Genomic DNA, 56,343 nt, shown 5'->3' on the forward strand with positions numbered 1-56,343 from the left:
GGCTTTCCTCCGGGCGCTTCCCTTCGGTCTTGCGTTTCCGACTCTATCAGATCTTTTCTCGATCCGATTTCCTCGGTGCTTTCCAGGTTCCCGCTCTCGCGTTTCCCTTTCCGGCGTTTCCGACTCTATCAGATCCTTTTCGGTGTCCGATTCCCGGTCGGCGGGATTTGCCTTCCCGGCCCTTCGGCCGTTCCGACGAGTGAGACTTTAGCGGATTCCTCGCTCCCGACCTAATCGGGGGCCGCGTCCTTTCGAACGTGGATTCCTCATTTCGCGAATACGCTCGCCAAAGCACACGGCAACGGATCGCCGAGCAGTGGCTGGTACCTACGGAATGGCTGTCCGGGGACCGACCGGAGTCGGCTCTCACGTCGGACAACTCGAAGAACCCTACGGATCAGGTCGGGGTGTGTCAACTCGCGGCGGCGCTGCGCGCCGACGGCGTACTCTGGGTCCATGACTACGCGTACGTGCAACCAGCAGTGGTGGGCCGCCTGACGGCGGCCGCGCTCACGTATGCGTTCAACGGCCGCCGCCTCGGCGGCCGTTCTCGTTTCTCCCTCCAGGAGTCCTGAGGGTCGGCCGACCGGGACGGTGGCCCCGACCAGGAGGTGGAGTGGAGATGACGCGAGTCTTCAGCGGGGTCAAGCCGACCGGGCATCTGACGCTGGGGAACTACCTGGGAGCCATGCGGCGCTGGGCCGAGGTGGACCAGCACAGGTCGGACGCGCTGTTCTGCATCGTCGATCTGCACGCGCTGACCGTGGACCACGATCCGGCGCGGGTGCGCAGACTCAGCCGCCAGGCGGCCACGCTGTTGCTGGCGGCAGGGCTGGATCCCGAGCTGTGCACCGTGTTCGTACAGAGCCATGTCGATGAGCACGCGCGGCTGTCGTATGTGCTCGAGTGCGTGGCGACCGACGGTGAGATGCGGCGGATGATCCAGTACAAGGAGAAGGCCGCGCGGGAGCGGGCGCGGGGCGGCAGCGTGCGGCTGTCGTTGCTGACGTATCCGGCGCTGATGGCGGCGGACATCCTGGCGTACGGGACGGATGAGGTACCGGTGGGGGACGACCAGGCGCAGCATGTGGAGCTGACGCGGGATCTGGCGGTGCGGTTCAACCAGCGGTACGGGCATACGTTCGTGGTGCCGCGGGCCACGTGTCCGGAGGTGGCCGCGCGGGTGATGAACCTCCAGGAGCCGGCTTCGAAGATGGGGAAGAGCGACGACTCCGGGCCGGGGATCGTGTATCTGCTCGATGAGCCGGATGTGGTGCGCAAGAAGGTCGTGCGGGCGGTGACCGACAGTGGGCAGGACGTCGTGTACGACCGCGAGGAGCGGCCCGGGGTCGCGAATCTGCTGGAGATTCTCGCCGCCTGTACCGGTGGGGATCCGGCGGCGCTGGGTGAGGGGTACGCGTCTTACGGGGAGCTGAAGAAGGACACCGCGGAGGCCATCGTCGAGGTGTTGCGGCCGGTGCAGGCGCGGCACAAGGAGTTGTGCGCGGATCCCTCTTATGTGGAGGACGTGTTGCGTCGCGGGGCCGACCGGGCCCGGGCGATGGCGCGGCCGACCGTGGATGCCGCTTATGGCGCGATCGGGCTGCTGCCTTCGGTGCCTTCGGGTGCGGAGGCCGTCGTGAACGCGGCCCGGTAGGCGCGCGGGCTGGTGGCGAGGCGCGCTGCGAAGTGCTGACGCATCGTGACCTCGCTGCCGAAGCCCGCGCGGCGGGCGACCTCGGGCATGGGGAGGTCGGTGCGTTCGAGGAGTTTCTGGGCCGCGGCGATGCGCTGGTCGAGGAGCCAGCGCAGCGGGGTCGTGCCGGCGGCTGCCGTGAAGTGGCGGGCGAAGCTGCGGGGGGACATGCCCGCGTGGGAGGCCAGGTCGGCGACCGTGAGCGGTTCGTGGAGGTGGCGCAGGGCGTGTTCGCGAACGGCGGCGAGGGTGTCGGCGTCGCGGTCCGCGCGGGGGGTGGGGCGCTCGATGAACTGTGCCTGGGTGCCGGTGCGGAAGGGGGCGGTGACCATGGAGCGGGCGATGGTGGCCGCGGCCTCGGCGCCGTGGGCGCGGCGGACCAGGTGGAGGCAGAGATCGATGCCGGCCGCCGTGCCGGCCGCGGTCCAGATGTTGTCGTCCTCGATGAAGAGGGCGTCGGGGACGACGGTGACCTGCGGGTGGTGGGTGCGCAGGAGGTCGACGAGGTTCCAGTGGGTGATGGCGCGGCGGCCGTCGAGGAGGCCGGCCTGGGCGAGGGTGAAGGCGCCGCCGCAGAGGGCGGCGAGGGTGGTGCCGCGGGTGTGGGCGCGGCGGAGGGCGTCGAGGACGGGGGTGGGTGCGGGGGTCAGGTGGTCGTCCAAGCCGGGGATCAGGATCAGGTCGGCTTGGTCGAGCCAGGTGAGGGTGCGGTCGGGGAGGAGGGAGAGGCCGCCGCGCATGGGGATGGGGGCGGTGTCGGCGGCGACGCGGCGCAGGTCGAAGGCGGGGGCGCCGCGGTCGGTGCGGTCGGTGCCCCAGACCTCGGTGATGACGGAGACATCGAAGGCTCGGATGCCGGGGAAGGCGACCAGGGCGATGCGGTGGGCGCGGGCCATGGGCCCCACAGGTGCGATGGGTGCCACAGGTGCCATGGATGCCATGGGTGGCAGTAAACCATCGATCGCTGTCTTTTCGCCCTATGGGGCGGGCGGGTCCGACCGCGGCAGGATCGAGGCATGGAGATCGCGGAGAACGCAGCACTGGTGGTCGTGGACGTGCAGAAGGGCTTCGAGGAAGCCGGCTTCTGGGGGCCGCGGAACAACCCGGGGGCCGATGACAACATCGCGGCGCTGATCGACGTATGGCAGTCGACGGGGCGGCCGGTCGTCTTCGTACGGCACGACTCGCCGAAGCCGCAGTCGCCGCTGCGGCCGGGGTATGCGGGGAACGACCTGAAGGAGTACGTGGCGGAGCGGCGCGGGAAGGGGGCGGGGGCCGAGCTGTTCCTGACCAAGACCGTGAACTCGGCCTTCCTCGGCACCCCGGATCTGGGGGCCTGGCTGACGGCGGAGGGGATCGGGCAGGTCGTGGTGATCGGGATCCAGACCAACATGTGCGTGGAGACGACGGCCCGGATGGGCGGGAACCTCGGGTACGACGTGGTGGTGCCGTACGACGCGACGTACACCTTCGATCTGGAGGGGCCGTTCGGCTGGCGGCGCAGTGCGGAGGAGGTTGCGCAGGCGTCGGCGGTGTCGCTGCACGGGGGTGGGTTCGCGCGGGTGGTGACGACGCAGGAGGTTGTGGGGGCGGCTGGCTGAGCCCGGCGCCTCCACTGGGGGCGCTCAGTCCTTTTTGCCCGAGGCCAGTTCGCGGCTGCGGTCGCGGGCGGCCTCCAGGGCGGCGATGAGGGCGGCCCGTACGCCGTGGTTCTCCAGTTCACGGATGGCGTTGATCGTCGTACCGGCGGGGGACGTGACGTTCTCGCGGAGCTTGACCGGGTGTTCGCCGCTGTCGCGGAGCATGATGGCCGCGCCGATCGCGGACTGGACGATCAGGTCGTGGGCCTTGTCGCGGGGCAGGCCGAGCAGGATGCCGGCGTCGGTCATGGCTTCGACCAGGTAGAAGAAGTACGCGGGGCCGGAGCCGGAGAGGGCGGTGCAGGCGTCCTGCTGGGACTCGGGGACGCGGAGGGTCTTGCCGACGGCGCCGAAGATCTCCTCGGTGTGGGTGAGGTGTTCGGCGGTGGCGTGGGTGCCGGCGGAGATGACGGACATGGCCTCGTCGACGAGGGCGGGGGTGTTCGTCATGACGCGGACGACCGGGGTGCCGGGGGCGAGGCGTTCCTCGAAGAAGGCGGTGGGGATGCCGGCGGCGCCGCTGATGATCAGGCGGTCGGTGGGGACGTGGGGGGCGAGTTCGTCGAGGAGCGTGCCCATGTCCTGCGGCTTGACCGTGAGGATGAGGGTGTCGGCGGTCTTGGCGGCCTCGGCGTTGGTGACCGGGGTGACTCCGTGGCGGGTGCGGAGTTCTTCGGCGCGTTCTCGGCGGCGGGCGGTGACCAGGAGGTCGGCGGGGGACCAGCCGGCTCGGATCATTCCGCTGAGCAGGGCTTCGCCGATCTTGCCGGTGCCGAGGACTGCGACTTTCTGGGTCATGGGTTCATCTTTGCACCGGGGGTGCGCTGGAGGGGGTGGGTGTCCGGTGGACGGGATGTGGTCTCGCCCCGGCCAGGGGGCTCCGCCCGCTGGGCCCCCATCGGCCTGAACGGCCTCGTCCTCAAACGCCGGACAGGCTGGAGTGGCTCACGCTGTTCGGCGGCGCAGTGTGGCTGCGCCCAGGGTCAGCACCAGGAGGGCGCAGGACGCCACGATCAGCGCGTCTCGTGCGAATGTCGCTGTCATGTCCGTGTGGTGGAGGACCTCGTTCATGCCGTCGACCGCGTACGACATGGGCAGGGCGTCGGAGATGGCTTCCAGGACGGGGTGCATGTGGGCGCGCGGGGTGAAGAGGCCGCAGAGGAGGAGTTGGGGGAAGATCACCGCGGGCATGAACTGGACCGCCTGGAATTCGGAGGCCGCGAAGGCCGAGACGAAGAGGCCGAGGGCTGTGCCCAGCAGGGCGTCGAGGAGGGCTACGAGGAGCAGTAGCCAGGGGCTGCCTGTGACGTCGAGGCCCAGGAACCAGACCGCGAGACCGGTGGCCATTGCCGACTGGACGATGGCCAGGGCGCCGAAGGCGAGCGCGTAGCCGGCGATGAGGTCGGCCTTGCCGAGGGGCATGGCGAGGAGCCGTTCGAGGGTGCCGGAGGTGCGTTCGCGCAGGGTGGCGATGGACGTGACCAGGAACATCGTGATCAGCGGGAAGATGCCGAGGAGCGAGGCGCCGATGTTGTCGAAGGTGTGCGGGCTGCCGTCGAAGACGTAGCGCAGCAGGAGCAGCATCAGGCAGGGGATCAGAAGCATCAGCGCGATGGTGCGCGGGTCGTGGCGGAGCTGGCGCAGGACGCGGGCCGCGGTGGCGGTGGTGCGGGAGAGGTTGAGCGCCGGATGGGTCATCGTGCCGTCTCCTTCGCGCGGCCTGCGGCGACCGCCTCGTCCACCAGGTGCAGGAAGGCCGCCTCGACGGTTTCGGCGCCGGTGCGGGTGCGCAGGGCGTCGGGGGTGTCGTCGGCGAGGATCTCGCCCTCGCGCATGAGGAGGAGGCGGTGGCAGCGCTCGGCCTCGTCCATGACGTGGGAGGAGATCAGGAGGGTGGCGCCGCGGGTGGCGGCGATGTCGTGGAAGAGGTGCCACAGGTCGCGGCGCAGGACCGGGTCCAGGCCGACGGTGGGTTCGTCGAGGACCAGGAGTTCGGGGGTGCCGAGGAGGGCCACGGCGAGGGAGACCCGGCCGCGCTGACCGCCGGAGAGGTTGCCGGCGAGGGCGTCGGCGTGGGTGGTGAGGTCGACGTCGGCGAGGACGCGATCGACATCGTGGCGGCGCTCGGCTGCCGCGCGGCCGGGGTCGAGGATCGCGGCGAAGTAGTCGAGGTTCTGGCGGACGGTCAGGTCGTCGTAGACGGACGGGGCCTGGGTGACGTAGCCGATGCGGGTGCGCAGGGTGGGGTGGCCGGCGGGGTGGCCGAGGACCTGGAGGGTGCCGGTGACCTTGGCCTGGGTGCCGACGACGGCTCGCATGAGGGTCGACTTGCCGCATCCGGAGGGGCCGAGCAGGCCGGTGATCCGGCCGCGCGGGACGGTGAAGTCGAGGCCGCGCAGGACGGTGCGGGGGCCTCGGACGGCGGTGAGGGAGGAGGCCTGTACGGCGGGGGCCGACGGGGGGTCGGCGGGGGTCCCGGGAGGGCCGGGCACATAATTCATCATGCGATGAATAATGCGCCCGGGGTGGAGTGCCGTCAAGCGATGGCCACCAGCAGCTCCACGTCGTAGACCTCCTCCACCATCCCGTCGGGGAAGGCGGTGAGCAGGTGGGATCGCTCCTCGGCGAGGAAGGCCTCGGCGGTCGCCGGGTCCTGGACCAGGAAGATCGAGTGACTGCCGAGGTTGGCGAGATGGGTGTCGACGGGGACGCGGCGGCTCCAGCGGACCGTGCGGTCGGCGAAGTCCAGGCGGCCGGTGGGGTCGGCGAGGGCGGACCGCGAACTGTTGTGCACCTCCGCACGCCGGTCGACATCGAAGTGGCGCTTGAGACGGTCGTTCTGCGCGTCGATCCACGGGACGCCGAGGGCGCTCTTGTTCCACCACAGCGCGAGGGCGCCGCCGGGACGCAGGACGCGCAGGGCCTCCGGGACCGAGTGGACCGGGTCGGTCCAGTGCCAGGCCTGGGCGTAGGTGAGCAGGTCGGCGGAGGCGTCGGCCAGCGGGAGGGCGTTGCCGTTGCCGCGGACCAGCGGGACGTCGGGGAGCGTGCGGCGGAACTGGGCCGCCATGCCGTCGCCGGGTTCCACCGCGAGCACGTCGGCGCCGCGGGCGTGCAGCAGCGCGGTGGCTATGCCGGTCCCGGCGCCGACGTCGACGACCCGGGCGCCGGTGAGGGGGCGGGCGGCGAGTTCCTCGAGGGTCTCGAAGAGGGCGGGCGGATAGGAGGGGCGGTTCGCGGCGTACTGGGCGGCGGCGCCGTTGAAGGAGTGGGCCCGGGAGGCGAAAGGCGACGGCGATGGAGACGACGGCGATGGAGACGGTGATGGAGTTGTGGTCATACGGTCATGCTGGCTGCTGGGGCCCGGGCATGCCGTCGATACGGTGAATGCCTTCCTTCCGCTTTCCCTTTCCGCTTACTCCTTGCGGCGCTTCTTGGAAGGGTTTCCCGTGCGGCGGGCGGTGCGGCGGGTGTGCTGGGCGCGGGCCTCTTCGTATTCGGCGCGGTGCAGCTTCTCGCCGGGGGCCTCGGCGAGGGAGCGGAAGAAGTAGGCGGCGAGGGAGCCGACGAAGCCGATGGCCAGCAGGCCGCGCAGGGAGGCCTGGCGGGCGGGGTCGAGGCGCTTGCCGAAGCCGTCCCAGGTGTTGCGGAAGGCCAGCGCGCTACAGATCGCGAACATCGCCACGACCAGGACGGTCACGAAGGCTCCGCTGCCCGCGATCTCCAGTCCCTGGTAGGCGAAGCGCAGGACGACGCAGGAGGCGACGGCCGCCGCCAGCGAGCCGGCGGTGACGGCCGCGCGGCGGGCCGCGTAGCCGTTGTCGTGGTTCACCCAGGTCGTGCCGAAGAACCGCAGGGGCTCGGGGCGGGGGCCGTCGCCGGGGGTGCCGCCCGGGGAGCCCGCCGTGGTGTCCGGGGTGCCGGTTTCGTCGCTCACGGGACGATTATGGCCGGACGGCGCGGCGGGCTCCGTAGCGGGTCAGGAGCAGCGGGAGGCCACGTAGCCATCGGTGCCCGTGTGGATGTACGCGTCGGACACGTACTGGCCGTCGCCGATGTTGTCCCAGATCTTGCTGGTGCCGTACGGCCCGGTGACCGTCTGGCCCGGCGTCTGGCAGTAGATCGGGACCTTGGCGCCCTCGGCCAGGGTGCGGACGAGGCTGTAGTCGGTGCCGGGGCCGCTGCGGACGTTGAGCCGGACGCCCGGGGCGACCGAGTAGTAGCGGACGAGCGCGTCCGCCTCGGCCGCGGTGGTGACGGCCGCCGTCCCCTCCCCGCCCTCGACTTCTCCGATGTCGGCAACAGACATGTGAACTCCCCCCGTTCGATCCCCATGAGTGCCATGGGGCCCCGTTGATTCCCCGAAAACACGCCGTGAAACACATGTGCGTGATTCGCACGCGAACGCTAGCAAGCCGCCTCTGTCTCGTACGAGACATCGACTAGGCTCCGTGCGTCGCGCGCGCCGACGAACAGCACGGGGGTGGTCCCATGGCGCCACAGCGGAACGCCGGAGCGGGCGCGGAAGCGGAACTTCCCGAGTACGCCGGTCACTACCACCTGGAGTCGCGTCTGGGCTCCGGCGGGATGGGTGTCGTGCACCTGGCCCGCAGCACCTCGGGCATGAAGGTCGCGGTGAAGGTCGTACACGCGCAGTTCGCCAGGGATCCCGAGTTCCGTGGCCGGTTCCGGCAGGAGGTGGCCGCCGCCCGGCGGGTGAGCGGTGCGTTCACCGCGCCTGTCGTGGACGCCGATCCGGAGGCGGAACGGCCGTGGATGGCGACGCTGTTCATCCCGGGGCAGACCCTCGCCGACCATGTGAAGGAGCACGGGGCCATGCCCCCGGACCGGTTGCGCCGGCTGATGGCCGGGCTGGCCGAGGCGCTGCGCGACATTCACCGGGTGGGAGTCGTGCACCGCGATCTCAAACCGAGCAACGTGCTGCTCGCCGAGGACGGGCCGAAAGTCATCGACTTCGGGATCTCCCGCCCCAAGGACAGCGAACTGCGCACCGAGACGGGGAAGTTGATCGGCACACCGCCGTTCATGGCGCCGGAGCAGTTCCGGCGCCCGCGGGAGGTGGGCCCGGCCGCCGACGTCTTCGCCCTGGGGTCGGTCATGGTGCACGCGGCCACCGGGCGCGGGCCGTTCGACTCCGACAGCCCCTATGTCGTCGCGTACCAGGTGGTGCACGACGAGCCCGACCTGGCCGGCGTACCGGAGAACCTGGCGCCGCTGGTGCTGCGCTGCCTCGCCAAGGAGCCGGAGGAACGGCCCACGCCCGACGAACTGATGCGGGAACTCCGGTCGGTGGCGGCCTCGTACGACACGCAGGCCTTCATACCGTCGCAGCGTACGGTCGACCCGCCTGCGGACGAGTCGCAGAACGGCAGGGAGACGGGCGGGCGGACAGGCTGGCAGACGGGCGGGGAGCCCGAGGCCGTGGTGCCCGAGGCCGAAGAGCCCGAAGTCGGGGCGCCCGGGGCCGGAAAGCCCGAGGTCGGGGAGCCCGAAGAGCGGCGCAAGGGGCGGCGGGGCCGGTGGTGGGGCGTGGCGGCCGGGGTGCTGGCTCTCGTCGTCGGCGGTGCGGTCGTGTCGGTGCGGTTGCTCGACGACCCCACTCCCCGGTCGGCCGAGGGCGGCTCGCACACCGTGTCGGCCGGGGCGTCGGGCGACGGGTTCATGCCATGGGTGGAAAAACCCGGGTCCGGGGACGCCGGGACGCCCCAATGCGCTGCCACCGCCGCCGCGTTGGTCTGCGCGCAGTCGGGGCGGGTGTACGCCCTCTCCCCCTCCGACGGCAGTCTGCTCTGGCGGCACTCCTCCGCCACGTCGCTCGGCAGCGGACCGCCCGTGCTGTCGGGTGGGCTGGTGCAGATCCTGACGGACGAGGGGCGGCGCGTGGAGGCGCTCGATCCCGCGTCCGGCAAGGTGCGACGGCGGCAGGACGTACCCACGGGCGGCGGAATGCGGTTCGCGGGGGGCACCCTCCTGCTCACCGGGGCCGACGGGACGGTCACCGGCGTGGACAGCGCCTCGGGCGGGACGAAGTGGCACCGCCGGGTACCGGGTCAGCCGTTTCCGCTGTTCACATGGTTCGCCGGGGACCGGGTGGCGTACGCGACGAGCACCTCCGCCGACGGGTCGAGCACGCGGGTCACGGCGGTGGACCCGGACACGGGTGACGTGCGCTGGGACGCACGGCTCGACGGATCACTGCGGCCCGTCGGCACCAGCGGCGGATCGCTCTACTTCCTCTCCGTCGACCGGGTCTACGGGGCCACGCGGGCGGTGGTCCGCTACACCCCCGCGTCCCGGACGACACGGCGGGTGGCGGTGTCCGCGTCCCCCGAGGACGCCCACGCCACCGTACGCGGAGACGTGGTCTACCTCATGGCCACCGGGGGCTCGCTGTCGGCCGTGGACACGGGCGCGCGCCGGCAGCTGTGGCAGTTGCAGACCTCCGTGAGCCGCGGCTCGGCACCGGTCGTCGACGGCGGCCATGTGTACGTCGGCATTCCCGACGGGCGGCTGCTCGCCGTCGACGCCCGGCGCGGCAGGCTCCTCGGGCAGACACCGACCCGGCTCGGCACGCGCACCGACCGGGTCGTCGCCACGCTGCCCGAGCCGGTGGTCGTCAAGGGCCGCGTGTACGCCGCCGCTCCCGACGGCACCGTCTTCGCCGTCGACGGCCGCGACCCGTCGGCCTGGTGACACCCGAAGGGGCCGCCCCCCAGCGGAGGCGGCCCCTGTCGGTGTACGAACGCTCAGCCCAGCTTGGTCACGTCCCGCACCGCGCCCTTGTCGGCGCTGGTGGCCATCGCCGCGTAGGCCCGCAGGGCGGCCGAGACCTTGCGGTCGCGGTTCTTGGGGGCGTAGGCGCCGTCGAGGGCCTGCTCGCGGCGGGCGAGTTCCGCCTCGTCGACGAGGAGGTCGATCGTGCGGTTCGGGATGTCGATGCGGATGCGGTCGCCGTCCTCGACGAGGGCGATCGTGCCGCCGGAGGCCGCCTCCGGGGAGGCGTGGCCGATGGACAGGCCCGAGGTGCCGCCGGAGAAGCGGCCGTCGGTGATCAGGGCGCAGGTCTTGCCCAGGCCCCGGCCCTTCAGGTACGAGGTCGGGTAGAGCATCTCCTGCATGCCGGGGCCGCCCTTGGGGCCCTCGTAACGGATGACGACGACGTCGCCGTCCTTGACCTCCTGGGTGAGGATCCGCTGGACGGCCTCCTCCTGGGACTCGCAGACCACCGCCGGGCCCTCGAAGGTCCAGATCGACTCGTCCACGCCGGCCGTCTTCACCACGCAGCCGTCGACCGCCAGGTTTCCCTTGAGGACCGCCAGGCCGCCGTCCTTGGAGTACGCGTGCTCGACCGAGCGGATGCAGCCTTCCGCCGCGTCCTCGTCCAGGGCCTCCCAGCGCTCGGACTGGGAGAAGGCCTCGGCGGAGCGGACGCAGCCGGGTGCCGCGTGCCACATTTCGACCGCTTCGGCGGACGGGGAGCCGCCGCGCACGTCCCAGGTCTTCAGCCAGTCCGCCAGGGACGGGCTGTGGACGGCGTGCACGTCCTCGTTGAGCAGGCCCGCGCGGTGCAGCTCGCCGAGCAGGGCGGGGATGCCGCCGGCGCGGTGCACGTCCTCCATGTAGTACGTGCGGTTCTTCGCGACGTTCGGGGCCACCTTCGCCAGGCACGGGACCCGGCGGGAGACCTCGTTGATCTCGTCCAGGCCGAAGGGGACGCCCGCCTCCTGGGCGGCGGCCAGCAGGTGCAGGATCGTGTTGGTCGAGCCGCCCATCGCGATGTCCAGGGCCATGGCGTTCTCGAAGGCCTGGACGGTGGCGATGTTGAGCGGCAGGACCGTGTCGTCGTCCTGCTCGTAGTAGCGGCGGGTGACGTCCATGACCGTACGGGCCGCGTCGACGTAGAGCTGCTTGCGGGCCGTGTGGGTGGCGAGGACCGAGCCGTTGCCGGGCAGCGAGAGGCCGATCGCCTCGGTGAGGCAGTTCATCGAGTTGGCGGTGAACATGCCGGAACAGCTGCCGCAGGTGGGGCAGGCGTTCTCCTCGATACGGAGGATGTCCTCGTCCGAGATCTTGTCGTTCACGGCGTCGGAGATCGCGTCGACCAGGTCGAGCGTGCGGACCGTGCCGTCGACCAGGGTGGCGCGGCCGGCCTCCATCGGGCCGCCGGAGACGAAGACCGTCGGGATGTTCAGGCGCAGGGCGGCCAGCAGCATGCCCGGGGTGATCTTGTCGCAGTTGGAGATGCAGACCAGGGCGTCGGCGCAGTGTGCCTCGACCATGTACTCCACGCTGTCCGCGATCAGGTCGCGGGAGGGCAGCGAGTAGAGCATGCCGCCGTGGCCCATCGCGATGCCGTCGTCCACGGCGATCGTGTTGAACTCGCGCGGGATGCCACCGGCCTCCTTGATCGCCTCGCTGACGATCCGGCCGACCGGCTGGAGGTGGGTGTGGCCGGGCACGAACTCGGTGAAGGAGTTGGCCACCGCGATGATCGGCTTCCGGCCGATGTCCGCACCGGGTACACCGGAGGCGCGCATAAGGGCGCGGGCGCCCGCCATGTTGCGGCCGTGGGTGACTGTGCGGGACCTCAGCTCGGGCATCGTCGCTCGCTCCTTCGAACCTTCGAAGACCATCTGGCAGAGAGCTCTGCCAGAGAGTTCTGACTGCCTACGAGCGTACGCCGCCGCTCCAAGGGATGGACACGAGTGTCCGGAATGCGGGATGCGTGTTCCACGGACGCGGTGCTGCCGGGGTGGCCGGGGGCCGTCGCGGATATCGGGAAAGGGCTGTCAGGGGTTCGTCAGGTGCCCCTGCACCACCGGCGCCACCCGCGCCACGATCTGCTCCAGGTCCGCCGACGCCAGCGGCTCCACCTTGATCACGTAGCGCAGCATCGCGCACCCCACCAGCTGTGCGGCCGCCAGTTCGGCGCGCAGTTCGGCGTCGGGCAGGTCGAGCTGGACGGCGATGCGGCGCAGCAGTTGGGTGGCGACCAGGCGGCGGAAGACGGCGGCCGCGGTCTCGTTGTTGACGGCGGAGCGCACGATGGCCAGCAGGGGCGTACGGGTGGTGGGGTTCTCCCAGACGCCGAAGATGAAGCGGGTCAGCCGCTCCCCCACTCCGTCCAGCGGGCCCGCGGCCACCGCGTCGGGGGCGTTCAGGGCGGGCGCGAAGGCCACCTCGATGGCCGCCGCGAAGATCTGGTCCTTGGTGCCGAAGTAGTGGTGGACGAGCGCGGAGTCGACGCCGGCGGCCTTGGCGATGCCGCGTACGGACGTCTTCTCGTAGCCGCGCTCGGAGAACTCCTCGCGGGCCGCGGTGAGGATGCGGTCGCGGGTGTCGGCCGACTCGGTGCGCGGGGGGCGGCCGCGGCGGCGGGCGCCGGTCGTCCCGGTCACCGCCGGGGCACCTTCACCGGGGAGGCCATGTGCAGGCGGGTGAAGGCCAGGGCCTCCGCGAGGTCGGCCTCGCGCTCGGCGCTGGACATCGCCCGCCGGGTGTTGACCTCGATGACGACATGGCCGTCGAAGCCGGTCAGCGCGAGCCGCTCCAGCACCTCGGCACAGGGCTGGGTGCCGCGGCCGGGGACCAGGTGCTCGTCCTTCGCCGACCCCCGGCCGTCGGCCAGGTGGACGTGGCCGAGGCGGTCGCCCATCCGGTCGAGCATGTCGAGGGCGTCCGTGCGGGCGGTCGCGGCGTGGCTGAGATCGATCGTGAAGTGCCGGTAGTCGTCCTGGGTGACGTCCCAGTCGGGGGCGTAGGCGAGCATCTCGCGGTCGCGGTAGCGCCAGGGGTACATGTTCTCCACCGCGAACCGTACGTCCGTCTCGTTCGCCATGCGCCAGATCCCGGTGACGAAGTCCCGGGCGTACTGCCGCTGCCAGCGGAACGGCGGGTGCACGACGACGGTGCCGGCGCCGAGCTTCTCGGCGGCCGCCCGGGCGCGCTCGAGCTTGGTCCACGGGTCGGTGGACCACACCCGCTGGGTGATGAGCAGGCAGGGAGCGTGCACCGCCAGGATCGGTATCGCGTGGTAGTCGGAGAGGCGGCGCAGCGCCTCGATGTCCTGACTGACCGGGTCGGTCCACACCATGACCTCGACGCCGTCGTAACCGAGGCGCGCGGCGATCTCGAAGGCCGTCGCCGTGGACTCCGGGTACACCGAGGCCGTGGAGAGGGCGACCTTCGCATCTGGGATGCGGACGGGCTCTGCCATGAGGGACAGGTTACGGGCTGCGGTGAGCGGAACGCGGGGTACCCGTTAGCCGTTGTGGGGTTTGCCACGGGCGAGTACCGGTCGTCCGTGGCCTGTCCCCGGGCGCTCTACACCGACCCCATGTGGTCCAGTCGCCGCAGGATCACGCCCTCCCGGAGCGCCCACGGGCAGATCTCGAGGTTCTCCACGCCGAAGAGGTCCATCGCGGCCTCGGCGACCAGGGCACCGGCGAGGAGCTGGCCGGCCCGGCCGTCGGAGACGCCGGGGAGTTCGGCGCGCTGGTCCGCGGTCATGGAGGCCAGGCGGGGGACCCAGGCCTCCAGGGACTCGCGCTTGAGCTCGCGCTGGACGTAGAGGCCCTCGGCGGAGCGGGCGGCGCCGGCGATACGGGCCAGCTGCTTGAAGGTCTTGGAGGTGCCGACCACGTGGTCCGGGGCGCCGAAGCGGGTGAACTCGCCGATGGTGCGGGCGATCTCGGTGCGCACATGGCGGCGCAGTGCCCTTATCTGCTCCGGGTCGGGCGGGTCGCCGGGCAGCCAGCCGGCGGTGAGCCGGCCCGCGCCGAGCGGGAGGGAGACGGCCGTGTCGGGCTCCTCGTCGATGCCGTAGGCGATCTCGAGGGAGCCGCCGCCGATGTCCAGGACGAGCAACTTCCCGGCCGACCAGCCGAACCAGCGGCGGGCGGCGAGGAAGGTGAGGCGGGCCTCCTCCTCGCCGGTGAGGACCTGGAGCTCGACACCGGTGGCGTCCTGGACGCGGGCCAGCACCTCGTCGGCGTTGCTCGCCTCGCGGACCGCGGACGTGGCGAACGGCAGCAGGTTCTCCACGCCCTTGTCCTCGGCGGCCTGGAGGGCGTCCCGGACGACACCGACCAGTTTGTCGACGCCTTCGGCGCCGATGGCACCGCTGCCGTCGAGGAGCTGGGCGAGCCGCAGCTCGGCCTTGTGCGAATGCGCGGGCAGGGGGCGCGCGCCGGGGTGTGCGTCCACGACCAGCAAGTGCACCGTGTTCGAACCCACGTCCAGGACACCGAGTCTCATGTACGGAACGCTACTGCCAGTACCGCGGTGCTCAGGCCCCGGAGCGGTCTCCGGCCACTTACCCTGGATGCGTGCCAAAGACGAAAAAGGCGAAGAGCGACAAATCCTCCACGGGTGCGAAGGTGAGCGACGAGAAGGGGCTCGACTTCGCGCGCGCGTGGGTGGAGTTTCCTGATCCGGCGGACGACGAGCAGGTCTTCCGCTGCGATCTGACATGGCTGACCTCTCGCTGGAACTGCATCTTCGGCAGCGGCTGCCAGGGCATCCAGGCGGGCCGCGCGGACGACGGGTGCTGCACGCTGGGTGCCCACTTCTCCGACGAGGACGACGAGAAGCGGGTCGCCGAGCATGTGGCGAGGCTGACGCCGGACATCTGGCAGAACCGCGACGAGGGGCTGGCGCACGGCTGGGTCTCCGAGGACGAGGACGGTTCCCGGCAGACCCGGCCCTTCCAGGGCTCCTGCATCTTCCAGAACCGGCCCGGCTTCGCGGGCGGCGCGGGCTGCTCGCTGCACATCCTGGCCCTGCGCGAGGGCCGCGAGCCGCTGGAAACCAAGCCGGACGTGTGCTGGCAGCTGCCGATCCGGCGGACGTACGACTGGATCGACCGGCCCGACGACACGCGTGTGCTCCAGGTGTCCATCGGTGAGTACGACCGCCGGGGCTGGGGTCCGGGCGGCCACGACCTGCACTGGTGGTGCACGTCGGCGACCTCCGCCCATGGCGCGGGCGATCCTGTCTATGTCTCCTACCGGCCCGAGCTGACCGAGCTGATGGGCAAGGCCGGCTACGACCGGCTGGCCGAGCTGTGCGAGCAGCGCCTGGCCTCGCAGCTGCCGCTGGTGGCTCCGCATCCGGCGGATCCGGTCTAAGACCTGTAGGTCTCGCCGTACTCGCGGTGTCTGGCGGCGCGGCTGCCGCTGGCGGCTGGGCATCCGGCGGATCCGGGCCAAGGCCGGTCGGCCGGGCTGTTCGGCGGGGGCGGGGTGGCGCCGGACGTCGGGGCGGGGCTCGCGGCGGTGGACGGGGGCGGGGACCGGTCGGCTGGTCTCGAGGCGCTGGTTCGCGTGGTGCCGTAGGTCTCGCTGTGCTCGCGGGGTCTGGCGGCTCGGCTGCCGCTGGCGGCTGGGCATCCGGCGGATCCGGTCTGGTGTCCCGGCGCTAGGCCGGGGTGTCCGGTGGGTTCGGGGTGCCGCCGTCGGGCGGTGGGGGTGTCGGGCTTCCGGGGTTGCCGGGCGGTGTGGACGGGGCGGTCGGTGTGGGGGTCGGGTCCGTGGACGGGGGCGGGTCGGTGGGTGAGGGGTCGCTGGGAGCCGAGGCCGTGGGGGTCGGGTCCGGGTGGGCGGTCGGGGGCGGGTCGGCCGGTCGCGAGGGGCCGGTGGGGGCGGTGCCGTAGCCCTCGATCGAGACGACGGCGCCTGCCGGGGCGATCGCCACCTGTGCGGTCCAGTGGCCGGCGGGCTCACGCAGCTGGTCGACGTACACCTTGATCGTGAACGACTCGCCGGGCCGGAGGGTTCCCGAGGAACGGCTGAGGTAGAGCCAGTCGGCCGGGGTGGTCGCCGACCAGCGGACCGCGGAGGGGCCGGACGCGGTGAGTGTGACGAGCGTGGTGTCGCCGCTGGTGTCGGCCGTGACCGCGAGGTGTCCCGCCCCTTTGTGCCCGGCCCCGGGGACGCTGACCACCTCCACGGAGACGTCGGAGGAGCCGTCCTTGGCGAGGCTTCTGCCGGGGACGGTGGCGTTCCCGGCGTTCTCGTAGCCGCCGGCCGGGTCGCCGTCGAGGCCGTCCGGGCCGTGCGCCTCGCGCGCGGTGGCGGCGGGGCCGGCCTGGCCCTCTCCGATCGGGGTGCCCCGGTACGCGGCCCACAGGGCCAGCACGGGGGCGGCGACGACGGTGGCGACGACGGTCGTGGTGACGGCACGCGCGCGGATGCGGTCCCGGCGGGCGGCACGGTCCTTGGGGTCCATGGGGAAGCCGCGCCGGTCGAAGCGGGGCGTGGCGGAGCCCCGCGCGCGGGGGCCGTGGGCCAGGGCGACGTGCAGGGCCGCGCGGGGCGCCTCCAGGACGGGCAGCTCGGCGGGGGTGACCGTGGCGCCGGGCCAGCGTCCGGGGACCGCGCGCTCGGCGGTGCGGCGGCAGCGCGGGCAGTCGTCGACGTGCCGCACCAGCTCGCGCCGCAGGGCGCTGCTGAGCACCAGCTGCTGGTCGCCGGTGAGCCGGTCCACGCCGGGACAGCCGCCCGCCTCGACGACGGCGAGCGCGGCGCGGGTGCGCTCGACCTCGCAGGCGGCGGAGGCCAGCAGGTCGCGGGCGGCGGCGAGGTCCATGCCGAGGACGGCGGCGACCTCCTGGGCGGCGAGGTGGTGGCGCACGGCGAGTTCGAGCGCCTCGCGCTGCTCCGGGCTGGTGCCGGCGGCCTCCGGCCAGGCGAGCAGGGCGAGTTCGCCGCGCCGCTGCTCCTGGGCCTCCGCCGAGACGGGCGGCGCGGCGACGTGCCCCTTCTCGGCCCGGGCGCGGCCCACCGCGTGCGTGCCCTGACGTTTCTGCTTGGCCTCGGCCAGCTCGCGCAGACACGCCCAGCGGGCCAGCGCGTACAGCCACGCCCTGCGGTCGCCCACCGCCTGCGGCATCCGCTGCCCGCGCCGCTCGGCGAGCGCGAGGACGTCGCCCAGTGCGGCGGTCGCGGCCTCGTGGTCGCACAGCACGGACAGGCAGTAGGTGAACAGGCCGTCCAGGTAGGGCTCGTAGCGCGCGGGCGGCCGCTGCGCCAACGTGTGCGCCGCAGCACGATCGCGCGCCTCGCGGTGCGCTCTGTGTGCGCCGGTGCTGCGGGTCGAGGTCTCCGGACTGGTGCTCGTCACCCGTGCGACCGTAGGCGGCGGGGGGTGGGCCATTCCGGCGGCTTGAGCACATTTAATCCGTACGGGTGAAACGATCCCTCATAAGGGGACAAGAACCTCGGATTCAGCGACCGACGCGGGACAGCGCGGCCCCGGTAAGCCCCGGTAAGCCTCAGTAGGCAGGGCGATGGAAGTTGGGGAGAGGCGACAGGGGGTCGTCGTAGAGCAGCGAGAGCTGCTCGTCACGGCCCTGGACACGCAGCCACCACAGGGCGCGGGGGATCTCCGCGATGGATCCGATGCCGCGCAGGAAGGCGTCGACGGTGCCGCGCATTCGCTCGCACCGCGGGCCGCACTCCTTCGCGTGCGGAGCCGTCGTCCACAGTGCGACGCCATGGCTCTGTGACAGCAGCCGCGCCATGATCTCCCGGCCGGGCCCATGACTGACCGGGCCGCACAGAAAGGGAATGCCGCCGCGCGGGTGGACGCCCAGCGGCTCCGCCGCGGCAGGGAGCGGAAGGTGCCAGGCGAGGAAGTTCTGCGCGCCCTGCAAGTTCTGCCAGGCCGCGGACCCCGGGTTCAGGGTCCACGAGCCCCGGTCCGCGTAGCGCAGGGTCACCGGACGCTGCGAGCCCAGGGGCTGGGAGGAGTCGGTGCTCCGCCAGGTGTGCGGTGCCAGGTCGAAGCCCGTCAGGGGCAGGGCGAACTCGACCGGCGCCGGGGAATGGGGCGAGTCGGCCTCGCGCAGCGTCCCGCTGAGCGGCTCCGCCACGGCCCGGGGCAGCACGTTGATCTTGATGGAGGACCGGCTCTCGTGCCTGGTCTCCCATCCCTGACCGCGGGCCAGGAGGACGGCCCATCGGAAGGACGAGGTCCGGAAGAGCCCGCTCGCCACCGTGACCAGGACCTGGGCCTCGCGTTGGTGCACGCCGATGCCGACGCGGTACGAGTGCCTGATGGCCCGGCTCGCGCCCTCCACGTCCCCCACCCGCCGGTATGCCTCCACGGCCGCTTTCCACTGGTTGCGCGCGTCGGTGTAGCGGCGCAGTTCCTCGTTCGCCCGGGCCCTGACCTCGAGGACCCGGGCCTGTCCGTAGTCGTCGGTCAGTTCCTCGAACAGGGGCGCCGCCTCCTCGGCCAGTGCGAGGGCGTCCTGCATGCCGCCGGAGTCGTAGAGGGCCTCGGCGCGGATGAGCAGCGCCCGTGCCGTGCCCGGGCGGTCGTCGAGCTCGCGGCAGATGTCGGTGGCCCGGCTCAGATGCTCGAACCCCTCCGTGTACGCGCCCGTCTTGAGCAGGGCCACGCCCAGGTCCGTGTTCGCCTCGGCCTCGCCGCGCCGGTCGCCGACGAGCGTCATCCCGTCCAGTGCCCTGGTGTGCGCCGCCAGGGCGGTGGCCCAGTCGCCCCGCTCTGCGGCCACCAGACCGAGGGCCTCGTGGGCCTTGGCCGCGCCCCAGGCGTCGCCGAGTTCCTCGTGCAGGGTCAGGGCCGCCTCGTGCGCCCGTGTCGCGTCGTCCAGCCGGCCCGTCCCGCGCAGCGCGGCGCCGCGCAGGTTCAGCAGGTGCGCCCTCAGGTGCTCGGTGACGGGCTGCTCCAGCGCGGTCGCGCAGCAGTCCAGGCAGCGCTCGAAGTCCCGGCGCCAGTTCAGGTAGGCGCCCAGGAGCAGCACGAGGTCCGCGACATGGTCGGCGTCGGCGTGCGCGGGCGCCTCCAGGGCCTGTGCGACCAGGTTGTCGCGTTCGCCGTCCAGCCAGGCCAGCGCGTCCTCACGTGCCTCGGGACGGTTGTCGTCGGGGGGAGAGGCGCCCAGGCCCAGGTCCGTGACGGCCTCACGCGTGCGGTCGAGGCAGAAGGCCAGCAGGCGCCGCCGTGCGCTCGTCGCCTCCTCCCGCACGGCCGGCCCCCTGCCGAGCACCTGGCGGACGTACGCCTTCGGCAGCGTCTCCACCCGGAGCCGTTCCGCGGGTCCCTCCTGCACGATCAGGCCGGCTCCGTGCAGCCCCCGCACGGCCGCGTCGTGCCCGGCGAACAGAACGGCCACCGATTCCGTCCCGAGGTCGTCACCGGGCGCCGCCGACAGCAGCCGCAGTGCCGTGCGCCGGGCCGGGGAAAGCCTCGCGTACTCGGTGTCGAAGGCGTTCCTGAGCTCGTCGAAGACATGGAAGATCCCGCCCGCCGACTCGGCGCGGTCGAGCATCTGCGCGAGCGTGCCGGGGTACTGCGCGGCGAGCCGCAGTGCCAGGGGCACGCCTCCGCACAGGGCGGCCAGCCGCTGCGCCGCCTCGTTCTCGGGGCCGGCGGCACCGAGGACTGCCGTCGCGGCCTGGGGGGTGAGGGGCCTCAGCACCATGTGCCGCTCGTCAGGGGCCCCCGTCGCGGGGCGGGAGGTGACCAGGACGTGGAACCGGCTGCGGGCGGGAACGTCGTCCCAGGTGTCATGCGCCTGCGCCCAGGTCGTCCCGTCGTGCACGACGAGCACCGGCTGCTGGCCGTCCCGCAGCCGGGACACCGACCGGGCCACGGCGGCGGCCGCCTCCGGGCCGGGCGGGATCCAGTAGGCGCCGCCCGGGAACCAGCCGCGTTCCACGGCCTCGCGGGCCGCCGCCACCGCGAACACGGTCTTGCCGATGCCCGGCATGCCGGACACCAGGGTGAACCGCTCGCTCGAGATCCTCTCGGAGGGGTTCAGCAGCCTCAGCAGCTGGCCCGTCTCCGCGTCCCGTCCGGTGAAGGCCGCGGGTACGCGCGGCAGGGCCAGCCGGTCGGTGCGCGGGGCGCCGGTGCCGAGCACCGACCCCAGCACCTCCGTGGCGCGGTCGACCGCCGCCCGGCCGACCGCGCAGATCGTCAGGTGCTCGGCGGCGGGTGTGGCGTACGCGGTGGTGAGGCAGACCTGGTCCCGCCGGGTGTCGGGGCGCACGGGCTCGTAGTAGGCGCTGCTGCCCATGACCACGCGCGCCGTCTCCACCAGGCGCGAGGAGGGCCGTACGACGATGTCACTGCGCAGTTCGACCTCGGTGGCCACGACGACGTCGCCGTACTCCAGCCTGCGCCGCACGCCGCGCCCGTGGACCATGGACACCACCAGTGACGCGCCGTGGCGCTGGCCGGCCGCCATGACCTCGCGCCGGAACTGCGGCAGCTGCCAGTCGACGGACATGAGGACCACCCGGCGCGCGGTGCCCGCCAGGGTGCCGATCGTGTGGTCCGCGCTGAACTTCCGGTCGGTCAGCCGGGCGGACAGCGCGGCGTGCAGCCCGTCGGACCCGGTCAGCACCAGGACGGTCCCGGCTTCCTCCTCGCTCTCCTCCTCCGCCTCGGCCCCGGGCCCGTCCGGATCGACCGGTCCGGGCAACTCCACCTCGGTCCGCGGGCCCGGCGGGAGCTGCCCGGCCGGGCTGGTCCGCACCGGCAGCCGCTCACTGCGGAAGGGCACCCCGCCGGCGGTGATCAGGGTGAGCAGCAGTGCCGTGTCGTGGCCGGGGCCGGTCTCGTCCACGGGGTAGGTGACGAAGCGGGCCGGGCCGTAGGTGCCGCCGAAGCGGTGGAGTACGAGGGTGGTGTCGCCGACCGACTCGACGGCGAGGCCGGTGCCGCCCTCGAGCATGCAGCCGATGGCGTACTCCTCGGTGTCGTACGGCCAGGCCTCGTTCTCCGCGTCGAATTCGACATCGACGGTGACCAGGTACTTCTGCCCGGCCTCCGCCTCCTCGGGCCAGCTGACGAGGGGACGGAGCGGGACGGACGGCCGGTCCGTCGGTACGGTCATGCGCCCTCACCCCCTCCGCACGCCTGCGCCTGTGGCGCCTCCAGGGCCAGTGTGGTCTCCGGATGGCCGAAGTAGGCGTAGGTGAAGCCGGCGAAGAAGGCCTGGATCTCCTCGCCGACCCGGGCGGCGTCCCCGTACCTGACGGCCTCCTCGGCCCGGCGGGCGTGGTAGGCGCGGTTCTCCGTCAGGGCCTCGGCGAGGTTCACCGGCCCGCCCGCCGCCTGGGTGAGCAGCCGTGCCGCGAAGTCGTGGGCGTCCGCCTTGCTCACCTCCGCGAGCGTGGCGACGACCGCGCCGGCGCCCCATCTGAGGAAGACCTCGGCGAACGTGCAGGGCACAGCCGAGTTGTACCGGTGGTCCTCGGCGGTGCGTGCGGACACACAGGAGTTGATCAGGACGGCCGCCCCCGTCTCGAACAGGGCGGGCATCTGCCATTCGTCCGACAGCGCGGCGAGCGAGGCGTCACCGAGCAGGAACTTCTCGGGGTCCTTGGAGTAGTTGCCGTGGCAGCGCAGCAGGAGCAGCCCGAAAGCGGTGTACGGGTCCTCGAGGCGGGGGCGCAGTTCCTCCATGCGGCGGGACCGGGGCAGGACCTCGTGCCGGCCGACACCGTCGTGCTCGGCGCGGAACTCCTCGTCCTCGTAGACGAGTACGCCGCCACGGCAGTCCTTGCGCGGGGGGTCGTAGCGCTCGGCGCGGATGCCGTTCCACACGGTGGTCCAGCGGATGACGGGAAGCCTGGCGCCGATCCAGCCGCCCGTGCCGTCCGCCGCGCTCATGACCGCCGCGCCTCCGATCCGCTGCCGGTAGAGCAGCTCCCACGGGATCTCGTACGCCGTCTGGTCCCAGACCACCAGCTTGGGGTTCTCGGCCCGTTCCAGCCAGTCGACCCACCGGATCAGGGTCGGCTCCGTCTTCCACCAGCCCTTGACCCGCCGGTAGGTGTCGCGCCAGCCGATCTCCACCGCCAGTTCGGCGAGGCGCGGCAGGCCCAGGTCGGGTGGACGGCGCCGCTGGAGGTCGTCGTCGTCGTTCGCGCTCACCGTGGTTCCCTGGTAGTGGAAGTCCAGCCGGTAGTTGGGCTTGCCCGCGTACGGCCTGCTCGTGACCCGCAACAGGGCCGTGCCGGCGGGAAGTTGCTCCGACAGGGGGGCGTCCTGGACGTCGAGGCGTGCGGTTTCGGCCGGCCTGCGGACGCCGTCGGGTTCGTCCCGGGGGACGGCGGGCCGCTCGGGCTGTTCGAGGGCGGGCCTGCCCAGGTCCGCCTGTAACCGGCCGCGCAGGTTCATCGGTTCGGGTGTCATGACAGCGCCCCCGGTCGGCGCCGGGGTGTGACGAGGAGCGTCGCGCCGAGGGCCTCGGCGAGTTCGGTGGGCAGTTCCGTGTACTGGTCGAGGTCGGGCGCGACGATCACCGCGCGCATCCGGTTCAGCGTGGCCGCCGTGGCCGCGACGCGCAGGGCGTCGTCGACGCCCTCCCGGCGCACCCCGCTCGGCGGGCGCCCGCGCAGACTGGCCTCCAGGGGCACATTGCCCCGGCCGTCCGTGACGACGACGAACAGCACCTCGTCGACCACCGCGCGTCCCCGGCGCAGGAAGCGGCGCAGCTCGTGGACGCCGAGGTCGAGGGCGTGGGCGAGCGGGCTGGCGGCGCCCGGGGCCCGCTCGAAGGCCTCCAGCAGCCCGGGGTGGAGCAGCGAGGGCGCCCGGAAGCGTTCCGCGCACAGCTCCAGTTCGGCGGTGCGGTGGCCGAACTCCACCACCGTCACGGCCGCGTTCGACTCGTAGGCCCAGCGCAGGTGCGGAGCGAGCGCGGGCGCGGGATCCCAGTCGCGGCAGGAGTGGTCGAGGACGAGCACCAGCGCGTGCGCCGGTTCGGGGCGGCGGCGGTACTGCCGCAGGTCTTCCGCCCGCAGGGCGAGCGGGCCGTCCGGGCTGCCAGGGCGGTCCGCGGCGAGCAGCCGGGACTTGGCGGCCTCGACCATGCTCGGCACCAGGGCGAGGTCGTGCACGTCACGGGCCCGCATCGTCCCCACCGGGCGGCCGTTGAGCCGCTTGGCCGCGGTACGGCGGCGGCTCGGCGGGCGCAGCGAGCCCGGCTGGGGCAGGGCGTCCGGGGAGTCCTCGGGGTACGGGGCCGGCGTCGGCGGCACGCGGGGGGCGACCGGGGTCGGGGACAGCGGGAGCGGCGGCTCGGGCTCGGCCACGGGGGTGGGCACCGGAGGGGCCGCGGGTGGCTGCGGCTCCTTGGACGGCTGGGGTTCGGCCGGGGCTAGGTGCGGGCGGGGCGGGGGCTCCTGGCGGGGTTCGAACGGGACGTGCGGGGCCGTGATGCCGAGCAAGGCGGCGGCCTCCATGACGTGGCGCACCTCGGTACGCGGTGCGCCGGCCCGGGCCGCCAGGGCGCGGGCGACGCGGGCGAGGGCCAGGCCGCGCCGCATGCCCGTCACCGCGGGGACCAGGGCGGCCACGCGTTCGGCGGCGCCCGGCGTGAGGAGGGGGCGGGGTCCGTCCGCCGGTATCAGCGGGAGGGAGGGGAGCGCCCGGACCAGTCCGTCGCGCTCGGCGGGCAGGTCCCAGAACCGGTCGGTGCCGAGCCCCCACAGGATGTCGTTCAGCTGCTCCGCCTCGATCCGCAGCGGGAACCGGTCCAGCAGGTGCGGGGAGAGCCGGGTGGCCTCGGTGCGGTCGACGGCGGCCAGCCAGCGGGCGCGCGGGTGCCAGCGAAGGCTGTGCCCGTGCATCTCCACGTGGCCCGCCTCGGCGCCGATCAGCGTCACGGCGGCCCGTACGACGGCGGGCCCGGCCTGGCCCAGGTCGGGGACGAGCAGCACCGGAGGGGGGTCGCCGGGTTCCTCCACCAGCAGGCCCGGCACGAGGTGCAGCCCGTCGGCGTCCAGCCGGGGCCGCAGCCACAGTTCGTCCTCGCCCAGCCAGGCGCCCAGGGTGCGGACGTCCGCGCCGGCGCCCAGGTGCGCGGCCAGCCAGGCGCCCAGGGCGGGCAGGAGTTCCGGGTCGAGGTCGAGGAAGAGCAGGCCGCCCGCGCCCGGTTCCGTGGCCAGGCAGGCCAGGAAGGTCAGGGCGTGGATGACCGGGCGGGGCGGCGGTTCGGCGGGCACCGCGGGCTTCGGGGTGCCGGTGCGGGCGGAACCCGCTCGGGGGGCGCCGGGGGGCGGGGCCGCGGCGCCGCGGTCGGCCGGGGTGGGCACGGCGTACGGCGGCGAGGGCTTCTCTCCGTCCGGCTCGGGCCGGGCGTCCAGGGGGCGGTCCTGCATGGATCAGCCCCGGATGTCCGTGAGCAGGTCCCGCACCTGCGCGTCGTCCTCGTCACCCCACAGCGGCAGGGTGCCCGTGTCGCCCCGCCCACGGCGGTGGAAGAGGGCCGGTTTCGCCACGTCGGCGAGGTGGCCCAGGGTCACGCTGGGGGCGCCTTCGATGGCGGCGAGCGCACGTGCGGCTCTCAGCAGGACGATCTCGCCGCGGTGCCCTGCGAGTTGGAAGCCCTCGGCGAGCGCGGCGCAGCCGGCGTAGACGGCGGAACCGCACTCGACGTGGGCGAGGCGGTGGCGGGCCGCGTTGAGGACGGCGCGTTTCTCGGCGTCGGCCCGCGCCGCGTCCGCCATGAACTGCGAGCCGGGATCGCCGCGTTCGGCCTCGAACTTGACCACCGTCTCCACGATGAGCTGCCGCTTCCGGGCCTCCGATTCGGACTCGACGGCGGCCACGAGCCCGAACCGGTCGAGGAGTTGGGGCCGCAGACCGCCCTCGTCCGGGTTCATGGTGCCCACCAGGGTGAACTCCACGTGCTGCGTCTGTTCCGAGCGGTGGTCGCGCTCCAGCGCGAGGATGCCCGTGGAGGCCGCGTCCAGGATGATGTTGACCAGGTAGTCGTCGAGGAGGTTGATCTCGTCGACGTACAGCATGTGGGCCTTGGACTTGGACGCCTGGACGAGCAGGCCGTCGGACTTGCGGGGTTTGCCCTTCATCAGTTCCTTGATGCGCCAGCCGCCGAGCACCCGGTCGTCCGTGGCGCCGATCGGCATCGTCACGGGCAGGCCGCCCACCGCCATCTTGGTGAAGGCGCGCACGGTGGTCGTCTTGGCGGTGCCGCGCTGCCCGGTGGCGAGCACGCCGCCGACGGCCGGGCAGACGTAGGCGATCTCCAGCGCGGTGCGCAGCTCGGCCTGGCCGACGATCAGCGAGTAGGGCAGCACGGTGGCGAGGGCCGCGGCCTCCTGCTCCGCGTCGTGAGCGGCGTCCGCATCGTGCTCCACGGCATGTTCCGCGGAGTGCTCGATGGCGTCCTCGCCGGGCCCGGTATCGCCCTCGCCGGTGCCGTGGCCGTAGTCGTCCCGCACGTCGTTCGCGTCCGTCATGGTTGTCCCTGTCCCCCGGTCGTGCCTTGATCCTGGTGCGCGGTGTAGCGGAAGGCGGCCGGCAGCGGCACGCCCTGACGCCAGAGGTCGCACCACGCCTCGGCGGTCTTCCGTTCGTCCTCCGGAGCGTCGGGGCGGCGGCCGCCGAGGGCCTCCAGCAGGGCGAACCGGTGCAGGTCGAAGGCGACGTGGACGGACTCGCCGTACGCGAGGGCCGCCTGCACCGCCCCCCGGTACGCCACCCACGACACGAGCAGCGGGACGAGGGCCAGTGCCAGCCACCAGCCGGTCCGCATCAGGACGACCCCGGCGGCCAGGGCCGTGACGGCGGTGGTCACCGCCATCCTGGCCGCCGCGTCCACGGTGTCCCGGCGGTCGTCGACGACCGTGCGGGTCTGCTCACCCAGCAGGGGGTAGAGCCGGGGCCATGCCACCACGGCGTCGTAGCCGAACGCCCGGCCCGCGGTGTCCTCGGCGGCGGCCAGCGCGTTGCCCAGCGCGGTGGGGCGGACCAGGTGGTCGCGCAGGGGGTAGCGGCGGCGCAGCTCGGTGCCCGCGACGCCCGCGCGCTGGACGACGTCCGGAGCGACGGCGGGCGTGGGCGGCGGCCCGGAGCCCGGTGCCCCCGGCGGCAGGACGACGACGGCGGGCAGTGCCGCCCGCCGCTCCCAGGACTCCTTGCGGCGCAACTGCCGGGCGCGTACCCGGTGGGCCCGTCCCAGCCGGTCCGGCCAGGCTCCCTCGAGCAGGCGGACCAGGGAGGTCTGCAACGGGGCGAGCAGGACGGCGAGGAGGGTGACGCCCAGTACGAGGAGGACCGTCTCCCCCACGCCCAGCGCGGCCGCCGTGGCCCAGGCCTGTGAGAAGCGGAGCCGCCCGTCGGCCGGGGGGTGCCAGCCGCGCGCGCCGGCCCAGAACAGCAGGGCGAGGAAGAAGACCGCCGCGTAGGTCGGCAGGTAGCCCACCAGGAAGAACCGCCGCCCGGCCCCGAGCCCCGCGGGTGGCTGCATCGAGGAGCCGAGTTTCACCGGACCAGCTCCATCGTGCCGTGGGCGGCGCAGCGGGGGAGGTCTCCGGCGTCGTAGTACGCGCGCGCCGCGCCTGAGCCACAGGTGGGGCAGGCGAACAGCAGGACCCGGTATCCCGTCGACGTGCCGAGCAGTGCGGCGCGGTCGCCGGCGCCCCAGTCCGCGGCGGCCCCGGGCGTCTCGCCGCCCGCGGAGCCGAGGGCGTCGCGCGCCCTGGCACGGCTGCTGATCCCCACTCCCCGCCCGTCGGCGGCGCCGGGGACGCGGATGGCCACGCCCCGGTACTCGGGATGCTCGTCGAAGAGCGCCGTGATCCGGCGGGCGACCTGCGGTGCGCGGTCATGTCGCGGATCGACCTGGACGGCGTCCTCGAACGTGGTCAGGGCATGGTCCAGGAGACCGCCGTACACGTTCCGCGCCAGCTCGACCGCGTCAATGCCTGACATCGGCCCACACTCCCCCCCGTGGTGCGGCCGTTCCACGACATCACACGCCGTGTCTCGACGAATGCTGATTGTACGGAGATCCACCCACCGGGGAGGCCACTTGCCCCAACTCCACACAACTGTCCCGGCGTGCCACGGCGTCGCGGCGTCTGCGGCCTCGGCGGGTCGGCGTTGTCAGTGGGCTCGGCTACGGTTTCCGCATGGCTGCCCGTACCAAGACCACCAAGGACCGTCCGTCCTACCGCTGCACCGAATGCGGCTGGCAGACGGCCAAGTGGCTCGGCCGTTGCCCCGAGTGCCAGGCGTGGGGGACGGTCGAGGAGTACGGCGCGCCCGCGGTGCGTACGACGGCGCCGGGGCGGGTCACCAGCTCCGCGCTGCCCATCGGGCAGGTCGACGGGCGGCAGGCGACCGCGCGGCCGACCGGTGTGCCCGAGCTGGACCGGGTGCTCGGGGGCGGGCTGGTGCCGGGCGCGGTGGTGCTGCTCGCGGGCGAGCCGGGGGTGGGCAAGTCGACGCTGCTGCTGGACGTTGCGGCCAAGTCGGCGAGTGCGGAGCATCGGACTCTGTATGTGACGGGTGAGGAGTCGGCGAGCCAGGTGCGGCTGCGCGCCGACCGGATCAACGCCATCGACGACCATCTGTATCTCGCGGCCGAGACCGATCTGGCGGCCGTGCTCGGGCACTTGGACGCGGTCAAGCCGTCCCTGCTGATCCTGGACTCCGTGCAGACGGTCGCCTCCCCGGAGATCGACGGTGCGCCCGGCGGCATGGCCCAGGTGCGGGAGGTGGCCGGCGCCCTCATCCGCGCCTCCAAGGAACGCGGCATGTCCACGCTGCTGGTGGGCCATGTCACCAAGGACGGGGCGATCGCCGGACCCCGGCTGCTGGAGCACCTCGTGGACGTGGTGCTCAGCTTCGAGGGCGACCGTCACGCCCGGCTCCGCCTGGTGCGGGGTGTGAAGAACCGGTACGGGGCCACCGACGAGGTCGGCTGCTTCGAACTGCACGACGAGGGCATCACCGGACTTGCCGACCCAAGTGGGCTTTTCCTGACCCGTCGTGCCGAACCGGTCCCCGGTACGTGCCTGACGGTGACCCTGGAGGGCCGCCGCCCGCTGGTGGCGGAGGTGCAGGCCCTCACCGTCGACTCGCAGATCCCCTCCCCGCGGCGGACGACGTCCGGCCTGGAGACCTCACGCGTGTCGATGATGCTCGCCGTGCTGGAGCAGCGGGGCCGGATCAGCGCCCTCGGCAAGCGGGACATCTACTCCGCGACGGTCGGCGGTGTGAAGCTGTCGGAGCCGGCCGCCGACCTCGCCGTCGCGCTCGCGCTGGCCTCGGCCGCCAGTGACACCCCGCTGCCGAAGAACCTCGTCGCCATCGGCGAGGTCGGCCTCGCGGGCGAGGTCAGACGGGTCACGGGCGTGCAGCGCAGGCTCGCCGAGGCGCACCGGCTGGGCTTCACGCACGCGCTCGTACCGGGCGATCCGGGCAAGGTCCCGTCCGGGATGAAGGTGCTGGAAGTGGCCGACATAGGAGACGCGCTGCGGGTCCTTCCCCGGTCCCGTCGCCGAGAGGCCCCGCGGGAGGCGGAGGAGCGCCGGTAGACTTTGCCCTGGTCTCGCCCGTCCGTACGAACCGAGTGCGCGAAACGGGAGCGCCCAAGAACCTGCGACCGGAGGAGTGCAGTGGCAGCCAACGACCGGGCGGCAGCTCCCGGAAAGTCCGGTGGGAGTTCCCGTGCCGATGGCCTGATGCGCGCCTCGCTGAGCGCCGTGGCGCCCGGCACGGCCCTGCGTGACGGCCTCGAACGGGTGCTGCGCGGCAACACCGGCGGACTCATCGTGCTCGGCTCCGACAAGACGGTCGAGGCCATGTGCACGGGCGGTTTCGTGCTGGACGTCGACTTCACGGCGACGCGGCTGCGTGAGCTGTGCAAGCTCGACGGCGGCATCGTGCTCTCCTCCGACCTGTCGAAGATCCTGCGGGCGGGCGTGCAGCTGTTGCCTGACCCGACGATCCCGACGGAGGAGACGGGCACCCGGCACCGCACGGCGGACCGGGTCAGCAAGCAGGTCGGCTTCCCGGTGGTCTCCGTCTCCCAGTCGATGCGGCTGATCGCCCTGTACGTCGACGGGCAGCGCCGCGTCCTGGAGGACTCCGCGGCGATCCTGTCCCGCGCGAACCAGGCCCTGGCCACGCTGGAGCGGTACAAGCTCCGCCTGGACGAGGTCGCGGGCACGCTGTCGGCGCTGGAGATCGAGGACCTGGTGACGGTCCGGGACGTCTCCGCCGTCGCGCAGCGCCTGGAGATGGTGCGCCGCATCGCGACCGAAATCGCCGAATACGTGGTCGAACTGGGCACCGACGGGCGGCTCCTGGCGCTCCAGCTCGACGAGTTGATCGCGGGCGTGGAGCCGGAGCGCGAGCTGGTCGTGCGGGACTACGTCCCGGAGCCCACCGCCAAGCGCTCCCGCACGGTCGACGAGGCCCTCTACGAGCTGGACGCCCTCTCCCACGCCGAGCTGCTCGAGATGCCCACGGTCGCCCGCGCGCTCGGCTACACCGGCTCGCCCGAGGCCCTCGACTCCGCGGTGTCGCCGCGTGGCTTCCGGCTGCTGGCCAAGGTGCCGCGGCTGCCCGGCGCGATCATCGACCGGCTCGTGGAGCACTTCGGCGGCCTCCAGAAGCTGCTCGCCGCGAGCGTGGACGATCTCCAGACCGTGGACGGCGTGGGCGAGGCACGGGCCCGCAGCGTACGGGAGGGTCTGTCCCGGCTGGCGGAGTCTTCGATCCTGGAGCGTTACGTCTGACGTCGGCCCGCATTGTTCAGCCCGTCCGGCGTCTGAGGACGAGGCCGTTCGGGCCGACAGGGAGTCCGGGGGGCGAAGCCCCCTGGCGGCGAGGCCGGATCAGCTAGTCGGCCGACAGCACGAACGACGTCTGCGCCGTGGCGAACCCCGTGGCCTTCGCCTCCACCAGATACGTCCCGGCCTTCGCCGACCCCGCCGGCGGCGTCGCACACTCCGGAGCGCTCGGCTTGCGGTCCCACTTCACGGTGTAGGTGATCGCGCTGCCCGCCGGCACGCGGAAGACCAGACCGCCCGCGCCCTGGGGGCAGTCCGCGGACGACCAGTAGTCGTCGCTGCCATCGGCCTGCGTGATGGTCAGCACGGCCTTCTTGGGGCCGAGGTCGATCTTGCAGTCGCTCCCGGCGCTGTTCTTCGCGGTGAGTTCGAAGGCGGGCGTCTGACCGGGCGAGTAGGTGTTGTGGACGCTGCGCAGGCTCAACGTGACCGCTCCGGCGGAGCAGTTGGGCAGTGTGGAGGACGCCGGAAGCGTGTCCCCCGTACCGACGCCGACGCTGCCGGAGCCGGAGGAACCGCTCCCGCCCGAAGTGCCGGACCCCCCGGACCCTCCGGACCCCGTGCCGTCCCCCGAGTCGTCCCCCGAGCCGGACGATCCGCCGGAGCCGCCCGACCCGCTGCTCCCCGTGTCCCCGCCCCCCGACTCGTCGCGCCCGCCCGGGTGTTGGCTGATCGCGGGGCCCGAGTCGGACGGTCCCGGCGTGATCGAAGGGGCGGGGTTCTTGCCGTCGGACCCTCCGGCGTGGTTCTTGCCGCCGGAGCCGCCCGAGGTGACTATCCAGGTGATCAGCAGCGCCAACACGGCGACCACCGACACCAGTACGACCCTCCGTCGCCAGTAGATGGAGGAGGGAAGCGGCCCGACCGGATTGCGCAGAGATCCCACGGCGCAAACTGTACGAGAGATCGCGCCGCTCGCTCTCCCCACCCGCCGCCCGGACCACAATTTTTCCGGATCATCATTCCGGTAACTCCTCGCACAGGGCCTCCTGTTCCACCTCCGCCCGCACAGCGCCCCCTCCCCGCCGCCGTCAACCCGGCGCACCCCGGCTGGGGCAAGCCGCAAACCGGACGCTTCCAACCCGTGGCAGGATCGGAGGTGACATGACTGAGAAGCTCCACACCCCCGTGATCGCCTGGTTCGACGCCCACGCCCGCGACCTCCCCTGGCGCCGCCCGGAGGCGGGCCCCTGGGGTGTGATGGTCAGCGAGTTCATGCTCCAGCAGACGCCGGTCAGCCGTGTGCTGCCGGTGTACGAGGAGTGGCTGTCCCGCTGGCCCCGCCCGGCGGACCTCGCCAAGGACGCCCCCGGCGAGGCGGTCCGCGCCTGGGGCCGGCTCGGCTACCCCCGCCGGGCCCTGCGGCTGCACGGCGCCGCGGCCGCCATAACGGAACGGCACGGCGGGGACGTACCGACGGACCACGCGCAGCTGCTCGCCCTGCCCGGCATCGGCGAGTACACGGCGGCGGCGGTGGCCTCCTTCGCGTACGGGCAGCGGCACGCGGTGCTGGACACCAACGTCCGCCGGGTGTTCGCCCGGGCGGTCACGGGGGTGCAGTACCCGCCGAACGCCACGACGGCGGCCGAGCGCAAGCTCGCCCGTTCCCTGCTGCCCCAGGACGAGGGGACCGCCGCCCGCTGGGCCGCCGCCTCCATGGAGTTGGGCGCGCTGGTGTGCACGGCGAAGAACGAGGGCTGCCACCGCTGCCCGATCTCGGCGCAGTGCGCCTGGCGGCTGGCGGGCAAACCGGAGCACGCGGGGCCGCCGCGCCGGGGGCAGGCGTACGCCGGTACCGACCGCCAGGTCCGCGGCAAGCTGCTGGCCGTGCTGCGTGACGCGCACGCCCCGGTGCCGCAGGCGGTGCTGGACCGGGTGTGGCACGAGCCGGTACAGCGGGCGCGCGCCCTGGACGGGCTCGTCTCGGACGGTCTGGTGGAGCCGCTGCCGGGCGGTCTGTACCGGCTGCCGCTGGGCTGACACACAGACACATCACAGGGCCAGGGGCTCCGTTACGAACTCTCCTGGCCGTCAAATCACCCTGAACCGGGGCCTTTTGGTCCCCCTCTTTACCCCGAACTCATTTCCGTTACACAACCGACGGACAGCCGAGTGCTACCCGCAGGCTCTCTCGGACAGCCCCGTGACAACAGCTCCGTAGCTTCTTTCCTGTGCCCGGCAGACCACCGGGACGACAGGCACGGGGCCACAGAAAAAACGGGGAACGGAGGCGGTTGATCATGGCGCAGGGCGAGGTGCTCGAGTTCGAAGAGTACGTCCGCACCCGGCAGGACGCGCTGCTGCGCAGCGCCCGCCGGCTGGTGCCCGACCCGGTCGACGCCCAGGATCTGCTCCAGACGGCGCTGGTCCGGACGTACGGCCGCTGGGAGGGCATCGCGGACAAGCGGCTCGCGGACGCCTATCTGCGCCGGGTGATGATCAACACGCGGACCGAGTGGTGGCGGGCGCGGAAGCTGGAGGAGGTCCCCACCGAGCAGCTGCCGGACGCCTCCGTGGACGATTCCACCGAGCAGCACGCCGACCGGGCCCTGCTGATGGACATCATGAAGGTTCTCGCTCCGAAGCAGCGCAGCGTCGTCGTGCTGCGACACTGGGAGCAGATGTCCACGGAGGAGACCGCCACGGCCCTCGGCATGTCGGCCGGGACGGTCAAGAGCACGCTGCACCGGGCGCTCGCCCGGCTCCGCGAGGAGCTGGAGGCCCGCGATCTGGACGCACGCGCGCTGGAGCGTGAGGAGCGGGAGCGTTGCGCGGCCTGACCGGGGCCGGGCCCAGCTGGGCCCGACTGAGCTCGCAGGCGGCGATCACGGCGACGGCCGTGCTCGCCGCCCTCGGCCTTTTCGCCGCCGCCTGTGCGACCGGGGGCACCGGAACCCGGGACGAGGGCCCGGCGCACGCCGACTCGGTGGCCGGCGTCGGGGCCTCCCCCGCGCCCAGCCCCTCCGACACCTTCCGGCGGGTGGACGCGGTCGCGCTCGTCAAGGACGACCCGAAGGTCTCCGAAACGGTCAAGCGGGACCTCAAGCCGTGCTCCGGCGACGACTACCCGGTCGACGTCACCTACGGCAACCTGACCGGCGGCAACGTCGACGACGTCGTCGTCAACGTGCTGACCTGCGGCGACGCGGTGGGCCTCGGGGCGTATGTGTACCGGGCGCAGAGCGGCAGGTACGAGAATGTGTTCAAGGCCGAGGAGTCCCCGGTGTACGCGGAGATCGACCGGGGCGACCTGATGGTGACCAAGCAGGTGTACGAGAAGGGCGACCCCGTGTCCAACCCGTCCGGCGAGAACGTGATCACGTACAGCTGGGCCGCGGGACGCTTCGTCCAGGGGGACTTCCACCACACCGACTACGGCAACGCGGTCGGGGGCGACGCGACTCCGGTGCCGAGCACCTGACTTCGGTGCCGAGCACCTGACTCCGGTGCCGGGCGACCGGCTTCAGTGCCGGCGACCGGCTTCGGTGCCGGGCACCTGAGTGAACCGCTCCGCCGCGCCCTGCGTCACCTGTTCGAGAGCACGACATTCATACGAGGACTGAGAGCACCGGGATGGCAGAACAGACCCACGTCCTGTTCGTGGAGGACGACGACGTCATCCGCGAGGCCACACAGCTCGCCCTGGAGCGGGACGGCTTCGCGGTCACCGCGATGCCCGACGGGTTGTCGGGCCTGGAGTCGTTCCGGGCGAACCGGCCCGACATCGCGCTGCTCGACGTCATGGTCCCGGGCCTGGACGGGGTCAGCCTGTGCCGCCGCATCCGCGACGAGTCGACGGTGCCGGTGATCATGCTGTCGGCACGCGCGGACTCCATCGACGTCGTGCTGGGCCTGGAGGCGGGCGCCGACGACTACGTGACCAAGCCGTTCGACGGGGCCGTGCTGGTCGCCCGGATCCGCGCGGTGCTGCGCCGCTTCGGGCACGCGAGCGGGGACCGGGGGGACGACCCCGGTTCCTCGGTGGACGGCGGGCTGCTGACCTTCGGTGAGCTGGAGGTCGACACCGAGGGCATGGAGGTGCGGCGGGCCGGGCAGCCGGTGGCGCTCACCCCGACCGAGATGCGGCTGCTGCTCGAGTTCTCCTCGGCGCCGGGGACGGTGCTCTCACGCGACAAGCTGCTGGAGCGCGTGTGGGACTACGGCTGGGGCGGGGACACCCGGGTCGTCGACGTCCATGTGCAGCGGCTGCGGACGAAGATCGGCCAGGACCGGATCGAGACGGTCCGTGGCTTCGGTTACAAGCTGAAGGCCTGAGCGGGGCAGGGGCATGCGGGGGATCATTCGGCGCCGGGTCAGGGGACGCGTGGAGCGTGCGAGTCTGCGCACGGGGCTCAGATGGAAGCTCAGCGCGGCGATCGCGCTGGTCGGCGCGCTGGTGGCGATCGCGCTCAGCCTGGTCGTGCACAACGCCGCCCGGGTGTCGATGCTGGACAACGCGCGCGACCTCGCCCTGGAGCGGCTTCAGATTCCCGAGCGGAACTATGGGCTGAACCGGCACACGAACTTCCCGGGCGCCGCGATCGACGACCCGAAGATGCCGCCGGCGCTGCGGGAGAAGGTCGAGGAGGGCCGCCGGGCCACCTTCGTGACGGACCACGGCGGCAACGCGCCGGACATCTGGGCGGCCGTGCCGATGAAGGACGGGCACGTGCTGTCGCTGCACACCCGTTTCACTGACCGCAGCACCGACGTGATGAAGGACCTCGACCAGGCCCTGGTCATCGGGTCCATCGCGGTCGTGCTCGGCGGCAGCGCGCTCGGTGTGCTCATCGGCGGACAGCTCTCGGGCCGGCTGCGCAAGGCGGCGGCCGCGGCGAACCAGGTCGCCCAGGGCGAGCCTGACGTACGGGTGCGGGACGCCATCGGCGGGGTCGTACGGGACGAGACCGACGACCTCGCGCGTGCGGTGGACGCGATGGCGGACGCGCTCCAGCAGCGGCTGGACGCCGAGCGCCGGGTCACCGCCGACATCGCGCACGAGCTGCGCACCCCGGTGACCGGGCTGCTGACGGCGGCCGAGCTGCTGCCGCCCGGCCGGCCGACCGAGCTGGTCCTCGACCGCGCCAAGGCCATGCGCACGCTCGTCGAGGACGTCCTGGAGGTCGCCCGGCTCGACAGCGCATCCGAGCGGGCCGAGCTTCAGGACATCATGCTGGGCGAGTTCGTGGCCCGGCGGGTTGCCGCCAAGGACCCGGGCGTCGCCGTGCGTGTGGTGCACGAGTCGGAGGTGACGACCGACCCGCGGCGCCTGGAGCGGGTGCTGTTCAACCTCCTGGCCAACGCCGCCCGGCACGGCAAGCCGCCCATCGAGGTCAGCGTCGAGGGCCGGGTCATCCGGGTCCGCGACCACGGCCGCGGTTTCCCCGAGGAACTGCTCGCCGAGGGGCCGAGCCGCTTCCGCACCGGCAGCAAGGACCGCGCCGGCCAGGGCCATGGCCTCGGCCTGACCATCGCCGCGGGCCAGGCCCGGGTGCTGGGCGCCCGCCTGACCTTCCGCAACGTCCGGCCCGCGGGCGCGCCCGAGCACGTCCCGGCGGAGGGGGCGGTGGCGGTCCTGTGGCTGCCGGAACACGCACCGACCGCCACCGGCAGCTATCCGATGCTGCCGTAGCCCTCCGGCGGGGTGTCACAGGCGCCCGGCCCGACCCGGGGCCGGCGATCGCGCCGGACCCGACCGATACCGCAGGCACCCACCGCAACAGCGAGTCACCCCACCGGCTCCGCCCGGGCCACCCCGCCGCGCAGCGCCCCGCGCGAGCAGCCCAGCACCGGCACGGAACCCCGCCCGGCGTCACAGGCTCTCGGCCCAGCCCGGGGCCGGTGATCGCCTCAGGCCCGGCCGACGCCGCAGTACCCACCGCGGCAAGGGATCACCGATCCGCCCCGACCAGTCGACCCCGCCGCAGCACCCCGCGCGAGCGGTCCGGCACCGGCACGGAACCCCGCCCGGCGCCGCCGAGTCCCTGCTCCGGCGCCGTAGGCCTCACCGCAGCAGGGACTCCGTGATCCGTTCCGCGGTGGCCGCGTCCAGCGGGGCGTGGCCGAGCAGGAAGCGGTACCAGAAGAAGCCGTAGAACTGGTCGACCAGGATGTCGACGTCCCGGTCGGCGGGCAGTTCGCCGCGCTCGCGCCCGCGCTGGAGGATCCCGCGCACGGCGGCCCGGCGGGACTCGGTGAAGTTCCGCATCAGCTCGGCCAGGTGGGGGTCGCGGGCGGCCTCCCGTACGAGGGTGCGCAGCGCGGGCGCGGAGGGGGCGCGCTGGGACGCCTCGAAGGTGGCGGTCGTCAGCGCCCGCAGGTCGTCGCGGAGGCTGCCGGTGTCCGGCGTGGGCACCTCCTGGGCGGCGTAGTGGGTCAGCGCGTCCAGCAGGACGGCGCCCTTGGAGGGCCACCAGCGGTAGAGCGTCTGCTTTCCGACGCCGGCCGCGCGGGCGATGGTCTCGACGGTCACCGGAGCGCCGTCCGCGTCGGCGATCAGGTCCAGCGCGGCGTCGAGGATCGCCCGGCGGACGGCCTCGTTGCGGCGGCGGCCGGTGTGGGGGCGTGACTCAGCGGGGCGCGGTTCTTTCGTGTCCACGGGCCCATCCTCTCCGAGAGCTCCTCCGGAACTCGCTTGACGAGACTACCGGTCTCGGCAACACTTTAACGAGACCGACGTTCTCGACAAGGGGTCGGGACCCGGCGAGTCACAGGAGAGAAGCCACTCATGAGCACTCCGAACCACGTCAGCTCCCCCGCTTTCGCCGGACAGCGCGTCGCCGTCATGGGCGGCAGCTCGGGCATCGGCGAGGCGGCGGCCGCGGCCTTCGCGGCGGACGGCGCGGAGGTGGTCATCACCGGCCGCGACCAGGAACGGCTCGACGCGGCCGCCACCCGTATCGGCGGCAAGACCTCGGCATACCGCCTGGACGCGGCCGACCGGGCCGCGGTGGACGCCTTCTTCGCCCAGTCCGGCCCCGTAGACCACCTGGTCCTCGCCCTCAGCGGCGCCAGCGGCGGCGGTGCCTTCGCCGAGCTGGACCTCGCGGACCTCGCGGCCGGCTTCGACGGCAAGTTCTGGCCGCACCTGCGCGTCCTCCAGGCGGCCCTGCCCCGGCTGCGCGCCGACGGCTCGGTGACACTGATCACCGCCGCCTCCGCGCGCGCCGCGATGCCCGGCACCGCCGGCCTCGCCGCGATCAACGGCGCCCTGGAGGCGATGGTCCCGCCGCTCGCCGTCGAGCTGGCCCCGCTCAGGGTCAACGCCGTCTCGCCGGGCGTCGTCGACACGCCCTGGTGGGGCGCCATGCCGGCCGAGCAGCGCCAGGCCACCTTCGACGCCCTCGCCGCCGCGACCCCCGTGGGCCGGGTCGGACGTCCCGAGGACATCGCCCGCGCCATCCACATGCTGGCCGCGAACACCTTCGTGACCGGAGTCGTTCTGGAGGCGACGGGCGGGGTGAACCTGGCGACGGGGCGCTGACCTCAGGGAACCTCAGGGACCGCCCCGGGCCGGACTCAGGTCGCCCATCCCTTCGACATGTCGAGGTCGCCCTCACGCGGCTGAGTGAAGGAGAACCAGTTGCCGGAGTCGTCGCGGAACAGCGCCTCCGTGCCGTACGGACGCTCCTGCGGCTCCTGGAGGAACTCCACACCGCGCTCCTTGAGCGTCTTGTAGTCGCCGTGGATGTCGTCGGTGGTCAGCACACCGGCGCCGAGCACCCCCTTGGCCACCAGCTTCTTCACCATTTCGGCGGACTCGGGGTCCATCGCGGGCGGCCCCGGCACCATCAGCGTGAGCTCCACGTCGGGCTGGCTCCCGGCGCCCACGGTCAGCCAGCGCATGCCGCCGTCGCCCATCGTGAGGTCCGTGCGGACCTCGAGTCCCAGCTTCTCGGTGTAGAACTCCTTGGCCCGGTCCTGGTCGAGTACCCAGACGGTAGAGATCTTGAGTCCCCTGATCACGGCGCGCTCCTGTCCACGGCGATCGGCTCCTGCGCGGCCGATCGGCTTCTGCGCAGCCACCGTAGGCAGGGGCGGCCTCAGCCCGCTTCTCCGGAATTGCGCTCCGCGGCGCCCGGGCCCCTCCGGAACCCTCCCGCCCACAGCATGGCGTAGCACCCGGGTATGAGCGCGGCTCCGCGCCCCACGTGCTTCGTCCGGTACTCGCTGGGCGTCAGCCCGGTCCACGTCTTGAACCGGGCCGAGAAGGTGCCCAAGCTGCTGAAGCCCACCAGATGGCAGATCTCGGTCACCGACAGGTTGGCGGTGCGCAGCATCTCCTCGGCCCGCTCGATGCGGCGGTGCGTCAGGTACTGGCCGGGTGTCTCGCCGTACGTCTCCTTGAAGGCCCGTATGAAGTGGTAGCGCGAATATCCGGCGTGCGCGGCCACCGCGTCCAGGTCGAGCCCCGGGTCGGCCCAGTCGCGGTCCATGGCGTCCTTGGCCAGGCGCAACTGGCGCAGTTTGTCCATACGGGGATGGTGGCACGGGGTACTGACAACGGCGCCGTGACTTCGGCCGCGCATGGCGAAGGCCCCCGGGGCGGACACTCTCCGGGGGCCTTCGGCTCACTGTCCGGTCAGACTGCCTCGATGACCGGTGCCGGTACCGCGTCGGCGTTGTCCGCCGCGCCGCCCTCCGACTTCTGCGGTCCGCCCTTGAGCGGGACCTCCTTGACGAAGAAGGCCGCCACCAGCACGACCACCGCGACGACGGCGCCCAGCAGGAACGCCGAGTGCGTACCGGCGGAGACCGCGTGCTGGTACGCCTCCCGCGCCGCCGCCGGCAGCTTCGCCAGGCTGGCCGCGTCGAGCTGCGCGGACTGCTCGGTGACCTTGGAGCCCTGCGAGCCGGCCCGCTCGGCCATGACGTCCTGGACCCGGTTGTTGAACAGCGCACCCATGATGGCGACGCCGAAGGAGGAGCCGAGCGTACGGAAGAGGGTGGTGGACGAGGACGCCACGCCCATGTCCTTCATCTCCACGCTGTTCTGCGCGACCAGCATGGTGATCTGCATCAGGCAGCCCATGCCGAGGCCGAGGACGGCCATGAACACCCCGGAGGTGAGCCGGGAGGTCCCCGTGTCCATCGTGGACAGCAGGTACAGGCCGGTGATCATCAGGACGCCGCCGGCGATCGGGAAGGCCTTGTAGCGCCCGCTGTTGGTGGTGACCCGTCCGGCGACCATCGAGGTCACCAGCATCGCGCCGAGCATCGGCAGGAGCAGCAGCCCGGAGTTGGTCGCGGACGCGCCCTGCACGGACTGCTGGTACAGCGGCAGGAAGAGCGTGGCGCCGAACATCACGAAGCCGGTGATGAAGCCGATGACGGACATCAGCGTGAAGTTGCGGCTGCGGAAGATGTGCAGCGGTACGACCGGCTCGGCGGCCCGGGTCTGCCAGAACACGAACCCGACCAGCGCGGCGACACCGATGCCGATCAGCTCCATGATCCGCGCGGACGTCCACGCGTACTCCGAGCCGCCCCAGGTGGTGACCAGCACGATCGAGGTGATGCCGATGGTCAGCAGCGCGGCGCCGAGGTAGTCGATGCGCGCCTTGCTCCGCTTCTTCGGCAGGTGCAGCACGGCACTGACCAGCGCCAGCGCGACCGCGCCGAGCGGCAGGTTGATGTAGAAGGACCAGCGCCAGCCCCAGTTGTCGGTGATGGTGCCGCCGACCAGCGGACCGCCGATCATCGCCAGCGCCATGACGCCGGCCATCATGCCCTGGTACTTGCCGCGCTCCCGGGGCGGGATCAGGTCACCGATGATCGCCATGACCCCGACCATCAGACCGCCGGCGCCGAGCCCCTGAACGGCCCGGAACCCGATGAGCTCGCCCATGTTCTGGGCCATGCCGCTGAGCGCGGACCCGATCAGGAAGATCACGATCGAGGTGAGGAAGGTGGCCTTGCGGCCGAACATGTCGCCGAGCTTGCCCCAGATCGGGGTCGCCGCGGCGGTCGCCAGGGTGTAGCCGGTCACCACCCACGACAGGTGTTCCAGGCCGCCCAGCTCGCCCACGATCGTCGGCATCGCGGTGCCCACGATCATGTTGTCCAGCATCGCGAGCATCATCGCGATCATGAGTGCGAGCAGGACGACCCGCACGCTCCGGGGCTTTTTGCCCTCTATTTCATTGCTTTCCACGCTTTGTGCGCCCTCTGCGTCCGCCATCTTTGCCACTCCCCCAGGACCGCTACTTACTTGCCGCCCGGCTAGTTCACTACACTGGTGAAGGTAGCGATGTCACTAGCCGGGCGTCAAGTAAGTTTCCGCGGGAGCGCGAGGAGTACGAGGATGGGCGTCACCATGGACGGCACCAAGCAGCGGCGCCGCGGCAACACCCGCCAGCGCATCCAGGACGTGGCCCTCGAACTCTTCGCCGAGCAGGGCTACGAGAAGACGTCCCTGCGCGAGATCGCCGAGCGCCTGGACGTCACGAAGGCGGCGCTCTACTACCACTTCAAGACCAAGGAAGAGATCATCGTCAGCCTCTTCGAGGATCTGACGCAGCCGATCCAGGACCTGATCGAGTGGGGCGCGCGGCAGCCGCACACACTGGAGACGAAGCAGGAGATCGTACGGCGTTACAGCCAGGCGCTGACCGGCGCCGAGCGGCTCTTCCGCTTCATGCAGGAGAACCAGGCGACGGTACGGGAACTGCGCATCGGCGACGCCTTCAAGGACCGCATGCGCGGCCTGCGCGACATCATCATCGACCCCGACGCGGACCTGGTCGACCAGGTCCGCTGCGTCAGCGCCCTGTTCACCCTGCACGCGGGCATGTTCATCATGCAGGACGTCGAAGGCGACCCCGAGAAGAGGCGCGAGGCGGTTCTCGAGGTCGCCGTGGACCTGGTCACGCAGGCGCACGAGGGCGCCCGCGGGACGAGGAGTTAGACGATCACGCCCTTGGCCCGCAGGAAGGGGACCGGGTCGATCCCGGAACCGTAGTTCGGGGTCGTGCGGATCTCGAAGTGCAGGTGCGGGCCGGTGGAGTTGCCCGTGTTGCCGGACTTGGCTATGTGCTGGCCGGTGCCGACGACCTGGCCGGCCCTGACGTCGATCCGCGACAGGTGGGCGTACTGCGAGTACTGCCCGTCGGCGTGCTTGATGACGATGGCGTTGCCGTAGGCGGGCCCGTCGCCGGCGCCGTTGCCGCCGGCCTTGACCACGGTGCCGCCGTGCGCGGCGACGACGTCCGTACCGCTCGGCACGGCGAAGTCCTGCCCGCTGTGCTTGTGCATCCAGTGGCTGCCGGCCTGGTCGAAGCCCGCGGACAGCGTGTACTTCTTCACCGGGTCGACCCAGGCGGCGGCCGACTTGGCGGGCTTGGCGGCAGGCTTCGCGGCGTGCTTGGCAGCGGGCTTCGCGGCGGCCGTCGCGGTGTGGGTGGCGGCGTGCGGGACGGCGGCGCTCGCGACTCCGACCCCCAGCACGGCCGACGCGCCCACGCCGGCGGCCAGGGCGGCGGCACGGGTGCGCAGCAGGGGCGTACGGGGGAAGCGGAACGGGACGCGCTGGAGCATCGAGACCTCGTGAGTTCGGGGACAGAGAGACCACCCGATGCGACTGGCGTCCGGCGGGTGGCGCCATCCCTTGGTACAGCCCGGCCCCATTCACCCCAAAACGGTCAAACTACGGCCATAGGTAGTACGCAGCCCCGAAACTTCACCCCTTCTTGACAGGCGAGAGGCGGCCGACAGCCGCTTCCACTCCACCCACAAGTCCCACTATCTCCACTAGTACCGGACATATCGCCTGTGTGGCATGTCACCGACTCCCAAGATCCACGAACCCCCGAATGTGACCCGCGCTACGCGCCAGGCGCGGGTCAACGGCGCAACGTCCGGCCGCTGTCGGGCCGGAACCACACGCCTTTGCCCCGCTCGGCCCCGGTCACCCCGAATCCGTCGGCGAGCGAGGCCACGAGCAACAGCCCACGCCCGGACTCGGCGTCGCCGTCGACACGGCCCTGCGGACAGGGCGGCAGGTGGCTCCCGTCGTACACGGCAACGCGTACCCCCGCCGCTTCGACGGTGGCCCGGAGGTGCACTTCGCCCCGTACGTGCTGGTGCACGTTGGTCACCAGCTCGGAGGTGCACAGGGCGGCCGTGTCGGTGAGATCCCCGAGCCCAAGTGTGTGCAGCATGGACCGCACGAAGTCCCGGCAGACCTTGGGCGAGGTCACGACGGTGGGGGTGAAGAGGGTGTAGGTGAGCGGAAGTTGCACGGCGGACGCCTCCAAGGCGCGGAGCAGCGAACACAGGAAGACGAAGGCTGGGGCACGAAGGTCGTGGCCAGGCTCGCGGCGGATCTGAAGGCGGCCTTTCCGGGGCAGCGCGGATTCTCCCGAAGCAACCTGATGTACATGCACAAGATGGCCCGCATCTGGCCGGAGCCAATTGTCCAACAGCCTGTTGGACAATTGCCGTGGGATCACGTCACGGTCCTCATGGGCAAGCTCGACACCCGCTCCGAGCTGGACTTCTACGCCACCGAAGCCGTCCGCAACGGCTGGTCGCGTGCGTTGCTGGACCGCTTCATCCACCAGGATCTGCACCTCACCCAGGGCTCCGCGGCAACCAATTTCCAGGTGACGGTCCCCGACGACTCGGCCGTACTCAAGGAACTGGCCCGGGACCCGGTACCGCCTCGACTTCCTCGGCCTCGACAAGCACCACGCGGAGCACGAACTCGAAGAGGCGATCGTCGCCAACATGGTCCGCTTCCTTTGGGCTTCGCCTTCGTCGGCCGCCAGTACCCGGTGCACATCGGCGGCGAGGAATACCGCATCGACCTGCTCTTCTACCACCTCAAGCTGCACCGCTACTTCGTTTTCGAGCTGAAGACGAAGGATGTGCGCCCCCGAGCACGTCGGCAAACTCAACTTCTACGTAAGCGTGGTCGACCGGATGGTCCGCGACCCGCAGCGCGACGACAGCACCATCGGTTTCCTCATCGGCGCCCACCACAACCAGGCCGCGGTCCAACTCGCCCTCGACGCGAGCAACAACCCGCTCGCCGTGGCCAACTACTCGACGCTCTCACCCGCCGACCGCGAACTCGTCCCGAAGGAAGAGGACTTGACCCGGGTGGTTCAGCAGGCCATCGGCGACATCGGTCAACTCCCTTAGTGTGACGCACATCTCTGTACGCCTACCCTCCAGTAACCTTACGGTTCCCCTCGCGCCACCCTCACGCACGATCATGCTCACAACACCGGCAGCGTATGGAGTGAGAGGACCCCCCACCGATGAGCAGACGACGCCCCTGGGCGCTGCGCATATCCGCGACCGCCGTATCGGCGGCCGCCTTCGTCGCCATGGCCGCCCCGGCCGACGCCGCGACGACCAGCACCACCGCCACCGCCGCCACCGCCGCCAAGGTGGACTACGCCACCTGGCAGAAGGACTGCCAGACGGTCATGGACCAGGCCCTGCCGTACCTGGAGCAGCGCATCGCGGCCGCCAAGCCTGGCGAGAAGCAGGCGATCGTCTTCGACATAGACAACACCACGCTGGAGACCGACTTCGGTTTCAGCTACCCGCAGCCGGCCAACAAACCCGTCCTGAACGTCGCCGAGTACGCCCAGGAGCACGGCGTCTCCCTGTTCTTCGTCACGGCCCGCCCGGGCATCATCTCCGCGCCCACCGAGTGGAACCTCGAGCACGACGGTTACGACGTCTCCGGTCTCTACGTCCGCGGCCTGTTCGACCTGTTCAAGGACGTCGCCGCCTACAAGACGGCCCAGCGCGTCGACATCGAGAACAAGGGCTACACGATCATCGCGAACATCGGCAACAGCGCCACCGACCTCTCGGGCGGCCACGCCGAGAAGACGTACAAACTGCCGGACTATGACGGGCAGTTGTCCTGACCCTTCCGGTCGACTCCAGGTAGCCTCACCTCCGTTCGCACGCGTGCGGGGGTGAGGCGGATGGATCCGGCGGTCATCGGCGGCAAACTGGCGGGGGCCCTGGTCGGCCCACTGGTGAAGAAGGTGCTCCCATCGAACCAGCCGGGCGCCGGGCTGGTCGACAAGCCCGTACGACTCGCCGATCTGGTATCCCTGCGGGGCGAGAAACGCGTCCTGCGCGAGAAGGAACTGCGCCGACTCGCCGAACGGTTGACCGGTCAAGCGGTGGAACGGCCTGGCGAGTCCCCCTTCCCGCCCGACGAGCAGACCGCCGTCGCCGACGCCCTGGCCGGTCGCCTCCTCGCCCTCGGCGACCTGGACATGGACGCCGTCCACGCCGTCCGCCTGGGCGAGCGCGAGCTGGCTGTGCGGCTGCGGCGCGGCGCCCCCGCGATCGACGGGTTGTCCACGGACGCCTGCCTCTTCCTCGACTCCGCGACGGAATCGGCGTGCCTGCACATCCTGGAGTTCTTCACGCGGCGGTCGACCTTCGTACCCCGCGCCCTGGTCGAACAGGCCCGGGGACAAGTCGAGATGGGCCGCAAGGTCGACGAACTGATCGCGCGAACCCCGCGCCCCGACGACCGGGACACCGCCTTCGAGCACCGCTATCTGCCGTACGTCGCCGAGCACCACAACCACATCACCATCTACGGCATCGACCTGCGCGACTCCCCCGACCGCTGGCCGCTCCAGGTCGCCTACCTCAGCCTGGAGGCGACCACCGCGGAGGAGGTCCCGCGCGACATGGCCCCGGACGAGCGGCCGCCCGCAGCAGCAGGCCGACTGCCCGCCGAGGAGGCGCTACTCGCCGACTCCCGCGTCCTGCTGCGCGGCGACGCCGGCTCCGGGAAGACGACCCTGGTGCAGTGGCTGGCGGTCACCGCCGCCCGGACCGGCGACCGCGTCCCCTACGTCCTCCCCCTGCGCACCCTGATCCGTACAGGTCCGCTCCCGCCTCCGGCCGACTTCCTCAAGGCAGTGAGCTGCCCGCTGACCCCACCGGAGGGCTGGGCCGAGCGCGTCCTGACGGCGGGCCGCGCCCTGGTCCTCGTGGACGGCCTGGACGAGATCCCGGCCGCCGACCGCCACCGCACCCGCGACTGGCTCCGCTCCCTGCTCCAGGCCTACCCCGGAAACCGCTGGCTCCTGACCTCCCGCCCGTCGGCCGTACGCCCCGACTGGCTGGCCCAGGAGGGCTTCCGGGAACTGGCGCTGGCCCCCATGCGCCGCTCCGAGGTCACGACGTTCGTGCGGCGTTGGCACGAGGCGGCGCAGGCTCCGGAGTACGAGGCCCCCCTCCTGGACTCCTTGCGTACCAAGCGCGACCTGGCCCGCCTCGCCACCAACCCCCTGATGTGCGGCCTGATCTGCGCGCTGCATCGCGAGCGCCGCGGCTATCTCCCCACCGGCCGCAAGGAGTTGTATGACGCCGCCCTCGCGATGCTCCTCGCCCGCCGGGACCGGGAGCGGGGCATGGGCGCGGTGGACGGCGTGGAGCTGGGCGAGGAGGTCCAGCTGGAGCTGTTGCAGCGACTGGCCTACGCGCTGGTGCTGAGCGGCCGCACGGAGATGGACGTCGAGACGGCCGAGGGGATCGTGGAGCGCTCGCTGCCTACGGTGGCGTCGGCAGCAGGGCAGGGTGACGCGGCGACCGTACTGCGCACCCTCCTGCTGCGCAGTGGCCTGCTACGTCAGCCGGCCGAAGGTGTCCTGGACTTCGTCCACCGTACCTTCCAGGACTACCTGGGCGCCCGCTACGCCGTGGAGGAGGGCCACCTCGACGTCCTCGTCAGCCACGCCGACGACACCCAGTGGGAGGATGTCATCCGCATGGCGGTGGCCCACGCCCGGCCTCGGGAGCGGGCTTCGGTCCTACGGCAGTTGCTGGCCGGCGACTCTCCTCGGCTCCCTCTGCTGGCGCTGGCTTGCCTGGAGCATGCGGCGGCCTTGGACCCGTTGGTGCGGCAGGACGTGGAGTTCTTTGCGGGCATGCTGATCCCGCCTCGTACGACTGAGGACGCTCGGGCTCTGGCCGATGCCGGACCACTGGTGCTGGAGTTACTACCGGGGCCGGAGGGGCTGACGGATGAGGAAGCCCTGGGCGTCACGGTCACCGCGTCGGCCCTGGGTACGGAGGAACCAGAGGGAGCGCTGGCCATTCTGCGGCGGTTTCGGGAGCATCCGCACCTCGGCGTGCGCCGCCAGCTCGTGGGGACCTGGGGCCACTTCGACACGGAGCAGTACGCGGCCGAGGTGTTGGACCACCTGAATCAGGCGAACCTCCTGCTGACCTGCGAGTCGGCCGAACAGCTCTCGGCCCTGAACCGGATGCGCCACTGGCCCCAGCTCTCCTTCCGCGGCCCGCTCCGGATCGAGGACATCCTGGCCGCCGTACCGGCACCCGAAACAGTGACGGCGATCGACCTTCAGGACAACCCCCATCTCACGGATCTGGGCGCCCTGGAGCCCTTCAGCTCGCTCGATCAGCTGTGGCTGGACGAATGTCAGGCGGCCAGAGGGTTCGAGGCCCTGTCCGCGCTGCCACTGCGAGGTCTCGTCTTCGGCGGTGTCTCAGATGTGACCGGTCTGGGTTCCTTGCGATCACTCGTCCGCCTTTCCGTGGACCAGGAGTTGCCCGGCACCGAACTCACGGACAGCTTGCCGGTCGACGCGCCACTGGAATTCCTGTTCGTGGGCCGCGACAGCACAAAGGGCACCGGGCTGCGCGGACTGCAGCACTGGGCCCGCCTGGACGCACTCAGCTTGGGGCCGCTCACCACCGAACTGACCGCAGCCGATTGGCAAGAGGTCACCGCACTACCCGGCTTGACCCACTTGTTCCTGCACGCACGGATCCTCCGGGAGCTTCCGCACTCCATCGAGCTGATGCCGGAACTGCCGGGCGTAGAGGTGCTGCAGGTTTTCTCCCTGCAAGGGACAGAGGACCTCTCGTCCTTGGCGCCCCGGCTTCCGGGAGTCCGCTCGGTGATCCTGCAGAACCGCCCGGGCCGCACCATCCCTGCCGCCCGTTTCAGGAGGTCTTTCCCGGACGTGGATGTCACCGTCGACCAGCACTGAGAAAGGGGCCGGTGCCCGAAAGCACCGGCCCCTCTCACTCAGCCACTGGCCGTGACGCTTACGCGTCCTTGCTCAGGTTGGGTCCAGCCCCACCCGCGGCCTGCTCGATCGGCGGGACGTCCGGGAGGGCCGACTTCTCCTCACCCCGGAAGGTGAAGGTCTTGGCCTCGCCCTCGCCCTCGGTGTCCACGACCACGATGTGACCGGGGCGCAGCTCGCCGAAGAGGATCTTCTCGGAGAGGCTGTCCTCGATCTCGCGCTGGATCGTGCGGCGCAGCGGCCGGGCGCCCAGCACGGGGTCGTAGCCCTTCTTGGCCAGCAGTTCCTTGGCGGGCTGGGAGAGCTCGATGCCCATGTCCCGGTCCTTCAGGCGCTCGTCCACCTTGCCGATCATCAGGTCGACGATCCGGAGGATGTCGGCCTGGGTCAGCTGCGGGAAGACGACCACGTCGTCGACGCGGTTGAGGAACTCGGGGCGGAAGTGCTGCTTGAGCTCGTCCGACACCTTGTTCTTCATGCGCTCGTAGTTGGTCTTCGTGTCACCCGAGGCCGCGAAGCCCAGGTTGAAGCCCTTGGAGATGTCCCGGGTGCCGAGGTTGGTCGTCATGATGATGACCGTGTTCTTGAAGTCCACGACCCGGCCCTGGGAGTCGGTCAGGCGACCGTCCTCCAGGATCTGGAGCAGCGAGTTGAAGATGTCCGGGTGCGCCTTCTCCACCTCGTCGAAAAGGACGACGGAGAACGGCTTGCGGCGGACCTTCTCGGTCAGCTGGCCGCCCTCTTCGTAGCCCACGTAGCCGGGGGGCGAACCGAAGAGCCGCGACACCGTGTGCTTCTCGCTGAACTCCGACATGTCGAGGGAGATCAGCGCGTCCTCGTCACCGAAGAGGAACTCGGCGAGCGCCTTGGACAGCTCGGTCTTACCGACACCGGACGGGCCGGCGAAGATGAACGAGCCACCCGGACGCTTCGGGTCCTTCAGACCGGCACGCGTACGGCGGATCGCCTTCGACAGCGCCTTGACGGCGTCGTTCTGGCCGATGACCCGCTTGTGGAGCTCCTCCTCCATGCGGAGCAGGCGAGAAGACTCCTCTTCCGTGAGCTTGAAGACGGGGATGCCCGTCGCCGTGGCGAGGACCTCGGCGATCAGCTCGCCGTCGACCTCGGCGACGACGTCCATGTCGCCGGCCTTCCACTCCTTCTCCCGCTTGGCCTTGGCGGCCAGGAGCTGCTTCTCCTTGTCGCGGAGGGAGGCGGCCTTCTCGAAGTCCTGCGAGTCGATCGCGGACTCCTTGTCCCGGCGGACGGCGGCGATCTTCTCGTCGAACTCGCGCAGGTCCGGCGGAGCGGTCATCCGGCGGATGCGCATCCGGGAGCCGGCCTCGTCGATCAGGTCGATCGCCTTGTCCGGCAGGAAGCGGTCCGAGATGTAGCGGTCGGCCAGGGTGGCGGCCTGGACCAGCGCCTCGTCCGTGATGGAGACGCGGTGGTGCGCCTCGTAACGGTCGCGCAGACCCTTGAGGATCTCGATGGTGTGCGGGAGCGAGGGCTCGGCGACCTGGATGGGCTGGAAGCGGCGCTCGAGGGCGGCGTCCTTCTCCAGGTGCTTGCGGTACTCGTCCAGCGTCGTGGCGCCGATCGTCTGGAGTTCGCCGCGGGCCAGCATCGGCTTCAGGATGGAAGCGGCGTCGATGGCGCCCTCGGCGGCACCCGCACCGACCAGCGTGTGCAGCTCGTCGATGAACAGGATGATGTCGCCGCGGGTGCGGATCTCCTTGAGGACCTTCTTCAGGCGCTCCTCGAAGTCACCGCGGTAGCGGGAGCCGGCGACCAGCGCGCCGAGGTCCAGGGTGTAGAGGTGCTTGTCCTTGAGGGTCTCGGGCACCTCGCCCTTGACGATGGCCTGGGCGAGGCCCTCGACGACGGCGGTCTTGCCGACGCCGGGCTCACCGATCAGGACCGGGTTGTTCTTGGTACGGCGGGACAGCACCTGCATGACCCGCTCGATCTCCTTCTCGCGCCCGATGACCGGGTCGAGCTTGGACTCACGAGCGGCCTGGGTGAGGTTCCGGCCGAACTGGTCGAGGACCAGGGACGTCGAGGGGGTGCCCTCGGCAGGCCCGCCGGCGGTGGCGGTCTCCTTGCCCTGGTAGCCGGAGAGCAGCTGGATGACCTGCTGCCGCACCCGGTTGAGATCAGCACCCAGCTTGACCAGGACCTGGGCGGCGACGCCCTCGCCCTCACGGATCAGGCCGAGCAGGATGTGCTCCGTGCCGATGTAGTTGTGGCCCAGCTGAAGGGCCTCGCGGAGCGACAGCTCCAGGACCTTCTTGGCACGGGGGGTGAAGGGGATGTGCCCGGACGGGGCCTGCTGGCCCTGGCCGATGATCTCCTCCACCTGCTGGCGGACCGCCTCGAGCGAAATCCCGAGGCTCTCAAGGGCCTTGGCGGCGACACCCTCACCCTCGTGGATCAGGCCCAGGAGGATGTGCTCGGTGCCGATGTAGTTGTGGTTGAGCATCCGGGCTTCTTCCTGAGCCAGGACGACAACCCGCCGCGCGCGGTCGGTGAACCTCTCGAACATCGTTAATCGCTCCTCAGAGCGGTCAGGCAGTGGGGGGAACTTCCCCTCCCTGTCCTTCCGCAGCTTAGTCCCGCAAGCGGGGACCGCTCATTCCAACTGCCGACACCGTCGATGGCCTCCTGACCCGTGACGCCGACATCTGCTCCAACCCGATGGTGCGAGACGATGTTCCCGCAGGCCAGGCACTTACCCCTGTCGTCAGTACGCCGATGGCGAACGTGAGACAAGCCCGTTCTGCGCGTCGCCCCCTCCCACTAGGGATGTCTTACCCGTACGCGCTGACAGTCCATGCCGCGCGCACCGGTTCGCTCCGCTATGGGCGAACAACCTTGCGCCCCTCCGCGCCCCCCGAGTGCCCTCTTTCGGACACCGTTCGCAATCGCTCGTACACCCAGCGTAACCCGGAGCCTGTTTCGGCGGTTGCTCTTGTCATGGTTGGCACTGCCCCCGTGGTCCCCATGGTCCCCCTCCCTCGTCGACCGCTCGACTCGAACGCCGGAATCCGGCACTGGTACGAGAACGATCTGGGGTGGGCCACGGTGCCGGGATCGCGGCTACGGCTCGTCACCGGCTTGCGCTTCGACGTCCTGGACGTGCCGGCCGAGGCGGGCGTGGCCGCGCTCAGGCGCCTGGGGCCGGGCTCTCCGGTGGCCGTGCAGGGCGACCGGATGCGGCTGCTGGTGGCCGCGGGCAGCGCCGAGGAGCTGCCGGGGCTGCTGGACTGGCTGGAGTGGGGCGCGCTGGCGCTCGATCTGGTGGCGCTGGGCGCGGACGGGCGCATGGATGCGCCGGTGCCTCCCGAGCCGGCTTCCACCGGAGTCCGACCGTTTTCCCCGGGCGGCTCCGGTGTTCTTGCCGTCCCGGACGTCCTCCAGGGGGCCGCCGTATGGCTGCGGCCCCCCGAGCCGGGGTGCGAGGTCGAGGCTTCGCTGCCGACGCTGTCGGCCTTGGGGGGCGGCGCGGGCGCCCCCGATCTCGTACGACTGGTGGACACAGTGGCAACGCATTGTCACCGTGTCCGGCTGCGGCGCGTGTGCGCTCAGCCGTTGGCCTTCTCGTAGGCCTCGCGGATGGTCGCGGGAACACGGCCGCGGTCATTGACCTCGTAGCCGTTCTCCTTCGCCCAGGCGCGGATCTGCGCGGTGTCCTGGCTGCCGCCGGAAGCGGCACGGGCCTTCCCACGCCCGCCCGCGGAACGGCCTCCGGTACGACGACCGCCCTTCACATAGGGCTCGAGAAGTCCGCGCAGATTGTCCGCATTGGCTGTCGTGAGATCGATCTCGTACGTCTTGCCGTCCAGCGCGAACGTCACGGTCTCGTCCGCCTCGCCGCCGTCGAGGTCGTCGACAAGAAGGACCTGAACCTTCTGTGCCACCGGATTTCCTTTCATCGATAACGTTAGGGCCGGGGGTGTGCGGCGCCCGCCGTTTCGCCGACCCCCTGTTATATGCAGTACTGCAGTACGTCGGAAAGCAAACCGCTTTTGCCGGAAAAACACAAACCCCTGGGAGAGACTCAGGGACCGCTCAAGACCGGAAACATGCGCGTTTCGGACATAGGGCGCGCGGGCAATGCCCGATGATCACAGATGCAGAAGCATCCGGCTGTTGCCCAAGGTGTTCGGTTTCACTCGTTCGAGACCGAGGAACTCCGCGACGCCCTCGTCATAGGAACGCAACAGCTCCGCGTAGACATCGGTGTCGACGGGTGTCTCCCCGATCTCCACGAAGCCGTGCTTCCCGAAGAAGTCCACTTCGAAGGTCAGACAGAAAACGCGGCGAACGCCGAGCCAGCGGGCGGTCTGAAGCAACTTCTCCAGCAACTGGTGGCCGACGCCAGCGCCCTTCAGGCCGGGCTTCACCGCGAGAGTGCGGACTTCCGCAAGGTCTTCCCACATCACGTGCAGTGCGCCGCAGCCGAGCACCTCGGCGTTGTCGTCGCGTTCGGCGACCCAGAACTCCTGGATGTCCTCGTAAAGAGTCACGGTCGCTTTGTCGAGCAGGATGCGGTCGCGGACGTACACGTCGAGGAGGCGGCGCACGGCCGGGACATCGCTGGTCCTCGCCCGCCGGACGGTGATGGCTTTTGCGGTGACTTCGGGACGCTCTGCTGACATGAGCGGACGCTATCGCCCGCCGCGCTCCCGCACCGAGCCGGGGTTCTCTTCGCCGGTATCGGGGGAGGTATGGGCGGCGGTATCGGGGCCGGTATCCGCCGGGGCGCTATCCGCAGGGCCCTGGACGATGCGTACGGCGTCCCTGAGGGCCTGGCGCTGTTCCTCGCTCATCATCCCGAAGAACGCGACGAGAGCGGCGGCCTGGTTGTCGCTCTGCGACCAGGCGTCGTTCATCAGTGCGGCGGCGTAGGCGGCCCGCGTGGAGACGGCCTCATATCGATAGGCCCGGCCTTCCGCCTCGCGGCGCACCCAGCCCTTCTGATGGAGATTGTCCAAAACGGTCATGACCGTCGTGTACGCGATCGACCGTTCTCGCTGAAGGTCTTCCAGGACTTCTCGTACGGTCACCGGGCGGTTCCACTTCCACACCCGCGTCATGACCGCGTCTTCGAGTTCTCCCAATGGCCGGGGCACACCTCAGAACAATAGTGGGAGATCCCGGCAATGGCGTGCCGAACGTGCACTTTCTGCGCAAACGCGAACAAAAGGGCGTACGCCACGACCGGCCGCGCGGTCCTTCTCAGGCGTCGGTGCCGGCGGAGGCCTGGCGGGCGCCCTCCGTACGCGCGAGCGCGGCGTCGACGGCCGCGTCCTCCTTGGCCTTGGCGGCGCCGCCCTGGGTCTTCACGATCACCCTGACCACACCGACGAAGAAGACGGCCATGACGACCGGGGGTACGAGCGCGGAGACGTAGTCCATGCCTCCAGGGTAGCCACGGGGATTCGCCCGGATCGGCAGGGGTGCGCTCAGACGGCGGCGAGCCGCCGGGAGGGCTCCTCTGACGGAGGGGCAGGCTTGCGGCGCGGGAAGACCTCACCCGGGGTCGGAATGGGCCGCTGCGGACGGGGCGCGACGGGCGTGACGGGCTCGGCGGGCTTCCGGTCGGGTTTCTCCGCGGGCTTCTCGGCGGGCTGGTCGGCGCCACCCTCGCCCGATTCCGCGCACCGGCCCCCCGGGAGGACCGGCAGCGGCGTACGGCAGGCCGGTACGGTCACGGCGCACCTCTCGAGCAGGGCCGCCGCGGCCGGATTCCCGCGCAGGGCCCCCAGCGCGGCCAGATCGTCGGACGTCGGCCGGTGCCCCGCGCGCAGCGCCTCCTCCAGGAGCGCCAGATAACCGGTGGCCGTACCGGGCAGCGCGGCCCGGTACCTGGCCAGGTCCGCCACCACGAAGGCGCGCAGCCTGGCCCCCTCGCGCATCGCCTCGTCGAGCGACTCGGCAAGCCGGAAACACTCCTGCACGTCCTCGGCCGAAGCCGGGCCGGGATGAAGGGCAAGGGCGAGAGCACGGCGGAGCACACGCAGCTCCTCCACACCGAACGCCATGCCGCCGCGGGTTCCGTGTGGCGTGGGCATGCGCCGACGATACGCGCTAATCGGACAAACTCGACATAACCCAGCCCGTGTGGCGCGACCCAGCCACCCCCCCGGAGGCCGTTCGGTCCGAAACGGAGGTCCGGGGCGGAGCCCCCGCTTGGGGCGACGAAAGGCGCGTGGGTGCTCTCACATGCGGGACACGTTCCGTTCGTACACCAAGCGCAGCCCCACCAACGTCAGCCACGGCTCGTGTTCGTCGATCACCGAGGACTCGCCCAGCACCATCGGCGCCAGCCCACCCGTCGCGATCACGGTCACCTCGTCCGGATCGTCGGCCAGCTCCCGCGCCATCCGGCTCACCACGCCGTCGACCTGCCCGGCGAACCCGTACACGATCCCGGCCTGCATCGCCTCGACCGTGTTCTTGCCGATGACACTGCGCGGCCGGGCCACCTCGATCTTGCGGAGCTGCGCGCCCTTGACGCCCAGCGCCTCGACCGAGATCTCGATACCGGGGGCGATGACCCCGCCGACGTACTCCCCGCGCGCGGAGACCGCGTCGAAGGTCGTGGCCGTACCGAAGTCCACGACGATCGCCGGGCCGCCGTACAGCTCGACGGCGGCCACCGCGTTGATGATCCGGTCCGCCCCGACCTCCTTGGGGTTGTCGGTGAGGATCGGCACGCCGGTCTTCACCCCGGGCTCCACGAGCACCGCGGGCACGTCGCCGTAGTAGCGCCGCGTCACCTCACGCAGCTCGTGCAGCACCGACGGCACGGTCGCGCAGATCGCGATCCCGTCGATCCCGTCGCCCAGTTCGTCGCCGAGCAGCGGGTGCATGCCCATCAGGCCCTGGAGCAGTACCGCCAGCTCGTCCGCCGTCCGGCGCGCGTCCGTCGAGATCCGCCAGTGCTCGACGATGTCCTCACCGTCGAACAGGCCCAGAACGGTGTGCGTGTTGCCCACGTCGATCGTGAGGAGCATGACCGTTACTCCGCCTCACGCAGGTCCAGGCCGATGTCCAGGATCGGCGAGGAGTGGGTCAGGGCGCCCACGGCGAGGAAGTCGACGCCGGTCTCGGCGTACGCGCGGGCGTTGTCCAGGGTGAGCCGGCCGGACGCCTCCAGCAGGGCCCGCCCGTCGACGAGCGCCACGGCCTCCTCGCACTCCATCGGCGTGAAGTTGTCCAGCAGGATCAGGTCGGCGCCCGCGTCCAGGACCTCGCGCAGCTGGTGCAGGGTGTCGACCTCGACCTCGATCGGCACCTCGGGGAAGGTCTCCCGTACGGCCTTGAAGGCCTGCGCGACCCCGCCCGCGGCGACGACGTGGTTGTCCTTGACCAGGGCCGCGTCGGAGAGCGACATGCGGTGGTTGACGCCCCCGCCGCAGCGCACCGCGAACTTCTCCAGCGCCCTGAGCCCCGGTGTGGTCTTGCGGGTGTCCCGCACCTTGGCGTCGGTGCCCTCCAGCACGTCCGCCCACGCACGCGTGGCGGTCGCGATGCCCGACAGGCGGCACAGGATGTTCAGCGCGCTGCGCTCGGCGGTCAGCAGGTCACGGGTGCGCGTGGTGACCGACAGCAGCTTCTGCCCGGCCTCCACCCGGTCCCCGTCCTCTACGTGCCGCTCGACCTCGAACTCGTCCGTGCAGACCACGGAGACCACGGCCTCGGCGACCCTGAGGCCCGCCACTACGCCCGCCTCGCGTGCGGTGAAGTCGGCGGTGGCCACCGCGTCCTCGGGGATGGTCGCGACCGTCGTCACGTCCACGCCGTGGGCGAGGTCCTCCTGGATGGCCACGTTGGCGATGTCCTCGACCTCCACCGGGTCGAGTCCGGCGTCGGCCAGGAGCTGCGCGAGCGCGGGGTCGAGCCCGCACTCCGCGTATTCGTCGTATCCCGCGTCCGCGTCCGCGCCGCAGGCGCAGCCGTCGCCGCAGCCGCCGGACGAGGCGAGGGGAAGGTCGGGGGTGCTCACGTGACTCACTGCTCCTGGGGACGCTGCTGCCGGGTCGGGGGGAAGTCTGCGGTGTCGGTGGTGCGCACGGCCAGCGACCGGTCGGGATTCAGCCGTACGACGATGTGGCGGCGCCAGTTCGCGTCGTCGCGGCCGGCCCGGTCCTCGCGCCAGTGGCAGCCGCGGGTCTCCTCGCGCAGCCGCGCGGCGGCGACCAGGACGCGGGCCACGCACAGGAGGTTGGTGGCCTCCCAGGTGTCGACGCCGGGCTCGGCGGTCTTGCCGTTCTCCTCGAGGGCGTCACGGGCCTCGGAGTGCAGCCGCTGAAGCTGGTCGGCGGCCTTGGCGAGGGACTCCTCCGAGCGCAGGACGCCCGCGCCCTCGGTCATGATCCGCTGGATCGCGAAGCGGGCCTCGGGGGCGAGCAGGGGGTGCGCCGGCCTCTCGGGGTCCGGGACGGGCTCGGGCACGCGCGCGTGGAGGCCCTCGGCCGTGTGGCCGGCCGCGATGTCGGCGGCGATGCGCTCGGCGTAGACGAGGCCCTCCAGGAGGGAGTTGGAGGCGAGCCGGTTGGCCCCGTGCACGCCGGTGCAGGCGACCTCGCCGCACGCGTACAGGCCCGGGACGGTGGTCCGGCCGCGGGAGTCGGTGCGCACGCCCCCGGAGGCGTAGTGAGCGGCCGGGGCGATCGGGATGGGCTCGGATACCGGGTCGATGCCGTTCGCACGGCAGGCGGCCAGGATCGTCGGGAAGCGGTGCTCCCACATGTCGGCCCCGAAGTGCCGGGCGTCGAGGTACATGTGCTCGGCGCCCTGCTCCAGCATCCGCCGCAGGATGCCCTTGGCGACGATGTCCCGGGGCGCCAGCTCGGCCAGCTCGTGCTGCCCGACCATGAAGCGCACGCCGTCGCCGTCGACCAGGTGGGCGCCTTCGCCGCGCACCGCCTCGGAGACGAGCGGCTGCTGCCCCTCCGCGTCCGGGCCGAGGAACAGCACGGTCGGGTGGAACTGCACGAACTCCAGGTCGGAGACCTCCGCGCCCGCGCGCAGCGCCAGCGCCACGCCGTCGCCGGTGGACACCGACGGGTTGGTGGTGGCGGAGAACACCTGGCCCATGCCGCCGGTCGCGAGGACCACCGCGGGGGCGTGCACGGCGCCCACGCCGTCGTGCTGGCCCTCGCCCATGACGTGCAGGCTGACACCGGCCGTACGGCCCTCGGCGTCGGTCAGCAGGTCCAGCACGAGCGCGTTCTCGATCGTGCGCACCCCGCGCGCGTGCACGGCCTCCACGAGCGCCCGGGAGACCTCCGCGCCGGTGGCGTCGCCGCCCGCGTGCGCGATCCGGCGCCGGTGGTGGCCGC

52 protein-coding genes and 1 pseudogene (1 of these 53 only partly in view) are annotated in these 56,343 nt (G+C 71.7%); 19 read left to right on the plus strand and 34 right to left on the minus strand.

The features are described from left to right. Positions 1-407 precede the first annotated feature (407 nt). Positions 408-575 (plus strand): hypothetical protein, encoded by a 168-nt coding sequence (locus tag ACWGJM_RS40555; RefSeq protein WP_453416775.1) that lies wholly within the window; start codon positions 408-410, stop codon positions 573-575. A 47-nt stretch (positions 576-622) separates the two neighbouring features. Further along, positions 623-1,657 carry a tryptophan--tRNA ligase gene (trpS, locus tag ACWGJM_RS40560; RefSeq protein WP_453416776.1) on the plus strand — a complete coding sequence of 345 codons (1,035 nt, stop codon included), beginning with the start codon at positions 623-625 and terminating at the stop codon, positions 1,655-1,657. Here trpS and ACWGJM_RS40565 read toward each other — a convergent pair. Continuing rightward, positions 1,588-2,628, minus strand: coding sequence for a GlxA family transcriptional regulator (locus ACWGJM_RS40565; RefSeq protein WP_453416777.1), 1,041 nt, complete (start codon positions 2,626-2,628; stop codon positions 1,588-1,590). The two genes, trpS and ACWGJM_RS40565, sit on opposite strands and share 70 nt — an antisense overlap. A gap of 84 nt (positions 2,629-2,712) precedes the next feature. Here ACWGJM_RS40565 and ACWGJM_RS40570 point away from each other — a divergent pair, with 84 nt between their 5' ends. Next, positions 2,713-3,297: a cysteine hydrolase family protein gene (locus ACWGJM_RS40570; RefSeq protein ID WP_453416778.1), complete on the plus strand. Its 585-nt coding sequence runs from the start codon at positions 2,713-2,715 to the stop codon at positions 3,295-3,297. A gap of 24 nt (positions 3,298-3,321) precedes the next feature. Here the strand turns inward: ACWGJM_RS40570 and proC are convergent, their stop codons facing one another. From proC to ACWGJM_RS40600, 6 genes are all read right to left on the minus strand, one after another. Continuing rightward, on the minus strand, positions 3,322-4,134 hold the full coding sequence (gene proC, locus ACWGJM_RS40575; RefSeq protein WP_453416779.1) for a pyrroline-5-carboxylate reductase: 813 nt from the start codon (positions 4,132-4,134) through the stop codon (positions 3,322-3,324). Between the two features lie 147 nt (positions 4,135-4,281). After that, positions 4,282-5,034 (minus strand): ABC transporter permease, encoded by a 753-nt coding sequence (locus ACWGJM_RS40580; RefSeq protein WP_453416780.1) that lies wholly within the window; start codon positions 5,032-5,034, stop codon positions 4,282-4,284. Further along, complete coding sequence (locus ACWGJM_RS40585) at positions 5,031-5,840, minus strand: ABC transporter ATP-binding protein (protein WP_453416781.1); 810 nt, start codon at positions 5,838-5,840, stop codon at positions 5,031-5,033. Before ACWGJM_RS40585 ends, ACWGJM_RS40580 begins: the two co-directional genes overlap by 4 nt. A 32-nt stretch (positions 5,841-5,872) precedes the next feature. Then, positions 5,873-6,676 carry a class I SAM-dependent methyltransferase gene (locus ACWGJM_RS40590; RefSeq protein WP_453416782.1) on the minus strand — a complete coding sequence of 268 codons (804 nt, stop codon included), beginning with the start codon at positions 6,674-6,676 and terminating at the stop codon, positions 5,873-5,875. Positions 6,677-6,751: 75 nt separating this feature from the next. Continuing rightward, positions 6,752-7,273, minus strand: a complete 522-nt coding sequence (locus ACWGJM_RS40595; RefSeq protein WP_453416783.1) for an EamA/RhaT family transporter — start codon at positions 7,271-7,273, stop codon at positions 6,752-6,754. 42 nt (positions 7,274-7,315) lie between these two features. After that, positions 7,316-7,645, minus strand: a complete 330-nt coding sequence (locus tag ACWGJM_RS40600) for an SH3 domain-containing protein (protein ID WP_453416784.1) — start codon at positions 7,643-7,645, stop codon at positions 7,316-7,318. A 182-nt stretch (positions 7,646-7,827) separates the two neighbouring features. Here ACWGJM_RS40600 and ACWGJM_RS40605 point away from each other — a divergent pair, with 182 nt between their 5' ends. Then, a complete protein-coding gene (locus ACWGJM_RS40605) occupies positions 7,828-10,050 on the plus strand; it encodes a serine/threonine-protein kinase (RefSeq protein WP_453416785.1) in 2,223 nt (740 codons plus the stop codon). A 53-nt stretch (positions 10,051-10,103) separates the two neighbouring features. Here the strand turns inward: ACWGJM_RS40605 and ilvD are convergent, their stop codons facing one another. The 4 genes from ilvD to ACWGJM_RS40625 all read right to left on the minus strand — a co-directional run bounded on the left by ilvD (position 10,104) and on the right by ACWGJM_RS40625 (position 14,613). After that, positions 10,104-11,957 carry a dihydroxy-acid dehydratase gene (gene ilvD / locus ACWGJM_RS40610; RefSeq protein ID WP_453416786.1) on the minus strand — a complete coding sequence of 618 codons (1,854 nt, stop codon included), beginning with the start codon at positions 11,955-11,957 and terminating at the stop codon, positions 10,104-10,106. Between the two features lie 189 nt (positions 11,958-12,146). Further along, positions 12,147-12,755 (minus strand): TetR/AcrR family transcriptional regulator, encoded by a 609-nt coding sequence (locus ACWGJM_RS40615; RefSeq protein WP_453416787.1) that lies wholly within the window; start codon positions 12,753-12,755, stop codon positions 12,147-12,149. Further along, complete coding sequence (locus ACWGJM_RS40620; protein WP_453416788.1) at positions 12,752-13,573, minus strand: sugar phosphate isomerase/epimerase family protein; 822 nt, start codon at positions 13,571-13,573, stop codon at positions 12,752-12,754. The genes ACWGJM_RS40615 and ACWGJM_RS40620 overlap by 4 nt, the downstream gene beginning before the upstream one ends. Positions 13,574-13,680: 107 nt before the next feature. Next, the gene (locus ACWGJM_RS40625) at positions 13,681-14,613 is read right to left on the minus strand and encodes a Ppx/GppA phosphatase family protein (protein ID WP_453416789.1); all 933 of its coding nucleotides are present in this window, start codon (positions 14,611-14,613) and stop codon (positions 13,681-13,683) included. Positions 14,614-14,684: 71 nt separating this feature from the next. On the opposite strand from ACWGJM_RS40625, the gene ACWGJM_RS40630 reads away from it, so the two are divergent. Next, a complete protein-coding gene (locus ACWGJM_RS40630; RefSeq protein WP_453416790.1) occupies positions 14,685-15,485 on the plus strand; it encodes a hypothetical protein in 801 nt (266 codons plus the stop codon). Between the two features lie 289 nt (positions 15,486-15,774). Here ACWGJM_RS40630 and ACWGJM_RS40635 read toward each other — a convergent pair whose 3' ends face one another. The 7 genes from ACWGJM_RS40635 to ACWGJM_RS40665 form a co-directional block, all read right to left on the minus strand. Next, positions 15,775-17,478: a BACON domain-containing protein gene (locus ACWGJM_RS40635; protein ID WP_453416791.1), complete on the minus strand. Its 1,704-nt coding sequence runs from the start codon at positions 17,476-17,478 to the stop codon at positions 15,775-15,777. A 151-nt stretch (positions 17,479-17,629) separates the two neighbouring features. Beyond that, positions 17,630-21,226, minus strand: coding sequence for a tetratricopeptide repeat protein (locus ACWGJM_RS40640; RefSeq protein ID WP_453416792.1), 3,597 nt, complete (start codon positions 21,224-21,226; stop codon positions 17,630-17,632). Next, positions 21,223-22,530 carry a hypothetical protein gene (locus ACWGJM_RS40645; RefSeq protein ID WP_453416793.1) on the minus strand — a complete coding sequence of 436 codons (1,308 nt, stop codon included), beginning with the start codon at positions 22,528-22,530 and terminating at the stop codon, positions 21,223-21,225. Before ACWGJM_RS40645 ends, ACWGJM_RS40640 begins: the two co-directional genes overlap by 4 nt. Next, a complete protein-coding gene (locus tag ACWGJM_RS40650) occupies positions 22,527-24,500 on the minus strand; it encodes a hypothetical protein (protein ID WP_453416794.1) in 1,974 nt (657 codons plus the stop codon). Before ACWGJM_RS40650 ends, ACWGJM_RS40645 begins: the two co-directional genes overlap by 4 nt. Positions 24,501-24,503: 3 nt before the next feature. Then, a complete protein-coding gene (locus tag ACWGJM_RS40655) occupies positions 24,504-25,601 on the minus strand; it encodes an AAA family ATPase (RefSeq protein ID WP_453416795.1) in 1,098 nt (365 codons plus the stop codon). After that, complete coding sequence (locus tag ACWGJM_RS40660; RefSeq protein WP_453416796.1) at positions 25,598-26,629, minus strand: hypothetical protein; 1,032 nt, start codon at positions 26,627-26,629, stop codon at positions 25,598-25,600. The genes ACWGJM_RS40655 and ACWGJM_RS40660 overlap by 4 nt, the downstream gene beginning before the upstream one ends. Beyond that, positions 26,626-27,075 carry a hypothetical protein gene (locus tag ACWGJM_RS40665; protein WP_453416797.1) on the minus strand — a complete coding sequence of 150 codons (450 nt, stop codon included), beginning with the start codon at positions 27,073-27,075 and terminating at the stop codon, positions 26,626-26,628. The genes ACWGJM_RS40660 and ACWGJM_RS40665 overlap by 4 nt, the downstream gene beginning before the upstream one ends. A gap of 200 nt (positions 27,076-27,275) precedes the next feature. Between ACWGJM_RS40665 and radA the strand changes: the two genes are divergently transcribed. Both radA and disA read left to right on the plus strand, forming a co-directional pair. After that, complete coding sequence (gene radA / locus ACWGJM_RS40670) at positions 27,276-28,685, plus strand: DNA repair protein RadA (protein ID WP_453416798.1); 1,410 nt, start codon at positions 27,276-27,278, stop codon at positions 28,683-28,685. An 81-nt stretch (positions 28,686-28,766) separates the two neighbouring features. After that, on the plus strand, positions 28,767-29,891 hold the full coding sequence (gene disA, locus ACWGJM_RS40675) for a DNA integrity scanning diadenylate cyclase DisA (RefSeq protein ID WP_453416799.1): 1,125 nt from the start codon (positions 28,767-28,769) through the stop codon (positions 29,889-29,891). 103 nt (positions 29,892-29,994) lie between these two features. On the opposite strand, the gene ACWGJM_RS40680 is transcribed toward disA, so the two are convergent. After that, positions 29,995-30,831, minus strand: a complete 837-nt coding sequence (locus tag ACWGJM_RS40680; protein ID WP_453416800.1) for a hypothetical protein — start codon at positions 30,829-30,831, stop codon at positions 29,995-29,997. Between the two features lie 218 nt (positions 30,832-31,049). Between ACWGJM_RS40680 and ACWGJM_RS40685 the strand changes: the two genes are divergently transcribed. The 5 genes from ACWGJM_RS40685 (at position 31,050) to cseC (ending at position 35,577) form a co-directional block, all read left to right on the plus strand. Continuing rightward, positions 31,050-31,925: an A/G-specific adenine glycosylase gene (locus tag ACWGJM_RS40685; RefSeq protein WP_453416801.1), complete on the plus strand. Its 876-nt coding sequence runs from the start codon at positions 31,050-31,052 to the stop codon at positions 31,923-31,925. Positions 31,926-32,185: 260 nt separating this feature from the next. Beyond that, the gene (locus ACWGJM_RS40690) at positions 32,186-32,725 is read left to right on the plus strand and encodes a SigE family RNA polymerase sigma factor (protein WP_453416802.1); all 540 of its coding nucleotides are present in this window, start codon (positions 32,186-32,188) and stop codon (positions 32,723-32,725) included. Continuing rightward, entirely contained in the window at positions 32,713-33,366 is a 654-nt protein-coding gene (locus tag ACWGJM_RS40695; RefSeq protein WP_453416803.1) for a hypothetical protein, read from the plus strand. Before ACWGJM_RS40690 ends, ACWGJM_RS40695 begins: the two co-directional genes overlap by 13 nt. Positions 33,367-33,518: 152 nt before the next feature. Next, positions 33,519-34,220, plus strand: coding sequence for a two-component system response regulator CseB (cseB, locus tag ACWGJM_RS40700; protein WP_453416804.1), 702 nt, complete (start codon positions 33,519-33,521; stop codon positions 34,218-34,220). 13 nt (positions 34,221-34,233) lie between these two features. Beyond that, positions 34,234-35,577 carry a two-component system sensor histidine kinase CseC gene (gene cseC, locus ACWGJM_RS40705; RefSeq protein WP_453416805.1) on the plus strand — a complete coding sequence of 448 codons (1,344 nt, stop codon included), beginning with the start codon at positions 34,234-34,236 and terminating at the stop codon, positions 35,575-35,577. Positions 35,578-35,949: 372 nt separating this feature from the next. Here cseC and ACWGJM_RS40710 read toward each other — a convergent pair whose 3' ends face one another. Next, positions 35,950-36,543: a TetR/AcrR family transcriptional regulator gene (locus ACWGJM_RS40710; protein ID WP_453416806.1), complete on the minus strand. Its 594-nt coding sequence runs from the start codon at positions 36,541-36,543 to the stop codon at positions 35,950-35,952. A gap of 129 nt (positions 36,544-36,672) precedes the next feature. Between ACWGJM_RS40710 and ACWGJM_RS40715 the strand changes: the two genes are divergently transcribed. After that, positions 36,673-37,428: an SDR family oxidoreductase gene (locus ACWGJM_RS40715; protein ID WP_453416807.1), complete on the plus strand. Its 756-nt coding sequence runs from the start codon at positions 36,673-36,675 to the stop codon at positions 37,426-37,428. Between the two features lie 35 nt (positions 37,429-37,463). Here the strand turns inward: ACWGJM_RS40715 and ACWGJM_RS40720 are convergent, their stop codons facing one another. The 3 genes from ACWGJM_RS40720 to ACWGJM_RS40730 form a co-directional block, all read right to left on the minus strand. After that, on the minus strand, positions 37,464-37,910 hold the full coding sequence (locus tag ACWGJM_RS40720) for a VOC family protein (protein WP_453416808.1): 447 nt from the start codon (positions 37,908-37,910) through the stop codon (positions 37,464-37,466). Positions 37,911-37,987: 77 nt separating this feature from the next. Next, positions 37,988-38,419, minus strand: coding sequence for a helix-turn-helix transcriptional regulator (locus ACWGJM_RS40725; protein WP_453416809.1), 432 nt, complete (start codon positions 38,417-38,419; stop codon positions 37,988-37,990). Between the two features lie 107 nt (positions 38,420-38,526). Further along, the gene (locus ACWGJM_RS40730; protein ID WP_453416810.1) at positions 38,527-40,125 is read right to left on the minus strand and encodes an MDR family MFS transporter; all 1,599 of its coding nucleotides are present in this window, start codon (positions 40,123-40,125) and stop codon (positions 38,527-38,529) included. A 123-nt stretch (positions 40,126-40,248) separates the two neighbouring features. Between ACWGJM_RS40730 and ACWGJM_RS40735 the strand changes: the two genes are divergently transcribed. Further along, positions 40,249-40,851 carry a TetR/AcrR family transcriptional regulator gene (locus ACWGJM_RS40735; RefSeq protein ID WP_453416811.1) on the plus strand — a complete coding sequence of 201 codons (603 nt, stop codon included), beginning with the start codon at positions 40,249-40,251 and terminating at the stop codon, positions 40,849-40,851. Here the strand turns inward: ACWGJM_RS40735 and ACWGJM_RS40740 are convergent. Beyond that, on the minus strand, positions 40,848-41,480 hold the full coding sequence (locus ACWGJM_RS40740; RefSeq protein ID WP_453416812.1) for a M23 family metallopeptidase: 633 nt from the start codon (positions 41,478-41,480) through the stop codon (positions 40,848-40,850). The two genes, ACWGJM_RS40735 and ACWGJM_RS40740, sit on opposite strands and share 4 nt — an antisense overlap. Positions 41,481-41,785: 305 nt before the next feature. Next, complete coding sequence (locus ACWGJM_RS40745) at positions 41,786-42,184, minus strand: ATP-binding protein (RefSeq protein ID WP_453416813.1); 399 nt, start codon at positions 42,182-42,184, stop codon at positions 41,786-41,788. Here ACWGJM_RS40745 and ACWGJM_RS40750 point away from each other — a divergent pair. The 4 genes and pseudogenes from ACWGJM_RS40750 to ACWGJM_RS40765 all read left to right on the plus strand — a co-directional run. Beyond that, positions 42,095-42,751 (plus strand): annotated as a pseudogene (locus tag ACWGJM_RS40750) (DUF1016 N-terminal domain-containing protein); the annotation flags it as partial. The gene ACWGJM_RS40745 and the pseudogene ACWGJM_RS40750 sit on opposite strands and share 90 nt — an antisense overlap. A 58-nt stretch (positions 42,752-42,809) precedes the next feature. After that, on the plus strand, positions 42,810-43,088 hold the full coding sequence (locus tag ACWGJM_RS40755; RefSeq protein ID WP_453416814.1) for a PDDEXK nuclease domain-containing protein: 279 nt from the start codon (positions 42,810-42,812) through the stop codon (positions 43,086-43,088). Positions 43,089-43,207: 119 nt separating this feature from the next. Next, positions 43,208-43,831: an HAD family acid phosphatase gene (locus ACWGJM_RS40760; RefSeq protein WP_453416815.1), complete on the plus strand. Its 624-nt coding sequence runs from the start codon at positions 43,208-43,210 to the stop codon at positions 43,829-43,831. A 60-nt stretch (positions 43,832-43,891) separates the two neighbouring features. Continuing rightward, positions 43,892-46,951: an NACHT domain-containing protein gene (locus ACWGJM_RS40765; RefSeq protein ID WP_453416816.1), complete on the plus strand. Its 3,060-nt coding sequence runs from the start codon at positions 43,892-43,894 to the stop codon at positions 46,949-46,951. 58 nt (positions 46,952-47,009) lie between these two features. On the opposite strand, the gene ACWGJM_RS40770 is transcribed toward ACWGJM_RS40765, so the two are convergent. Continuing rightward, on the minus strand, positions 47,010-49,535 hold the full coding sequence (locus ACWGJM_RS40770) for an ATP-dependent Clp protease ATP-binding subunit (protein ID WP_453416817.1): 2,526 nt from the start codon (positions 49,533-49,535) through the stop codon (positions 47,010-47,012). Positions 49,536-49,993: 458 nt separating this feature from the next. Here ACWGJM_RS40770 and ACWGJM_RS40775 point away from each other — a divergent pair, with 458 nt between their 5' ends. Further along, positions 49,994-50,596 (plus strand): SCO3374 family protein, encoded by a 603-nt coding sequence (locus tag ACWGJM_RS40775; RefSeq protein ID WP_453416818.1) that lies wholly within the window; start codon positions 49,994-49,996, stop codon positions 50,594-50,596. Here the strand turns inward: ACWGJM_RS40775 and ACWGJM_RS40780 are convergent. From ACWGJM_RS40780 to ACWGJM_RS40815, 8 genes are all read right to left on the minus strand, one after another. Then, entirely contained in the window at positions 50,575-50,910 is a 336-nt protein-coding gene (locus tag ACWGJM_RS40780) for a histone-like nucleoid-structuring protein Lsr2 (protein WP_361446004.1), read from the minus strand. The genes ACWGJM_RS40775 and ACWGJM_RS40780 overlap by 22 nt on opposite strands. A gap of 207 nt (positions 50,911-51,117) precedes the next feature. Next, entirely contained in the window at positions 51,118-51,651 is a 534-nt protein-coding gene (locus ACWGJM_RS40785; protein WP_453416819.1) for an amino-acid N-acetyltransferase, read from the minus strand. 9 nt (positions 51,652-51,660) lie between these two features. Next, positions 51,661-52,089: a BlaI/MecI/CopY family transcriptional regulator gene (locus ACWGJM_RS40790; RefSeq protein WP_453416832.1), complete on the minus strand. Its 429-nt coding sequence runs from the start codon at positions 52,087-52,089 to the stop codon at positions 51,661-51,663. A 142-nt stretch (positions 52,090-52,231) separates the two neighbouring features. Further along, complete coding sequence (locus tag ACWGJM_RS40795; RefSeq protein ID WP_453416820.1) at positions 52,232-52,411, minus strand: hypothetical protein; 180 nt, start codon at positions 52,409-52,411, stop codon at positions 52,232-52,234. 47 nt (positions 52,412-52,458) lie between these two features. After that, positions 52,459-53,067 carry a hypothetical protein gene (locus ACWGJM_RS40800; protein ID WP_453416821.1) on the minus strand — a complete coding sequence of 203 codons (609 nt, stop codon included), beginning with the start codon at positions 53,065-53,067 and terminating at the stop codon, positions 52,459-52,461. 147 nt (positions 53,068-53,214) lie between these two features. Further along, positions 53,215-54,012 carry a type III pantothenate kinase gene (locus ACWGJM_RS40805; protein ID WP_361446019.1) on the minus strand — a complete coding sequence of 266 codons (798 nt, stop codon included), beginning with the start codon at positions 54,010-54,012 and terminating at the stop codon, positions 53,215-53,217. 5 nt (positions 54,013-54,017) lie between these two features. After that, on the minus strand, positions 54,018-55,004 hold the full coding sequence (gene nadC / locus ACWGJM_RS40810; RefSeq protein ID WP_453416822.1) for a carboxylating nicotinate-nucleotide diphosphorylase: 987 nt from the start codon (positions 55,002-55,004) through the stop codon (positions 54,018-54,020). A 5-nt stretch (positions 55,005-55,009) separates the two neighbouring features. Then, a protein-coding gene (locus ACWGJM_RS40815; RefSeq protein ID WP_453416833.1) for an L-aspartate oxidase crosses the window boundary here: on the minus strand, positions 55,010-56,343 show its 3' portion. Its footprint extends 421 nt past the window's final position; only the last 1,334 of its 1,755 coding nucleotides appear in the window; its start codon lies beyond the right edge, outside the window; the stop codon is at positions 55,010-55,012.

The sequence above is a fragment of the Streptomyces sp. NPDC054834 genome (assembly GCF_053611185.1).

Coding starts and splice junctions, on each gene's coding strand:
- ACWGJM_RS40690 (WP_453416802.1), top strand. CDS start 32,186: ATGGCGCAGGGCGAGGTGCTCGAGTTCGAAGAGTACGTCCGCACCCGG.
- ACWGJM_RS40645 (WP_453416793.1), bottom strand. CDS start 22,530: ATGACACCCGAACCGATGAACCTGCGCGGCCGGTTACAGGCGGACCTG.
- ACWGJM_RS40805 (WP_361446019.1), bottom strand. CDS start 54,012: ATGCTCCTCACGATCGACGTGGGCAACACGCACACCGTTCTGGGCCTG.
- ACWGJM_RS40785 (WP_453416819.1), bottom strand. CDS start 51,651: ATGTCAGCAGAGCGTCCCGAAGTCACCGCAAAAGCCATCACCGTCCGG.
- proC (WP_453416779.1), bottom strand. CDS start 4,134: ATGACCCAGAAAGTCGCAGTCCTCGGCACCGGCAAGATCGGCGAAGCC.
- ACWGJM_RS40800 (WP_453416821.1), bottom strand. CDS start 53,067: ATGCCCACGCCACACGGAACCCGCGGCGGCATGGCGTTCGGTGTGGAG.
- ACWGJM_RS40790 (WP_453416832.1), bottom strand. CDS start 52,089: ATGACGCGGGTGTGGAAGTGGAACCGCCCGGTGACCGTACGAGAAGTC.
- ACWGJM_RS40725 (WP_453416809.1), bottom strand. CDS start 38,419: ATGGACAAACTGCGCCAGTTGCGCCTGGCCAAGGACGCCATGGACCGC.
- ACWGJM_RS40650 (WP_453416794.1), bottom strand. CDS start 24,500: ATGCAGGACCGCCCCCTGGACGCCCGGCCCGAGCCGGACGGAGAGAAG.
- cseC (WP_453416805.1), top strand. CDS start 34,234: ATGCGGGGGATCATTCGGCGCCGGGTCAGGGGACGCGTGGAGCGTGCG.
- trpS (WP_453416776.1), top strand. CDS start 623: ATGACGCGAGTCTTCAGCGGGGTCAAGCCGACCGGGCATCTGACGCTG.
- ACWGJM_RS40580 (WP_453416780.1), bottom strand. CDS start 5,034: ATGACCCATCCGGCGCTCAACCTCTCCCGCACCACCGCCACCGCGGCC.
- ACWGJM_RS40730 (WP_453416810.1), bottom strand. CDS start 40,125: ATGGCGGACGCAGAGGGCGCACAAAGCGTGGAAAGCAATGAAATAGAG.
- ACWGJM_RS40640 (WP_453416792.1), bottom strand. CDS start 21,226: ATGACCGTACCGACGGACCGGCCGTCCGTCCCGCTCCGTCCCCTCGTC.
- ACWGJM_RS40735 (WP_453416811.1), top strand. CDS start 40,249: ATGGGCGTCACCATGGACGGCACCAAGCAGCGGCGCCGCGGCAACACC.
- ACWGJM_RS40605 (WP_453416785.1), top strand. CDS start 7,828: ATGGCGCCACAGCGGAACGCCGGAGCGGGCGCGGAAGCGGAACTTCCC.
- ACWGJM_RS40775 (WP_453416818.1), top strand. CDS start 49,994: ATGGTCCCCCTCCCTCGTCGACCGCTCGACTCGAACGCCGGAATCCGG.
- ACWGJM_RS40570 (WP_453416778.1), top strand. CDS start 2,713: ATGGAGATCGCGGAGAACGCAGCACTGGTGGTCGTGGACGTGCAGAAG.
- cseB (WP_453416804.1), top strand. CDS start 33,519: ATGGCAGAACAGACCCACGTCCTGTTCGTGGAGGACGACGACGTCATC.
- ACWGJM_RS40585 (WP_453416781.1), bottom strand. CDS start 5,840: ATGATGAATTATGTGCCCGGCCCTCCCGGGACCCCCGCCGACCCCCCG.
- ACWGJM_RS40765 (WP_453416816.1), top strand. CDS start 43,892: ATGGATCCGGCGGTCATCGGCGGCAAACTGGCGGGGGCCCTGGTCGGC.
- ACWGJM_RS40565 (WP_453416777.1), bottom strand. CDS start 2,628: ATGGCACCTGTGGCACCCATCGCACCTGTGGGGCCCATGGCCCGCGCC.
- ACWGJM_RS40795 (WP_453416820.1), bottom strand. CDS start 52,411: ATGGACTACGTCTCCGCGCTCGTACCCCCGGTCGTCATGGCCGTCTTC.
- ACWGJM_RS40715 (WP_453416807.1), top strand. CDS start 36,673: ATGAGCACTCCGAACCACGTCAGCTCCCCCGCTTTCGCCGGACAGCGC.
- ACWGJM_RS40685 (WP_453416801.1), top strand. CDS start 31,050: ATGACTGAGAAGCTCCACACCCCCGTGATCGCCTGGTTCGACGCCCAC.
- ACWGJM_RS40590 (WP_453416782.1), bottom strand. CDS start 6,676: ATGACCACAACTCCATCACCGTCTCCATCGCCGTCGTCTCCATCGCCG.
- ACWGJM_RS40620 (WP_453416788.1), bottom strand. CDS start 13,573: ATGGCAGAGCCCGTCCGCATCCCAGATGCGAAGGTCGCCCTCTCCACG.
- ACWGJM_RS40625 (WP_453416789.1), bottom strand. CDS start 14,613: ATGAGACTCGGTGTCCTGGACGTGGGTTCGAACACGGTGCACTTGCTG.
- ACWGJM_RS40770 (WP_453416817.1), bottom strand. CDS start 49,535: ATGTTCGAGAGGTTCACCGACCGCGCGCGGCGGGTTGTCGTCCTGGCT.
- ACWGJM_RS40655 (WP_453416795.1), bottom strand. CDS start 25,601: ATGACGGACGCGAACGACGTGCGGGACGACTACGGCCACGGCACCGGC.
- ACWGJM_RS40755 (WP_453416814.1), top strand. CDS start 42,810: ATGTGCGCCCCCGAGCACGTCGGCAAACTCAACTTCTACGTAAGCGTG.
- ACWGJM_RS40760 (WP_453416815.1), top strand. CDS start 43,208: ATGAGCAGACGACGCCCCTGGGCGCTGCGCATATCCGCGACCGCCGTA.
- ACWGJM_RS40600 (WP_453416784.1), bottom strand. CDS start 7,645: ATGTCTGTTGCCGACATCGGAGAAGTCGAGGGCGGGGAGGGGACGGCG.
- ACWGJM_RS40665 (WP_453416797.1), bottom strand. CDS start 27,075: ATGTCAGGCATTGACGCGGTCGAGCTGGCGCGGAACGTGTACGGCGGT.
- radA (WP_453416798.1), top strand. CDS start 27,276: ATGGCTGCCCGTACCAAGACCACCAAGGACCGTCCGTCCTACCGCTGC.
- ACWGJM_RS40740 (WP_453416812.1), bottom strand. CDS start 41,480: ATGCTCCAGCGCGTCCCGTTCCGCTTCCCCCGTACGCCCCTGCTGCGC.
- ilvD (WP_453416786.1), bottom strand. CDS start 11,957: ATGCCCGAGCTGAGGTCCCGCACAGTCACCCACGGCCGCAACATGGCG.